The 57,016-nt window shown below is 56.4% G+C and carries 55 protein-coding genes and 1 pseudogene (2 of these 56 cut by a window edge); 38 read left to right on the forward strand and 18 right to left on the reverse strand.

Annotation, left to right across the window (positions count from 1 at the left end; translation table 11 throughout):
* Positions 1–998, reverse strand: partial view of an acyl-CoA dehydrogenase family protein gene (locus tag Q0O07_RS04190; RefSeq protein ID WP_295490740.1) — the 5' portion only. 166 nt of this gene lie to the left of the window's left edge; the window shows 998 of its 1,164 coding nt (coding positions 1–998); it begins with the start codon at positions 996–998; its stop codon lies beyond the left edge, outside the window.
* Between the two features lie 206 nt (positions 999–1,204).
* On the opposite strand from Q0O07_RS04190, the gene Q0O07_RS04195 reads away from it, so the two are divergent.
* The 9 genes from Q0O07_RS04195 (at position 1,205) to Q0O07_RS04235 (ending at position 11,920) form a co-directional block, all read left to right on the forward strand.
* A complete protein-coding gene (locus Q0O07_RS04195) occupies positions 1,205–3,889 on the forward strand; it encodes a LuxR C-terminal-related transcriptional regulator (protein WP_295490742.1) in 2,685 nt (894 codons plus the stop codon).
* A gap of 85 nt (positions 3,890–3,974) precedes the next feature.
* Positions 3,975–4,904: a 3-keto-5-aminohexanoate cleavage protein gene (locus Q0O07_RS04200; RefSeq protein WP_295490745.1), complete on the forward strand. Its 930-nt coding sequence runs from the start codon at positions 3,975–3,977 to the stop codon at positions 4,902–4,904.
* Positions 4,901–7,219, forward strand: coding sequence for a 5-amino-6-(D-ribitylamino)uracil--L-tyrosine 4-hydroxyphenyl transferase CofH (gene cofH, locus Q0O07_RS04205; RefSeq protein ID WP_295490748.1), 2,319 nt, complete (start codon positions 4,901–4,903; stop codon positions 7,217–7,219). The genes Q0O07_RS04200 and cofH overlap by 4 nt, the downstream gene beginning before the upstream one ends.
* A 15-nt stretch (positions 7,220–7,234) precedes the next feature.
* On the forward strand, positions 7,235–7,885 hold the full coding sequence (npdG, locus tag Q0O07_RS04210; protein WP_295490750.1) for an NADPH-dependent F420 reductase: 651 nt from the start codon (positions 7,235–7,237) through the stop codon (positions 7,883–7,885).
* Positions 7,886–7,888: 3 nt separating this feature from the next.
* Positions 7,889–8,644 (forward strand): coenzyme F420-0:L-glutamate ligase, encoded by a 756-nt coding sequence (cofE, locus tag Q0O07_RS04215; protein WP_295490752.1) that lies wholly within the window; start codon positions 7,889–7,891, stop codon positions 8,642–8,644.
* A complete protein-coding gene (cofD, locus tag Q0O07_RS04220) occupies positions 8,641–9,567 on the forward strand; it encodes a 2-phospho-L-lactate transferase (RefSeq protein ID WP_295490755.1) in 927 nt (308 codons plus the stop codon). The genes cofE and cofD overlap by 4 nt, the downstream gene beginning before the upstream one ends.
* On the forward strand, positions 9,564–10,130 hold the full coding sequence (gene cofC, locus Q0O07_RS04225) for a 2-phospho-L-lactate guanylyltransferase (RefSeq protein WP_295490757.1): 567 nt from the start codon (positions 9,564–9,566) through the stop codon (positions 10,128–10,130). Before cofD ends, cofC begins: the two co-directional genes overlap by 4 nt.
* A gap of 81 nt (positions 10,131–10,211) precedes the next feature.
* Complete coding sequence (locus tag Q0O07_RS04230) at positions 10,212–11,138, forward strand: TIGR03619 family F420-dependent LLM class oxidoreductase (protein WP_295490759.1); 927 nt, start codon at positions 10,212–10,214, stop codon at positions 11,136–11,138.
* Positions 11,139–11,140: 2 nt separating this feature from the next.
* Positions 11,141–11,920 carry a hypothetical protein gene (locus tag Q0O07_RS04235; protein ID WP_295490762.1) on the forward strand — a complete coding sequence of 260 codons (780 nt, stop codon included), beginning with the start codon at positions 11,141–11,143 and terminating at the stop codon, positions 11,918–11,920.
* Positions 11,921–11,946: 26 nt separating this feature from the next.
* Here the strand turns inward: Q0O07_RS04235 and Q0O07_RS04240 are convergent, their stop codons facing one another.
* From Q0O07_RS04240 to Q0O07_RS04250, 3 genes are read right to left on the reverse strand one after another with little or no spacing between them, the layout of a single operon-like run.
* On the reverse strand, positions 11,947–12,765 hold the full coding sequence (locus Q0O07_RS04240) for an SDR family NAD(P)-dependent oxidoreductase (protein WP_295490765.1): 819 nt from the start codon (positions 12,763–12,765) through the stop codon (positions 11,947–11,949).
* 2 nt (positions 12,766–12,767) lie between these two features.
* On the reverse strand, positions 12,768–13,919 hold the full coding sequence (locus tag Q0O07_RS04245) for an oxidoreductase family protein (RefSeq protein WP_295490767.1): 1,152 nt from the start codon (positions 13,917–13,919) through the stop codon (positions 12,768–12,770).
* Positions 13,920–13,937: 18 nt separating this feature from the next.
* Complete coding sequence (locus Q0O07_RS04250; RefSeq protein ID WP_295490769.1) at positions 13,938–15,209, reverse strand: MFS transporter; 1,272 nt, start codon at positions 15,207–15,209, stop codon at positions 13,938–13,940.
* Positions 15,210–15,356: 147 nt separating this feature from the next.
* On the opposite strand from Q0O07_RS04250, the gene Q0O07_RS04255 reads away from it, so the two are divergent.
* From Q0O07_RS04255 to Q0O07_RS04270, 4 genes and pseudogenes are all read left to right on the forward strand, one after another.
* Positions 15,357–15,743 carry a nuclear transport factor 2 family protein gene (locus Q0O07_RS04255; RefSeq protein ID WP_295490772.1) on the forward strand — a complete coding sequence of 129 codons (387 nt, stop codon included), beginning with the start codon at positions 15,357–15,359 and terminating at the stop codon, positions 15,741–15,743.
* A 4-nt stretch (positions 15,744–15,747) separates the two neighbouring features.
* Positions 15,748–16,170: a nuclear transport factor 2 family protein gene (locus tag Q0O07_RS04260; protein WP_295490774.1), complete on the forward strand. Its 423-nt coding sequence runs from the start codon at positions 15,748–15,750 to the stop codon at positions 16,168–16,170.
* Between the two features lie 5 nt (positions 16,171–16,175).
* Complete coding sequence (locus Q0O07_RS04265) at positions 16,176–17,831, forward strand: FAD-dependent oxidoreductase (protein ID WP_295490777.1); 1,656 nt, start codon at positions 16,176–16,178, stop codon at positions 17,829–17,831.
* A 74-nt stretch (positions 17,832–17,905) separates the two neighbouring features.
* Positions 17,906–18,915: pseudogene (locus tag Q0O07_RS04270) on the forward strand (CaiB/BaiF CoA transferase family protein).
* Positions 18,916–18,946: 31 nt separating this feature from the next.
* Here Q0O07_RS04270 and Q0O07_RS04275 read toward each other — a convergent pair.
* From Q0O07_RS04275 to Q0O07_RS04285, 3 genes are all read right to left on the reverse strand, one after another.
* Positions 18,947–19,936 carry an LLM class flavin-dependent oxidoreductase gene (locus Q0O07_RS04275; protein WP_295490780.1) on the reverse strand — a complete coding sequence of 330 codons (990 nt, stop codon included), beginning with the start codon at positions 19,934–19,936 and terminating at the stop codon, positions 18,947–18,949.
* A gap of 71 nt (positions 19,937–20,007) precedes the next feature.
* Positions 20,008–21,072: an aromatic ring-hydroxylating dioxygenase subunit alpha gene (locus tag Q0O07_RS04280; RefSeq protein WP_295490783.1), complete on the reverse strand. Its 1,065-nt coding sequence runs from the start codon at positions 21,070–21,072 to the stop codon at positions 20,008–20,010.
* A 16-nt stretch (positions 21,073–21,088) separates the two neighbouring features.
* Positions 21,089–22,018, reverse strand: coding sequence for a Rieske (2Fe-2S) protein (locus Q0O07_RS04285; protein ID WP_295490785.1), 930 nt, complete (start codon positions 22,016–22,018; stop codon positions 21,089–21,091).
* 71 nt (positions 22,019–22,089) lie between these two features.
* Between Q0O07_RS04285 and Q0O07_RS04290 the strand changes: the two genes are divergently transcribed.
* Entirely contained in the window at positions 22,090–22,782 is a 693-nt protein-coding gene (locus Q0O07_RS04290; RefSeq protein ID WP_295490788.1) for a TetR/AcrR family transcriptional regulator, read from the forward strand.
* Here Q0O07_RS04290 and Q0O07_RS04295 read toward each other — a convergent pair.
* From Q0O07_RS04295 to Q0O07_RS04305, 3 genes are read right to left on the reverse strand one after another with little or no spacing between them, the layout of a single operon-like run.
* Positions 22,779–23,798, reverse strand: a complete 1,020-nt coding sequence (locus Q0O07_RS04295; RefSeq protein WP_295490791.1) for an LLM class flavin-dependent oxidoreductase — start codon at positions 23,796–23,798, stop codon at positions 22,779–22,781. The two genes, Q0O07_RS04290 and Q0O07_RS04295, sit on opposite strands and share 4 nt — an antisense overlap.
* Complete coding sequence (locus Q0O07_RS04300; protein WP_295490794.1) at positions 23,798–24,115, reverse strand: 2Fe-2S iron-sulfur cluster-binding protein; 318 nt, start codon at positions 24,113–24,115, stop codon at positions 23,798–23,800. The genes Q0O07_RS04295 and Q0O07_RS04300 overlap by 1 nt, the downstream gene beginning before the upstream one ends.
* Before the next feature lie 24 nt (positions 24,116–24,139).
* Entirely contained in the window at positions 24,140–25,411 is a 1,272-nt protein-coding gene (locus Q0O07_RS04305) for a sulfotransferase (protein WP_295490797.1), read from the reverse strand.
* Between the two features lie 115 nt (positions 25,412–25,526).
* On the opposite strand from Q0O07_RS04305, the gene Q0O07_RS04310 reads away from it, so the two are divergent.
* Genes Q0O07_RS04310 through Q0O07_RS04360 form a run of 11 tightly spaced genes read left to right on the forward strand, consistent with a single transcriptional unit; the run spans position 25,527 to position 34,301 of the window.
* Entirely contained in the window at positions 25,527–26,336 is an 810-nt protein-coding gene (locus Q0O07_RS04310; RefSeq protein ID WP_295490799.1) for an SDR family oxidoreductase, read from the forward strand.
* Complete coding sequence (locus Q0O07_RS04315; RefSeq protein ID WP_295490802.1) at positions 26,336–26,848, forward strand: VOC family protein; 513 nt, start codon at positions 26,336–26,338, stop codon at positions 26,846–26,848. Before Q0O07_RS04310 ends, Q0O07_RS04315 begins: the two co-directional genes overlap by 1 nt.
* A 3-nt stretch (positions 26,849–26,851) precedes the next feature.
* On the forward strand, positions 26,852–27,646 hold the full coding sequence (locus Q0O07_RS04320; protein WP_295490804.1) for a tyrosine-protein phosphatase: 795 nt from the start codon (positions 26,852–26,854) through the stop codon (positions 27,644–27,646).
* Positions 27,646–28,515 carry an NAD(P)-binding domain-containing protein gene (locus tag Q0O07_RS04325; protein ID WP_295490807.1) on the forward strand — a complete coding sequence of 290 codons (870 nt, stop codon included), beginning with the start codon at positions 27,646–27,648 and terminating at the stop codon, positions 28,513–28,515. The genes Q0O07_RS04320 and Q0O07_RS04325 overlap by 1 nt, the downstream gene beginning before the upstream one ends.
* Before the next feature lie 22 nt (positions 28,516–28,537).
* The gene (locus Q0O07_RS04330) at positions 28,538–28,924 is read left to right on the forward strand and encodes a hypothetical protein (RefSeq protein ID WP_295490810.1); all 387 of its coding nucleotides are present in this window, start codon (positions 28,538–28,540) and stop codon (positions 28,922–28,924) included.
* The gene (locus Q0O07_RS04335) at positions 28,917–29,744 is read left to right on the forward strand and encodes an SDR family oxidoreductase (RefSeq protein WP_295490813.1); all 828 of its coding nucleotides are present in this window, start codon (positions 28,917–28,919) and stop codon (positions 29,742–29,744) included. Before Q0O07_RS04330 ends, Q0O07_RS04335 begins: the two co-directional genes overlap by 8 nt.
* Before the next feature lie 35 nt (positions 29,745–29,779).
* Entirely contained in the window at positions 29,780–30,583 is an 804-nt protein-coding gene (locus Q0O07_RS04340) for an SDR family NAD(P)-dependent oxidoreductase (protein ID WP_295490815.1), read from the forward strand.
* On the forward strand, positions 30,580–31,746 hold the full coding sequence (locus tag Q0O07_RS04345) for a sulfotransferase (protein WP_295490818.1): 1,167 nt from the start codon (positions 30,580–30,582) through the stop codon (positions 31,744–31,746). The genes Q0O07_RS04340 and Q0O07_RS04345 overlap by 4 nt, the downstream gene beginning before the upstream one ends.
* Positions 31,743–32,519: an SDR family NAD(P)-dependent oxidoreductase gene (locus Q0O07_RS04350; protein ID WP_295490820.1), complete on the forward strand. Its 777-nt coding sequence runs from the start codon at positions 31,743–31,745 to the stop codon at positions 32,517–32,519. The genes Q0O07_RS04345 and Q0O07_RS04350 overlap by 4 nt, the downstream gene beginning before the upstream one ends.
* Positions 32,516–33,769: a hypothetical protein gene (locus Q0O07_RS04355; RefSeq protein WP_295490823.1), complete on the forward strand. Its 1,254-nt coding sequence runs from the start codon at positions 32,516–32,518 to the stop codon at positions 33,767–33,769. Before Q0O07_RS04350 ends, Q0O07_RS04355 begins: the two co-directional genes overlap by 4 nt.
* Positions 33,759–34,301, forward strand: coding sequence for a VOC family protein (locus Q0O07_RS04360; RefSeq protein WP_295490826.1), 543 nt, complete (start codon positions 33,759–33,761; stop codon positions 34,299–34,301). Before Q0O07_RS04355 ends, Q0O07_RS04360 begins: the two co-directional genes overlap by 11 nt.
* On the opposite strand, the gene Q0O07_RS04365 is transcribed toward Q0O07_RS04360, so the two are convergent.
* Positions 34,298–35,113 (reverse strand): SDR family NAD(P)-dependent oxidoreductase, encoded by an 816-nt coding sequence (locus Q0O07_RS04365; protein WP_295490828.1) that lies wholly within the window; start codon positions 35,111–35,113, stop codon positions 34,298–34,300. The genes Q0O07_RS04360 and Q0O07_RS04365 overlap by 4 nt on opposite strands.
* Before the next feature lie 123 nt (positions 35,114–35,236).
* Between Q0O07_RS04365 and Q0O07_RS04370 the strand changes: the two genes are divergently transcribed.
* From Q0O07_RS04370 to Q0O07_RS04385, 4 genes are read left to right on the forward strand one after another with little or no spacing between them, the layout of a single operon-like run.
* Complete coding sequence (locus Q0O07_RS04370; RefSeq protein WP_295490830.1) at positions 35,237–36,007, forward strand: hypothetical protein; 771 nt, start codon at positions 35,237–35,239, stop codon at positions 36,005–36,007.
* The gene (locus Q0O07_RS04375; RefSeq protein WP_295490832.1) at positions 36,004–37,335 is read left to right on the forward strand and encodes an MFS transporter; all 1,332 of its coding nucleotides are present in this window, start codon (positions 36,004–36,006) and stop codon (positions 37,333–37,335) included. Before Q0O07_RS04370 ends, Q0O07_RS04375 begins: the two co-directional genes overlap by 4 nt.
* Entirely contained in the window at positions 37,332–38,906 is a 1,575-nt protein-coding gene (locus Q0O07_RS04380; protein ID WP_295490835.1) for an NAD(P)/FAD-dependent oxidoreductase, read from the forward strand. The genes Q0O07_RS04375 and Q0O07_RS04380 overlap by 4 nt, the downstream gene beginning before the upstream one ends.
* Positions 38,903–39,733 carry an SDR family oxidoreductase gene (locus Q0O07_RS04385; protein WP_295490837.1) on the forward strand — a complete coding sequence of 277 codons (831 nt, stop codon included), beginning with the start codon at positions 38,903–38,905 and terminating at the stop codon, positions 39,731–39,733. Before Q0O07_RS04380 ends, Q0O07_RS04385 begins: the two co-directional genes overlap by 4 nt.
* Here the strand turns inward: Q0O07_RS04385 and Q0O07_RS04390 are convergent.
* Positions 39,730–40,605 (reverse strand): alpha/beta fold hydrolase, encoded by an 876-nt coding sequence (locus Q0O07_RS04390; protein ID WP_295490840.1) that lies wholly within the window; start codon positions 40,603–40,605, stop codon positions 39,730–39,732. The genes Q0O07_RS04385 and Q0O07_RS04390 overlap by 4 nt on opposite strands.
* Here Q0O07_RS04390 and Q0O07_RS04395 point away from each other — a divergent pair.
* Positions 40,589–41,920, forward strand: coding sequence for a hypothetical protein (locus Q0O07_RS04395; RefSeq protein WP_295490843.1), 1,332 nt, complete (start codon positions 40,589–40,591; stop codon positions 41,918–41,920). The two genes, Q0O07_RS04390 and Q0O07_RS04395, sit on opposite strands and share 17 nt — an antisense overlap.
* Positions 41,921–41,999: 79 nt before the next feature.
* Complete coding sequence (locus tag Q0O07_RS04400; protein WP_295490846.1) at positions 42,000–43,223, forward strand: cytochrome P450; 1,224 nt, start codon at positions 42,000–42,002, stop codon at positions 43,221–43,223.
* Here Q0O07_RS04400 and Q0O07_RS04405 read toward each other — a convergent pair whose 3' ends face one another.
* The gene (locus Q0O07_RS04405) at positions 43,224–43,670 is read right to left on the reverse strand and encodes a nuclear transport factor 2 family protein (RefSeq protein WP_295490848.1); all 447 of its coding nucleotides are present in this window, start codon (positions 43,668–43,670) and stop codon (positions 43,224–43,226) included.
* Between the two features lie 136 nt (positions 43,671–43,806).
* Here Q0O07_RS04405 and Q0O07_RS04410 point away from each other — a divergent pair, with 136 nt between their 5' ends.
* The 4 genes from Q0O07_RS04410 to Q0O07_RS04425 are packed head-to-tail and all read left to right on the forward strand — an operon-like array spanning position 43,807 to position 47,735.
* Positions 43,807–44,883, forward strand: a complete 1,077-nt coding sequence (locus Q0O07_RS04410) for a TIGR03857 family LLM class F420-dependent oxidoreductase (RefSeq protein WP_295490851.1) — start codon at positions 43,807–43,809, stop codon at positions 44,881–44,883.
* A gap of 2 nt (positions 44,884–44,885) precedes the next feature.
* Positions 44,886–46,025, forward strand: coding sequence for a phosphotransferase family protein (locus Q0O07_RS04415; protein WP_295490854.1), 1,140 nt, complete (start codon positions 44,886–44,888; stop codon positions 46,023–46,025).
* Positions 46,025–47,368: an MFS transporter gene (locus Q0O07_RS04420; RefSeq protein WP_295490856.1), complete on the forward strand. Its 1,344-nt coding sequence runs from the start codon at positions 46,025–46,027 to the stop codon at positions 47,366–47,368. Before Q0O07_RS04415 ends, Q0O07_RS04420 begins: the two co-directional genes overlap by 1 nt.
* Positions 47,349–47,735 carry a VOC family protein gene (locus Q0O07_RS04425; RefSeq protein WP_295490858.1) on the forward strand — a complete coding sequence of 129 codons (387 nt, stop codon included), beginning with the start codon at positions 47,349–47,351 and terminating at the stop codon, positions 47,733–47,735. The genes Q0O07_RS04420 and Q0O07_RS04425 overlap by 20 nt, the downstream gene beginning before the upstream one ends.
* On the opposite strand, the gene Q0O07_RS04430 is transcribed toward Q0O07_RS04425, so the two are convergent.
* The 3 genes from Q0O07_RS04430 to Q0O07_RS04440 are packed head-to-tail and all read right to left on the reverse strand — an operon-like array spanning position 47,732 to position 50,696.
* A complete protein-coding gene (locus Q0O07_RS04430; RefSeq protein WP_295490861.1) occupies positions 47,732–48,607 on the reverse strand; it encodes a MaoC/PaaZ C-terminal domain-containing protein in 876 nt (291 codons plus the stop codon). The genes Q0O07_RS04425 and Q0O07_RS04430 overlap by 4 nt on opposite strands.
* Positions 48,604–49,539, reverse strand: coding sequence for an alpha/beta hydrolase (locus Q0O07_RS04435; RefSeq protein ID WP_295490863.1), 936 nt, complete (start codon positions 49,537–49,539; stop codon positions 48,604–48,606). The genes Q0O07_RS04430 and Q0O07_RS04435 overlap by 4 nt, the downstream gene beginning before the upstream one ends.
* The gene (locus tag Q0O07_RS04440) at positions 49,536–50,696 is read right to left on the reverse strand and encodes an acyl-CoA dehydrogenase family protein (protein WP_295490866.1); all 1,161 of its coding nucleotides are present in this window, start codon (positions 50,694–50,696) and stop codon (positions 49,536–49,538) included. The genes Q0O07_RS04435 and Q0O07_RS04440 overlap by 4 nt, the downstream gene beginning before the upstream one ends.
* 143 nt (positions 50,697–50,839) lie before the next feature.
* On the opposite strand from Q0O07_RS04440, the gene Q0O07_RS04445 reads away from it, so the two are divergent.
* The 3 genes from Q0O07_RS04445 to Q0O07_RS04455 all read left to right on the forward strand — a co-directional run bounded on the left by Q0O07_RS04445 (position 50,840) and on the right by Q0O07_RS04455 (position 53,834).
* The gene (locus tag Q0O07_RS04445) at positions 50,840–51,481 is read left to right on the forward strand and encodes a TetR/AcrR family transcriptional regulator (protein ID WP_295490869.1); all 642 of its coding nucleotides are present in this window, start codon (positions 50,840–50,842) and stop codon (positions 51,479–51,481) included.
* Positions 51,482–51,571: 90 nt separating this feature from the next.
* The gene (locus Q0O07_RS04450) at positions 51,572–51,859 is read left to right on the forward strand and encodes a DUF1330 domain-containing protein (protein WP_295490871.1); all 288 of its coding nucleotides are present in this window, start codon (positions 51,572–51,574) and stop codon (positions 51,857–51,859) included.
* A gap of 10 nt (positions 51,860–51,869) precedes the next feature.
* On the forward strand, positions 51,870–53,834 hold the full coding sequence (locus Q0O07_RS04455) for an FAD-dependent oxidoreductase (RefSeq protein WP_295490874.1): 1,965 nt from the start codon (positions 51,870–51,872) through the stop codon (positions 53,832–53,834).
* Positions 53,835–53,919: 85 nt separating this feature from the next.
* On the opposite strand, the gene Q0O07_RS04460 is transcribed toward Q0O07_RS04455, so the two are convergent.
* Together Q0O07_RS04460 and Q0O07_RS04465 are read right to left on the reverse strand one after the other, a co-directional pair.
* Positions 53,920–56,046, reverse strand: coding sequence for a 3-hydroxyacyl-CoA dehydrogenase NAD-binding domain-containing protein (locus tag Q0O07_RS04460; RefSeq protein ID WP_295490876.1), 2,127 nt, complete (start codon positions 56,044–56,046; stop codon positions 53,920–53,922).
* A gap of 15 nt (positions 56,047–56,061) precedes the next feature.
* Positions 56,062–57,016, reverse strand: the 3' portion of a protein-coding gene (locus Q0O07_RS04465; protein ID WP_295490879.1) for an acetyl-CoA C-acetyltransferase. It continues 248 nt past the right edge of the window; the window shows 955 of its 1,203 coding nt (coding positions 249–1,203); its start codon lies off the right edge, out of view; its stop codon occupies positions 56,062–56,064.

The raw sequence follows: 57,016 nt of genomic DNA on the forward strand, positions 1-57,016 counted from the left end.
GCGTTGGCATTTTCCGATGCCATCAACTTCAGCATATTAGCTTCTTTGCCAACATTCTCGCCCTTCGCCTGTTTGGCGGCGCAGTAATGCAGCATCAATTCGGTCGAGGTCTGCATCGTCGCAATATCGGCGATGTAATGCTGCAGTATTTGGAACTGGCCTATATATTTACCGAATGCTTTGCGCTGCATGACATAGGCCAGCGCGTCTTCGAGCACGCCGTCAATCACACCGAGACAGAACGCCCCTACCATGATCCGTTCGTTGTTCAGCGTTGGCAGCAAAGTGTACCAAGCCTTGTTGGGCTCTGCGAGAACGTTTGCGTCGGCCACGAACACATTGTTGTAAACAACGGTACAGCTACCCATCGAACGCATGCCGAGCTTAGGCAAAGGCGTGATTTTGACGCCTTCGGATGCTGCTGGCACCCAAAATAAAGTTAGCCCCTGATGCTTTTTCTCGACTGTTTTGTCGGTGCGCGCGATGCATAGGAGGTAGTCGGCCACATGCGCGGAAGAGCTCCAAATCTTTTCGCCGTTCAGCACCCAACCACCGTCAACACGTTCGGCGGCGGTGGCAAGATTGCCTAGCAGATCAGTACCACCACCGGGTTCGGTAAAGGAGATAGCAGCCTTCAATCGACCTGCCGCTATTTCTGGTAAAAACTTGGCCTTTTGTTCGGGCGAACCATAAAGTCCGATGGACTTTGATCCGGCGAAAGACGTGATGCCCCAAATCCACGCAAGGCCGCCAAGCGACCGCGCCAGCTCGCGTGCGAGGAGCATTTGCATCAGAACATCGCCGCCCTGACCGCCAAATTCCTCGGCGATACCCACCCCGTGAAAACCGGCTTCGGTAAACTTGTCCCAAAGCGCATGCGGATAGTTATGTTCGTCGGCTTCGAGCTTGCGCGACCATTCTTTGGGAATCTCGGTATCGACCCAACGGCGAACGACGTCGCGGAACGCTTGATGTTCCTCCGGCAGGTCGAAATCCATTTGGGTCACCCTCGCTTTTTGGCGCCTCCAAACGGGGCACTCTCTTTGATGGTGATGCTGTTGGCCAAAAGATATGGCGCGGCAACCTATCCAGAGATAGGAATATTTGCTTGCAGCCTATCTATCTAAGGCCGATACAAATCTGATCGACAGTAAGCCCGGGCAATCGACCTTGGCGCTGCGAAGCGGAACGAGAGGATACCGATATGGGTGTTGTTTCTACAACCATTGCGCCGCCAAAGGTCGCGCACCAATATATTCTTCGCGATAGAGTCGAACGGCTCGCCGAACCCGTTGGCGCGGCGCGAGTGGTTATCCTCTCTAGTCCTGCAGGCTTCGGCAAAACGACCGCGATGCTCCGCTGGGCAGAAATTTTCAGAGACGAAGGGCGACCTGTGCTATGGATTGCCGCCCGTGCTGGCATCGACGGGCTCGACTCGTTCTTGCAATCGTTGCGGGCAGCAGGTGTTGGTTCCTGGCTGGCAGAAGGCCTGAAGGATAGACATATTTCCGCGCATGACTGGCTAGTACATTTGTCGGTCAAGTCTGGCCCTCGGCCAGTGCTGTTCATTGATGACGCGCAGCTGTTGTCGCAGGAGATATGCGACTTTCTCGGCCAGCTTATCGCCAGCGCAAGAGATTCGATTACAACGGTCATAGCTTCGCGCGGCGGATCGCGCCTGAACGTTGCCCGCATGCGGTCGCTTGGTCACCTTGTTGAAATCGGTGTACGTGATTTAAGTTTTGAAACCGACGAAGCCGTCCGCTTTATCCAGCAGGAAATAGACGGCCCGATTGCAACGTCTGAGGTCCAGCGGTTGGTTGTCGATACCCAAGGATGGGCTGCGGGCCTAATCATCGCGACCAAGGCCTGGCAACGCGACCAGCGCGAAGGGGTGCCGCCCGAAGGCGGAACGACCGGTTTGCGGCATGAGTTTGCCAGCTATTTCCATGAAGAAGTGTTCGAGCTTCAAAATCAGGAGGTTCGCGATTTTCTCGTCGATACCTCGATATTAGACGAATTGTCGCCCGCCGCCTGCGCGGCGGTGGTTAGCAACGCCAAGGCGCGGAACATACTTGAACAGGTTTTTGAAGATGGCTTATTCCTGTCCGATCTTGATCGGGAGCTTAGTCGCTACCGCTATCATACCCTGTTCCGTGAAATGGTGCTCGGTCGTTTAATGCGCCGGGCACCGGAGCGCGCTACCGAATTGCATCGCCGCGCCAGCACCTATTTTGTCGAAACTGGTGATTTGTCGCGTGCGTTGGAGCACGCCATGTTGTGCGGGGATAAAATTTTCCTTGCCGATCAACTTGAGTTACTTGCCGAACCAATGACCTACAGCGGCCTTTTGTACCGCATCGACGAGCTTGCAAGCGATCTGCCCTGGGAACTGCAATCGACCCGTCCTGCGCTATTGCTGGCGATGTCATGGCGCAGATCGCGCCGTCTGGCGTTTAAATCGTCTGAACGCCTCATTGAAGCAGCCGAAGCCGTCATTACCGCGCGCATAGAGAGTGGTGAATATAGCGAGTATCAACACGAACAGATGCTATTCCAAGTCAGGCATCGCCGCATCATGCTCGAAGCAGCGCGCGACAACATGGTCTATGTCGAACATGAATCGGAAACGTTGTTGGCCGATTTGGGTGACGACCATCCCTATTTGAGCTGCACGTTGCTTGCTCAGCTTCTGTCGGCCCGGCGCGAACTCTATCATTTTCATGACATGCTGCGGTTAGAGGCCGAACTTCGCAAAGCACTCGGAAGGCCCGGGTCGGATTTTGCGTCGATCGCGCTCAAATCTTCGGTCGCACCCACTCTGGTAGCACAGGGCAAAACACGTATGGCGCGACAATTCCTTGAAGAAGCGCATGAACTAGCGCGTGAAATGGATTGGCAGATATCCGGGCTTGCGGCGCTTCCCGCATTGCCTTTGGCCGAAATTCATTATGAATGCGGCGATCTCGACCGTGCCGGGGAGTTGGTAGAGCGTTATCTGCCATCAATAAGGCAATGGGGTTTCGTCGATCAGTTGGCATCAGGATATATCGTCAGGGCGCGTCTAGCGGCAGCCGATGGCGATTATCAAAGCGCGCTATCCGGTCTTGAAGAAGCGCAATTGGTAGCCATCGAATGCGGGCTCGACCGGCTTCGCGCGCTGATCCTTTCCGAACAGGTGCACATGCTTGTGAAGACCGGACAAGTCGAACAGGCCGAGCAATTATTCTATTCAAGCGACCTTTGCTTTGAAGGCGAGCCGGTTCCAACCATGAATCCGACGCGGCTCAACGAATGGATGGCGATTGCTTGGCTCCGGTTGGAAATGCACCGCTTCCGCCTTGTCTGTTCGCGCAAGATAGCCAAACGCTGGTTGGAATTTGTTCGGCGCAGAGGCGCGGTCCGTTCATCGGTGACCTTTGAACTGCTTTTTGCCCAGATTGCGGTGCTTTCGGGCAATCGTTCAGAGGCCAGACGTGCCGTGCGTGCCGCGGTAGAGTTGGCCGAACCCGGCGGCTGGGTGCGCCCGTTTGTTGATGAAGGTGAGGCGATTTCATCATTGTTGGTCGAAGCGTATGCCAACGGTCCTGAACTTGACACGCCAGTTGACCGCTTTGCAATGCACCTTGTTTCGGTAATGCGAGGCACGACGCAGGCCGACGCGGATGAAGAGGATGATGATTTCGGCTTAGGCAGCGGTCTTTCGTTGCGTGAGGTGGAAATATTGACGATGGTAAGCGGTGGCCTGCGCAATCGTGAAATTGGCGATCGGCTTGGCCTGACCGAAGGTACGGTCAAATGGTATATGCAGCAAATTTATGACAAACTCGGCGTCAGACGGCGACCACAGGCGGTTATTCGCGCGCGTCAGCTCGGGATATTGTCGTGATGTGACAGCCTATCTTTGGAAAGATGGTCAGGTGCACGTGCGGCCATAGCGCAACACGATAATTTGGATTTACGGGAATAATAACATGGCCAAAGGCAAGGTGATTATCAGTTGCGCTGTAACCGGAGCAATCCACACGCCATCAATGTCGCCGCATCTTCCGATAACCGCGAGTGAGATTGCCGAAGCTGCTATCGGTGCGGCGGAAGCCGGGGCGGCGATTATCCACCTTCACGCCCGCGATCCCGAAAATGGCCGTCCCGATCAAAACCCCGATTTGTTCGAGCCATTCCTGAAAGTCATCAAGCAGCGGAGCGACGCGGTTATCAACCTGACAACCGGCGGACATCCGTCGATGACCTTAGAGGAGCGGCTTCGTCCGGCAACTACGTTCCAACCCGAAGTTGCTTCTTTGAATATGGGAACGATGGGATTTGGACTGTTCCCGATGCTCGATCGTTATTCCGACTGGAAATTTGATTGGGAACCCGCAACCCTTGCCGCATCGCGGGATTTGGTGTTCAAAAATACCTATAAGGATATCGAGGACCTATTGGTGCTGCTGACGCCGATGGGTACCCGCTTTGAATTTGAATGTTACGACACCAGCCACCTGTATAATCTCAAGCACTTTCTTGATCGCGGCCTGGTGAAAGCGCCGCTGTTTATCCAGACCTGTTTTGGCATATTGGGCGGCATCGGCAGTCATCCCGACGACATTATGCACATGAAACGGACAGCAGATCGGTTGTTTGGCGACCAGTATGAATGGTCAGTATTAGGTGCCGGGGCAAAGCAAATGAGCATCATTGCAATGGCAGCGTCAATGGGCGGCAATGTCCGTGTCGGTCTTGAGGATTCGTTATGGGCAGGTCCGGGCAAACTGGCCGAAACGAATGCGCAACAGGTCAAAATGGCGCGCGAAATCATCGAGAATATGGGGCTTTCAGTGGCGACGCCCGATGAAGCGCGCGAGATTCTTGCGCTCAAGGGTGCGGATCGTACTAACATATGAAAACGTGGTGGAACCCTGTAGAGGCCCAAGACTGGCTGGCGACACTCGCTGACACGCCGTTGACAAAGCTGATGTCACAGGCCGAAATCGCTACCATATCCGGCCATGGAACAGTCGTAACATATTCGCGCAAGGTATTCATTCCGCTAACAAAATTATGCCGCGATGTCTGCCATTATTGCACCTTTGCGCATCGTCCTTCGCAATTGGCGGCGCCTTATCTTGATCTGGATGAGGTGCTGGCGATTGCCCGCGCTGGCGAAGCTACAGGTTGCCGTGAGGCGCTGTTCACGCTGGGTGACCAGCCAGAGACACGTTATGCCGTCGCTCGCGATTGGCTGGACGCGCGCGGCTATGCCAGCACGCTGGATTATCTAGCGGCAGCTGCTGAGGCAGTGTTGCGCGAAACAAGTCTATTGCCGCACCTCAATCCCGGGCTGATGGGTGAAGAGGACTATGCTGCACTCCGTCCGCTCGCGGCGTCAATGGGACTAATGGTCGAGAGCACTTCGGACCGGCTCTGTGAAAAGGGCATGCCGCATTATGGCTCGCCGGATAAACAACCAGCGGCGCGGCTGGAATCGATACGCTTGGCAGGTGGCGCAAAAGTCCCGTTCACCACCGGGCTGTTGATCGGAATTGGCGAAACGCGGTTGGAACGGGTGGAAGCTTTGCTCGCGATCCGCGATCTTCACGCCCAATACGGGCATATTCAGGAAGTCATCATCCAGAATTTCTGCGCCAAAGATGCGACATTGATGGCAATGGCTGCCGAACCATCGCTTGAAGATCATTTGTGGACGGTTGCCGCGGCGCGGTTGATTTTGGGGCCGGACATGACAATCCAAGCGCCGCCGAACCTGCGCAACGGCGCGTTGGCGCAACTCATTCGCGCCGGCGTCAATGACTGGGGCGGCGTCTCGCCCGTCACGCCGGACCATGTCAACCCTGAGGCACCGTGGCCGCACCTTGAAAAGCTTGAAACCGAAACCGAAGAGGCCGGGCGACATTTGCGGCAACGCTTGGCAATCGGTCCAGCCTTTGCTCGCGACGTGACGGTATGGGCTGATCCCGCGCTGCAAACCTCGATACGCCGCGCAGTCGAAACGCGCGGATTGGTGCGTGAAGTCGATTGGCATCCGGGCAAGGGCGACGAAGCGCCAGAGCTTATGCCTTCACTGGTGACCGGTCGCGATCCGCAAATCGCCATTGCGTTAGGTTTAGTTGAACAGGGCGAAGAGCTAAGCAAGGCCCAGATCGCTCGGCTGTTCACTGCCGAGGGTCGCGATTTTGATGCCATTCGCATCTTTGCCGATGAACTCCGCCAAGACCGCGTGGGCGACACGATCACGCACGTCATTAACCGCAATATCAATTACACGAACATCTGCCTATATCACTGCGGCTTTTGCGCATTCTCCAAAGGTAGCACCAAAAAGGAGCGCGGACCGGCATATAATATCGATCATAGCGAAATCGCGCAGCGCACATTGGAGGCGTGGGAGCGCGGTGCGACTGAAGTATGCCTGCAAGGCGGCATCCATCCGAGCTATGACGGGCATACCTATCGGGCTATTGTCCAAGCGGTAAAGGCTGCGGTGCCGGACATGCATGTCCACGCGTTTTCACCACTTGAAGTGCATCATGGTGCCACGACATTGGGGCTTTGTTACGAGGAATATCTTGGCGGTTTGAAAAATGCCGGTCTTGCGACTTTGCCTGGCACAGCTGCGGAAATCCTTTCCGACGACGTCCGTACGATTATCTGCCCCGACAAACTTGATACGCAGCAATGGCTGTCGGTAATGCGCGCCGCGCATTTAGTTGGCCTAAAAACCACAGCAACGATCATGTTCGGCCATGTCGAAACCTATGCACATTGGGCCGAGCATCTGTTGCGCGTGCGCGAACTTCAGAGCGAAACCGGCGGGTTCACCGAATTTGTCCCTTTGCCATTCGTACATATGGAAGCGCCGATCTGGCGCAAGGGTGGTACGCGTTCGGGGCCAAGCTGGCGCGAAGCGGTGTTGATGCACGCGGTCGCGCGTATCGCCTTGGATGGCGCCATTCCGAACATTCAGACCAGCTGGGTAAAGCTTGGCCCGGATGGTGCCGCAGCAATGCTGCAATCTGGAGCGAACGATCTTGGCGGTACGTTGATGGACGAATCGATTACGCGCTCGGCAGGCGGAGTGAATGGCCAGAATTTTGATGTAACCGCGATGCGCGCGCTCGCCGCCAGCCTTGGGCGACCCTTGCGCGAACGAACAACCTTGTACCAAATGCGGGAAGCGCAAATGGACTATGCAGACTGACGACGGGAACGCAATATGAGTAACAAGATTGCCGTCATTGGCGGAACGGGAAACCTTGGTAGCGCGCTTGCGTGGCGGTTGGCGCGGGCGGGACACGCCGTCGTTATCGGATCGCGCACTGCCGAAAGCGCAATGGCAAAGGCCGAGGAGTTGGGCCACGGCCTGACAGGCATGAGCAACGCAGACGCGGCGCAGGCCGCCGATATTGTGTTCGTGACCGTACCGTTTGCAGCGCAGACAGCGACGCTGGAAGACATCAAGCCGCATGTTGCGGGAAAGATCGTGGTGGATACGACAGTTCCGCTCGTCCCACCAAAGGTGATGCGTGTGCAATTGCCGCCAGAAGGTTCGGCAGCGGCGAAAGCGGAGGCGATTTTGGGCGAAGGCGTCCGCATGGTTGCCGGTTTTCATAATGTAGCGGCGCACAAGCTGGCGCAGAATGTCGATGTCGATTGCGATATCCTTGTCTTCGGCGACGAAAAGGCGGCTCGCGCCGCAATCGTCGCGCTTGCCGATGAAATCGGTTTGCGCGGCGTTCATGGCGGCGCGCTGGTCAATGCGGCGGCTGCCGAGGCGATGACGTCGCTGCTGATCTTCATCAACAAAAATTATCAGGTTGATGGCGCAGGTATTCGTATCACAGGCGACCTGAAGCCGCTTGTCTAAGCGATGTTCAGCGTCTTACCCATCACTGGCCTGCCAGAAATCTTTGCCGGTGACGACTTGGGAGCATTGCTGACGGCGCGTCTGGCGGAGGGGGAACCCGGCTTGCAATCCGGCGACATTCTGGTGGTGACGCAAAAGATCGTTTCCAAGGCAGAGGGGCGTTCTGTCGATTTGGCGGATATGGTACCGTCGTCCGAAGCGCAGGTATTAGCGAGTGAGGTCAACAAAGACCCCGCACTTGTCGAACTTGTCCTGCGAGAGTCGAGTGCCGTTGTGCGTAAAGCTCCCAATATATTGATCACACGTCACCGTTTGGGGCATGTCATGGCCAATGCAGGGATAGACGCGTCCAACATCGGCAACGGCAATGATGGCAATGTTTTGCTGCTGCCGCTCAATCCCGATGCTAGCGCGGCGCGGATCGCAGATGCAGTCGGAGCACATTTTGGTTTCCGGCCCGGCGTCGTTATTTCCGACAGCTTTGGTCGTCCGTGGCGGATGGGCACCGTCAACGTGGCGATTGGCGTGGCGGCTATGCCAGCGATTATCGACCAACGCGGCCAAGCGGATCGCGACGGGCGGATTATGCAAATGACAATGATTGCCGTCGGTGACGCGGTTGCGGCCGCTGCTGGCCTGGCGATGGGCGAGGGCGATGAAGGTATCCCCGCCGTTTTAGTGCGCGGATTGCGCCTTCCCGGAAAACACCAGACCAGCCGCGTAATAGTGCGGCCAGTTGACGAAGATTTGTTCCGGTGAGCGGGCGCTACACAGTTTTAACGGGGGGCGTCGGCGGGGCAAAGCTAGTCGATGGATTATACCGCCTGTTGCCTGCAAACAGCCTGACGGCAATCGTCAATGCAGGTGACGACTTCCGGCATTTTGGCCTGCCGATTTCACCCGATATCGACACGCTGCTTTATACACTGTCGGGGAAGTCGAACCAGAAGCTCGGTTGGGGCCGGGAGGGCGAGACGTGGAGCTTTATGGAAGCTGTCCGTTCGCTGGGCGGCGAGGACTGGTTTAATCTCGGTGATGGCGATCTGGCGTTGCATGTCATGCGCGGCATGGCGCTTGATGCGGGAGAGACGCTGTCGGCGGTGACGGCACGATTTGCTGCTGCGTGGGGGCTTGCGCTTAACGTTGTGCCGATGACCAACGATGCTGTTGCAACATGGGTCGAAAGCGACGAGGGGCCTCTTCCCTTTCAACGTTATTTTGTCGAGCGGCAGTGTCAGCCCAAGGTCAAATCGGTTAGTTTCGTTGGTGCTGCGACGGCCAGACCTGCGCCGGGCGTCATTGAAGCCATAAGATCAGCTGACGCGGTGCTTATTGCGCCATCCAACCCTTGGCTAAGCGTAGATCCTATACTCGCCGTTCCCGGCATCCGCGCTGCTTTGGCCGACTGTGCGGGACCAGTGATTGCAGTTTCGCCGCTTGTGGATGGGAAAGCGGTCAAAGGTCCGACAGCAAAATTGATGAGCGAACTCGGACTGGCGATTTCTAACGATACGATTGGCGGACATTATGCCGATTTTCTGAACGGTCTCATTGTTCATAATGACGATCCGGCTTCTGACAGCGTCGCTGTTGCCCGCACTGATACCATGATGCGCAACCCGACCGACCGCGAACGAGTTGCGCGGGCTGCACTTGAATTCGCAAAAAAATTACGGAAATGAACCGCTGGCATGCGCTCGTGCCGATCAAACAAGGCGGTAATGGCAAGAGCCGACTTGCCGAGATTCTGTCACAAGCAGAACGTGACCTGCTGTCTTTGCGGATGGCGCGCCATGTGCTTTTCGAACTTGGTCGTTGCTCAAGCATCAGCGACATAACTGTTCTATCGACCGACCGCCCTGATTGGTGGTCCGGCAGTTGGGCGGCAGATGGCGGGCAGGGGCTTAACGCCGAAATCGAACGGTGGCGGCAAACTTGCGACGGCCCCGCTGTCCTCATCGTTCATGCCGACCTGCCGTTGCTAGACGCCGCGGATGTGCGGAATTTATTGGACGTGGCAGAAGCCGAAGGCATCGCTCTTGCTACCGACCGTGTTGGTGAAGGCAGCAACGCCCTTGCGATAGCAGATGGTCGGCCATTTGAATTGCGGTTTGGGCCAGATAGCAGGCGGATTCATGCTGCCCAGTCGCCCGCAATGAGGGTGATACAATGCACAGGCCTCAGCGTTGACATCGACACTCTAGACGACCTGATGTTCGCGCGCGCACATGGATTTAACGGATAGGCCATCCTGCCGTCGGGAAGGTTTGACGGGGCGTGCTTCACCGCATTGTCCGATCAATAATTTCTTTGGGGAGAGCGGACAATGAAGCTCAATATTGGCGTGCCGAAAAGCATGAAAGTGGCCGCGATGGTGCAGCCTTGGGAAGACCCGCTTTTGGGCGATGATGTCGGCAATCTCATGGCTCAGGCCGACGCGCTTGGCTTTAACAAATGCATGTTGGGCGAGCACTTCATTATTCCGCAAGAGCATGTTGCCTTATCGGGTGACTGGTATTTTCATACCGTTGTCGCGCTTGGATTTATCGGCGGGCGGACCAAAAATCTGCGTCTTTCGTCGTCGGTTTCGATCCTACCGCTACAAAATCCGATTGTGCAGGCAAAGGCTTGGTCAACCCTTGACTGGCTCAGCGGTGGCCGTGCAGAGGCGCTGTTCGGTGTCGGCTGGCTCAAGGAAGAATTTGACATTCTCGGTGTGCCGTTTGCGAAGCGCGGACGGATGGCGGACGAATATCTTGCTGCGATGATCGAGCTTTGGACCAAAGATCAGCCAGTGTTCGAAGGCGAATTCGTCAATTTCAAAAATGTCGGTTTCGCGCCAAAGCCCATTCAAAAAGGCGGAGTTCCGATATGGCTGGGCGGCGACGCCAAGGCTGTTATGAAACGTGTAGCGAAATTCGGCAACGGATGGTCACCCTTCCGCACGCCGCCAGAAACCTTCCCCGATTGCATCGACTTTATCAAATCGCAGCCCGAATATGATGGCCGGCACCTCGATTTCTTCTTCGCGCTCGAGATGCTGAATGTCGGAGCGCATCATGAAATTCTTGACGATCCACGAGCGCCCGGGACGCAGGACAAGCAAAAAATCATCGACCAGATCGGATGGCTCAAGGAATTGGGCATCACCGAATCAATCGTGCCACTTCCTCCGGGGGTTGCCGATAGCAAAGCCTATCTTGACCGGCTGCGTTGGGTCGCGGCGGAGATCATGCCAGCTGTGAGGGACTGACCATGATCGAAGCGGTCCTGGTGGTGCTGACCAACGCTGTTGCCGGCCGCGAAGACGATTTTGACGATTGGTACACCCATATCCATATGCGCGACGCGTTGCGGTTTCGGGGATCAATTGCGGCGCAGCGATTCAAATGGGCCGAAAAACAAGCGCAGGATTATCCATCGGGTTACGGATGGGATTATATGGCGCTTTACGATGTTTTCGATCCAGCGCGATTTTCGCGCGAGCATATGGAAAATGCGCTCACCCCGCGAATGATGGTGACCGACGCGATCCGTATGGACGGGCTCAATGACTATCATTATTTTCCGCTCCAGTTTCGCGACAATGCTCCCGGCATGCGCCATACCGGCGGGGTTATCATGGAACAGATCAAAGTCGCACACGGCGATGAAAATGCCTTCATCGATTGGTATAACGCACACTACTTCTCTGCGGCTTTGGTCCGCCCGGGTGTGCGCAAAGGCGCTTTTATGAAGTTCCTACCGCAGGGGCAATTAGTCGATATGGTGCCGGTCCATAACTTCGTTGCGACATGGCATATCGACGACTCGGCGGCGATTGATATGTGGCGGCAGGATCAGGCGTTGGAAAACTGCGCGCTCATAGACCAGCCGAGCCTTTCGGTGACGTGCTGGGAGCCTGTAACGCCAAAAATCACCGAAGATGAAATCATCCACACCAGCGCCGCCGGGCTGGCCGAGGAAGAGCGCGCGCGCGCTCATATGGGCGACCGGGTGATGACAGATCGGGGTGATGAGCTGAAAACTGTGTGAGAGGTTAATCGCGCAGAATTTGGCAATTAAGCTGCAGTCGCCTCCGCCATCATGTCCATCATATCGGCATAATGCGGTTGGTGGTGGCAAATGCCGCCATCGACCGAGATAATTTGTCCCGTAATGAAAGACCCCAAATCAGACGCGAGCCACAGCACAGCACCGGCAATATCATCCGCGACGCTTTCACGCGGCAACAACACGTGGCGTTGGATCATGCGTAGTTGCGCTTCCGTCATCTGCGCGCGGGCGACTGGGCTGAGCACCAGTCCCGGCAGGATCGCATTACAGCGGATATTACCGCGCCCGAACTGCGTTGCCGTGTTACGGGTCAGCGCGTTCACGGCCGCTTTTGATGCGCTGTAAGCAGGGTTCAGAACATCGCCCAATATCGACACACCCGAACTGGTGTTGATGATTGAGCCTCCGCCGCCTGCCATCATGTGCGGGGCGACATGCTTTGTCATCAACATCGTGCCGCGCGTGTTGATGTCAAACGCGGCGTCCCACACTTCGGCTTCCATCGCGGTCAGCGCACCGTCGCGGGTCATCTGCGCAGCGCCGGTGTTGGCGGCGTTGTTGTGGAGAATGTCGATCTGGCCATGGCGTTCCATCACAGCTGCCACCAAGGCCACAATGCTGGCTTCATCGCCCAGATTGACGGCATGGGCAAAGGCTGTGCCGCCGCCGGAAACGATCTCGCCCGCAACGCGTTCTGCGCCCACGACATTAATGTCGGCCACCACGACTTTTGCACCTTGGGCGGCGAGCATTTTGGCGCACGCTTCCCCAATGTTCGCGCCCGCGCCGGTGATGATTGCGACCTTGTCTTGCACCAAACCCATCTTCATTCTCCCAAAAGTCCCCAAGTGCCGTAATCTTCGGCAGCAACGAAAAAGCGTTCGTTCATCGGAATGCCGTTCTGGCCCCATGCGTCCAGATTGGCGACCCAGGCTTGCACGCCGTACATCACCCATAGGCGGGTCTGCTCCCACGCCTCTTCAAAGCTCGGGACACCGGCCACGCCGGTGGCGATCAGATAGTCGCGGTACTGCTTTACGAGGTCCTTGTGGTGCTTCCGACGTTCCTCGATGGTGAGCGCGCCGATCACGAAATAGGTCAGATCGCGCCACGGACGGCCACGGCGCACCAGCTGCCAATCGAGCCACAGCCGTTCGCCTTCGGGCAGGATATAGGTGTTGCCCTGATGGCAATCGCCAAGCACGATGCAGTATGGCGCATCATAGGCCCGCTCGATCTCGCCGAGCCGGTCAAAGGCGCGCTCCACCTTGCGCGGATCAGCCAGATAATGTTTCGGGGCAATACCACAGAAGCCGGGTTCTGCCAGATTGGCCTCTATCCATTGCCACATGATGCGAACCTGATCGCTGTCGATGGGCGTGTCCATTTGTGTCTGCAACCAAGGTGCATTGGCCGGGCTGATCTTGTCGCTGCCCCACAAGCTGCCATGGAGTTTTGCCAAGCCGTTTAGGTTGGACTCAATCATCGCAACGCCATTTTTGTTGGTGCTATGGCCGAATTTTCCGCCACGATCGTTCAAGTCTTCGAGTACGATGAAGCCGTGCCCACTGCCATCGTCATCCCAATCGGCGTAATAGCATGTGGCGGTCGGCACCTTCATTCCCTGTACCATGAAATGATAGAAGCGCGCTTCAACCGCATGGATATCGATATTATCGAATGCGCCAGACCAATTGGCCTTCATGCACAAATTGGCGGGCAGGCCAGCGGCGACCCCGGCATCATTCCAGTCGACCTTGATCCGCCATTTGGTCGTGTGGCTGTTGAGGAGCTCCACCGTTTCCATAGTTTTGGCGACGACGCCGGGATATTTATACCCCATCATCCGGCTGAGCCATGCAGCATCAATATCATCCATCGATGTCGGGATATGGTCGGTGCGCGCAGGGTAGGGGCGCGGCACACAATTTGGATCGATGACCGGGTTGACATATTGGGCAGGGGCTTGGGCGTCCATTTTCATTTCCTCTAGTGTTCAAATCGTTGTTTGACTGTTTTTGATCTGGCGGCTGGCGAGCGCAAGCAAAGTGCCACCAGCGAGGCAGAACAGCATCGCGGTGCCAATGCCCCAGGCAACGCCGTCCTTTCCGCCAACGATGTCGCTGATCTTGCCGATAAGCCACGCTCCGAGCCCCACACCGATCAGGTTGGCACTCATTTGCACCGCCGACACCGCGAGGCCGCGCAATTGGGGCCCAGCGGCTGTCACGATGACCGCATAAATCGGCCCGTTATACGATGCACTGAAAAATCCGGCGATCATCAGGAAGAGGAGCACCATCGAAACATCGGTGCTGGCAACGGCCGCAATTCCGGCGGCGGCGGTGATGAAAGGAATGACGGCACCAAACATCGCCGTTCGTGCGGGATCAAATCCACCGCGCCGGGCGTTGAGCCAATCCGCGATCCAACCAGCACCAAATCCGCCGATTGAACCCAATATGCCGTAAGCGATTGCGACTGTCATTCCAGCCTTGGCAATGCTGAAATCATGGCTGCTTATCAGGAACGAGGCGAGCCATGTGCTCATGCCGTAAATGGCAGTGGCGATGCAGGTGATCGCTGCCACGCAATAGCCCACACCGGGCCGCGCGAACAGCAGGCGCAGGCGCTGGGTAAGCGGGGCTGTGGCAATATCGCTTTCGAGATTAGCATCCTGCCCGCCGCGCTTTGGCTCGCGAACGGTGAAAAAGAGGATCGGTGCAAGCAAGAGTCCGGGAATGCCTGCCGCCAGAAACGCCCATCGCCAGCCATATTGTTCGACAATCCAGCCGCCGACGAAAAAGGCCAACGCTGTGCCAACGCCCGAACTCAGATACCAAATGCCAATCGCGGTCGCGCGCTTGCGTTCATCGAAATAGTCGGAAAGGATCGACATGCCGGTAGGGGATCCACCCGATTCCGCGACGCCGACCGCGGCGCGACCCGCCATCAACGTCCAAAAGCCCGTTGCCGCACCGCAGAGCGCAGTCGCCGCGCTCCAAGCCGTGAGCGCACCCGTCATCAGCGCCTTGCGGTTGAAACGGTCAACAGCAAGCCCGAACGGGATCGCGGCGATGGCAAAGGGTATGCCGTAGGCCAGCCCGGCCAGGAGCCCAAGCTGTGCGCCCGTCAGCGCAAATTCTTTACCCAGGGGATGCAGAACCAAGCCGATGACGGCGCGGTCAATGCCGTGACAGGTCTGCGCGATGGTCAGGATGGCGAGCACGTACCACCGGTAGGACGCTGGTGCCTCCCTCGTGGTCACGACCTGTCGCCTTTGCCCAAAGCCATCATCCTCATCCCGTTTATTTTGACGAACAGTTGCACAGCGACGCTTCGCGCAACCTGTCCAAGGAAAGGCGTGGATTGCGCGACTGTGGATGATTGATCGTCCAAAGACGAGGGTGAGACTATGAGTGACGCTGCAACAAACAAATCCATCGTTCGCCGCTTTTTGGGCGCGGTTCAGGACGGAGACCTCGATACGATAGAGGCGCTGCAAGCCCCCGATTGCACATGGTGGGTGGTTGGTGGCGGCGACATGACGCGCGCTGAATATACCGATGCGGTCAAAGGCATGTTGCTGACCGCTTCGACCCGCAAAGTCGAGATTATCGGCATCATTTGCGAAGGCGATACGGTGGCCGCCGAAGTCCGCTCCGAAATCCACTTCGGTGATCGCATATATGTCAATGAATATCATGACCTGTTCGTGATCCGTGACGGCCTGATCGTTCATGGCCGTGAGTATTTTGATACAAACAAAGTCGCGGCCTTTTTTGGCCCACAGGGAGAATGATCCAATGAATGCCGAACAGATCGTGCGCGATTTTCTCGCGCTGTTTCATACCCAGTCGCTTGATGTCGCCGCCTTGAGATCAATGCTGGCAGATAATGCGCGATACCAGCCCATCGTCCCGATTGCGCCGATCCGCGAAGGCGCGGACGCCATATGTGGGGAAATGGAACGCCAGTATAAACTTTATGACGAATGCGCCTGCGATACCCTGAATGTCGCAGTATCAGGCAACACTGTTTTCACCGAGCGCATCGATACCGTCCGCCAGCTTGCCAATGGGCAGCGCACGACCACGCATGTCGTGGGGGTGTTCGACCTAGATGATGAAGGCAAGATCGTCTGGTGGCGCGAATATTGGGATGCGCTCGATTGCGCGGGCCAGCTTGGAATTGATGACAAGGCGATGCGCGCCATCATGTGCGCGTAAGGGGAATGAGTATGCAATATGATGTCGTGGTGATGGGATCGGGTGCAGCGGGCCTGACCGCCGCACTGGTCGCAGCGAAAGCGGGTAACTCCGTCGCGGTGCTTGAAAAAGCCGATCATTTCGGCGGCACCACCGCGATTTCGGGGGGCGGAATCTGGATTCCGGTCAGCCCGCAGGCCAAGGCCGAAGGCGTCGATGACAGTATCGAGGTCGCGCGCGATTATGTGCTGGGCGTTGTCGGCAACCGCGCGGAACGGGCGCTGATCGATGCCTATCTCAAAAACGGCCCGGAAATGATCGAATGGCTGGCGGCAAACAGCGAAACGGTTTTCCAGATATCGCCGCCATCGAGCGACTGGTATCCAGAGGTGCCCGGCGCGGTCGATTTTGGCCGGTTGCTGGCACCCAGCGAATATGACGGCAAGAAACTCGGCAAGAATTTCGATCGGCTGCAAAAGCCGCGTCAGGAATTCAATGCCCCCGGCGGGATGATGATCGACCTGTTTGATCTGCCCTATATTGCAAAGCTGCCATCGCCCGGCGCGCTCTGGTATATGGCGAAAATTGCCATTCGATTTGCGCTCGACAATCGCAAGCTTGGACGTGGATCGCGGCTGACGATGGGCAATGCGCTGGCTGGGCGGCTGCTGCAATCGGCGATTGATGCGGGCGTTGATTTATATGAGGCAACGCCGGTTGAAGGACTGGTCACTTCCGATGGCAAAGTCACGGGCGTGCGCGCAACCGTAAAGGGCGTTTCCACCGAAATCACTGCGAATAAAGGCGTCATTCTGGCATCGGGCGGATTTTCGGCCAATGCCGAGATGCGAAAAGCCTATATCCCGTTTGCGCAGCAGCATGTGTCGATTTTGCCGTATGAAAATACAGGTGATGGCATTGTGTCTGCTCAGTCGGCGGGCGCTGTGATGGGCGCCGAAAATCATGTCAACGCGGTTTGGGCGGTTGTCTCCAAACGGACACGCGCAGACGGCTATATCGAGCGATATGCGCATCTGATCGATATGTCGAAGCCTGGCTGCATCGCGGTCAACACGGCGGGGCAAAGGTTCGGGAATGAAGCCAGCGTCCACTTTGTGGAAGCCATGCACGCGACTGGAACTGTGCCTGCTCATATCATCGCCAATGCCAAATTCGTGAAAAAATACGGTATGGGGCTGGTTCTGCCGGGCGGCGGCAAGATTAAGGAAATGGTCGCTTGTGGCTACATGAAAACCGGCGCGACGCTGGCCGAACTCGCCGCGCAAATCGGCGTAGATGCAGCAGGACTGGAAGCAACCGCGGCCAAGGTCAACGCCGACGCTGCGACCGGCAAAGATAGACAATTTGGCAAGGGCGACAGCCAGATCGATATCGAGATCGGCGATCCCAAGCACATGCCAAATGCCTGCTTCGGGCCGCTGGGCGATGGCCCCTATTACGCTATCGAAATATTCCCCGGCGATGGTTCGACAACTGTCGGCGTAAAGATCGATGACCAATGCCGGGTTATCGGCCAAAACGGCGCGCCGATTGCGGGGCTTTATGCCGCAGGACTTGATGCGAATTCTATCTGGCAGGGCAAATCCCCTGCGCATGGTTGCAATGTTGGACCCGCTATGGTGACGGGCTATATTGCAGGTAAATCGCTGGCCAGGGTATGACGATGCCTAGCGGACCGCTGAGCGGGATACGCCTTGTCGAGATGGACGCCATCGGCCCGGTGCCTTTGTGCGGTATGATCCTTTCTGGGCTCGGGACCGAAATTATCCGGATAGGCCGACCCGGTGGGCAGTCAGCATGGAGCGATGTCGGTGAGGCTGTGCTGTTGCGCGGGCGTATAAATGTAACTCTTGATCTTAAATCCGATACTGATCGCGGCACATTGCTGCAACTTGTTGAACAGGCCGATGGCTTGATCGAAGGCGGTCGGCCCGGAGTTATGGAGCGACTGGGCCTTGGGCCCGATGAATGCCTAGCCCGTATCCACGGCTGGTTTATGGCCGTGTTACCGGCTGGGGGCAGGATGGACCACTGCGACTGAATGCCGGGCATGATATCAACTATATTGCAATGACCGGTGCTCTCCATGCGATCGCACAGAAAGGGCAGGCGCCGACGGTGCCGCTAAACCTTGTTGGCGATTATGCCGGGGGTGCGATGTTCTTGGCACTTGGCATGGTGGCGGCATTACTTTCGGCGAAAACCACCGGAAAAGGGCAGGTGGTGGATGCGGCGATGGTGGATGGTGTCGCCAATCTGCTCAGCCTGTTCCATGCCTATCTTTCGACGGACAACTGGCGTGACCAAGCTGCATCGAACCTGCTTGATGGCGCTGCGCCATTCTATCGCTGCTACCCCTGCAAAGATGGCGGCCATGTCGCTGTCGGGTCGCTTGAGCCGCAATTCTATACCTTGCTGCTCGCCGGGTTGGACATTCCGGCAGACCGTTATAGCCAGAATGACAAGGACCAATGGCCAGCGATGGAGGCCGACTTTGCCGCCACATTCCTAACTAGAACACGACAGGAATGGGAAGACCGTTTTGCCAGAACCGACGCCTGTGTCTCGCCAGTGCTGTCAATGCGCGAAGCGATGAGCCATCCGGCGAATGCTGCCCGCAATATGTTCACCGATCATAGAGGCGTAACCCAGTCCGCCCCAGCGCCGCGCTTTTCCGGAACGCCGACTGAAATCCGTCCTAGTGTGACGCTGTCCTCAGCCGACGCGCTGGCGGCATGGCTATGAGGTTAATACCGATTTAATATTCTACTTCCCGTCAGGATGCTGCCTGCCGCCTTTTTGCCTCCGCCACCATCTGATAAAGCCCCCCATTATACATGGTGAGCTGCTCCATCGTCAGGTCGCGATAAGGTGTCATCGGGCAAAGCGAGTCGACCACATCCCAGAAAGGTTCGATTTTTTCCAGCACTTCATCGACCGGTCCGCATTTGACAAACGCCTCGACCATCTCGTCGCTGACATTTTTGATCACGCGTGAGACGTCGCCATGTTCACCGCCGGCTAGCTGGCAGGCGCGGGCTTCGTCGCCGAAACCGATGGCATCGAAAAATGCTTCATATTCTTTATAGCCGACATAGGCGGCGACGGTCGCACGGCTGTCGTTGATCGCCTGTTGCTTGTCATCGTTGATCGCGATCCACGGCCAGGCGTTGACTTCTACGTCACTACGCTTGCGCCCGAAACGGGCAAGTTCGGCCTCGATGAACGGCTTTTTAGCGACGGTGTAATCCACCGTCCACAGCGCATGGACCATTAGTCCATCGCCGATCTCCAGCGCCATGCTGGTCAGTTTGTCCTTAAGCGCGGCGATCCAGATCGGGATTTCTTCCCGCACCGGTGGTGCGGTCAGCATCATCTCGGTCCATTCGGCATTGAAATATTCGCCGTGGAGCGGCTCCATGCCTTTATGGGCATTGGCATTGACGTATCGCACGACCTTCACGACTTCGCGTAAATGGGTGAGCAGCTTGCGCTTTGGCTCGCCGTAAATGCCGACAATCGCACTGTGCAGTGAAGTACCGAGACCTAGCACAAATCGTCCGCCGCTGATTGTATCCAGCTCCATTGCGGCAAAGGCTGTTTCAACGGGGCTGCGGGTTCCAGCAACAGCAATGCCGGTGGAGACCTTCAGCGTGTCGGTCATCGCCGCAACGGCAGCCATCGGCACGAACGGAGGGCCGTAAATTTGTAGCGAGAAGCAGCCTTCAAAGCCCACCGCTTCCATCTGTTTGGCAATCCCACCCATGACGGGTGCGGGCAGAATGGGCATAACACCCCACCACCGGCGTTCCTGCCCGCAAGCGTTGGTTAGTCTGCTCATTTGCCGTCGTATCCTATGATTTCACTGCAATCGGCGCTAACATTATCGCGGTAGGCAAAATCACCACGGGCCTGACGTTCAGCAAGCGCGGTCATCAGAACGCGGTATTTCTGTCCGGCTTCATCAAGCGGTGAATGCAGATCCTTACGCGTTTCCGGGTTCATATAGCGGGGGCTTTGCGGGCTGGTCATGGTGCTATCCTGCCGTGAAACCTTATAGCTCGCCTTGGGCATCAGATAGCGGAAGAGGTTTGATTTTTTCACATTGGACGTGTTCATCGCGTAGTCCAGCCGTGTCCGGTCGCGCGTTTCCGGAACACAGGGGTGAAACAATTGCACATTGTCGCCCGGTGAAAAACGACCATAGGCAATGGCGGCATGGCTGCGGAGATAGATGCGGATCACTTGGCGGACTTGCTGGACATCGCTCTTCACCCCGCCAAACCATTTCATGATCGGCGCAACCGATTTGTTGGTGCAGCGGCGCACCATCGTAATCGTTTCGCTGTCATAGAAAACTTCGACGACCTCTTTGTCCATTTTTTCGTCGCCCACCACATCGGCATGGAGGAAATCGGCATGGGTCAAATCGATCAGGTTTTCGAGGCTGAGCGGTGCTGTACAATCAAATCGCACCGTGCCAAGCATATGTTTGGGTAAGTTGCCCTCGGCAGGCAGATAGGGAATGCTCGGCAGATGCGCAGGGTCGGCATTGGCTGGGTTGCCAAACCAGCACCAGACATAGCCATAATGTTCCAACACCGGATAGCGGCCAGCAGCATCGCTGAAATCGCTTTTGTCGGTCGGGTCGGTGTCATTGGGATGGAATTCGGCGGCAACCGCAACGCCGTTTTCGCGCCATAGATAAAAGGGTTGCGAATAAACCGAACGGCGCGCCGGTTTGTCCACGACGGCAAAGCTGTGCGCAAGCGGGAACCAGGCGTCCTTTAGAACGATGTCATGCGGTACCCAATTGTTGACGGCCGCCGCAAAATTGCGCGGGTCACCAGCGATGGGGTCTGCAAAGTCTTGTTCGGGCGCAGTGTCCTTAATGTCCAACATGGCTGCTCTCTCCTCTTTAAGCTGCGACGTTGTGGGCAGCGGCTTGGTGTGATCGTATTTCTTCGCGCAAGGCGGCGGCATGGATGGATGCCGATGGTTTCAACGTCCGTAGTGCCGCGCCGTTGACTGAGGGTAGGATGCGGAACGGTGTGCCGAACCCCAACATTTTCGCCATCAGCCCGGGGCGTGTTGAGCCCAATTTTGCACGCCAACGTACTTGTGTAACCCCCCTTGCGGCGGGGACCGGCGCGACAGTTGCGGACAGCAGCGTATTGAAGGCATTGTCGCGCAACAAAAGGTCAGTTTCGCCAGTTACGGGGTCGGTGCCGATCCGCAGCGTAATCGGGAAGTCGGAGCTAAACGGCGCTGGCCAATGCGGGCTTTTCCACTGGCATGACCGTTCAAGCACTAGCTTGCCGTTCTGCTCGGCCAGTTCGGACATCAGATACGGCGTATAGTGCACACCTTTGATCGCGATCACCAAAGCGGGGTCGTCAAACAACGCTGCGATCAGATGTTCATGGCTAAGCGAGACGTTTTCGGTGCCGGATAACGGCAGAGTTTCAGTCGTAGGCGAAACAGGGGCAGCGGCTTTTGCATTCAAGCAAATCCTCACGAACCCGCCGCCTTCCGAGACAGCAAACGGCACAGCGCGGTAAATCGGCGGGTATTTCTGCTCGCCTTTCAGGTTCGGTATGTCCACCAAACGACCGCTTTCTCCGTCATATGTCCAACCGTGATAGCCGCATTGGATCGCACCACTTGCCAGGACGCACCCGAGCGAAAGCGGTGCGCGGCGGTGTGGGCAGCGATCTTCAAGTGCGCGCACAAATCCGTCTTTGTCGCGCCACAGCACAACCGGTTGGTCGCCAATATCGATATTGATCGGCTTGTCTCCGGTCACTTCCTCGGATCGGGCTACCGCCCACCAGACATCCTCCGTCATCGCGAATCTCGCTGTTTTTGTTATCAGGACATTAAATTGACAGATGACAATTTATAAGTCAAGCTCGCAACATGTTCGATGCACCATCCGAAGTTATCACCGCTGCAACAGGCGACGCCCCTGCGCTGCGCCGTCGTGGACGCCCTGCGGTTGATACAGCGCATGCGATTGATGAATCGGTTTTCCTTGCCGCAGCATTCTCGATGTTTGCAGAACGCGGTTATGATGCGACCACATTGCGCGAACTGGCCCGTGACCTAGGCGTCAGCCACAATCTTCTCAACGTTCGCTTCGGCCTGAAAGCCAATTTGTGGAGAGCCGCTGTCGATTGGCGGATGGTTGAAGCCTCTACCTCCGTCGTCGCTGCATTTGACGGGGAAGGTGACGCCGAACAACGATTGCGCGATCTGGTCCGACGCTTTTGCGAATGGGCTACCGAAAACCGAGATATCGTCGCTATCAGCTATCATGAGGGGCAACGCGATAGCTGGCGGCTCGAATATATCGTGCAGACGTTCATCCGTCCGTTTCAGGTCCGGCTCGACGCGCTGATCGATGAAGTGCGCGCGGTGCGACCGGTGCATGCGTTATCGACAACCGCGCTGATGGCGTTGTTAGTGCAGGGCGTCGGCTTTTATTTCGCGGCGAGGCCGTTGCAGCTCAGGTTGGGTGAAACCGCCGATGCCTCGCACGAGACAGCGCTCATTCAAGCACGTCAGTTCGCAGATTTTCTGATTGGCGGTCTACTGACGACCGGCGTCTAGACATAATACAGGTTGGCGATGCGCTTCCGGTAAATTGCTGCCTTTTCGGGTTCGATCCCAAATTGCGGGACAACCGGAGTAATCGCATCGGCATATTGCGCGCGTTCAGCGACTTGCTCCTGCACCTCAGCGGCTGATCCCAGAATTGTGATTGCCGTGATCATTTCGTCAGGGCAGGCCTTCGCCATTGCATCGTAATCCTGAATAGCAAATGCCGCCTGAATTGCTTCAGCCTCTTTGCCAAAACCGATTTCGGCGAAGTAGCGAAGATATTGCGGCGACTGCGTATAGAAAGCGATGTTGGTTCGCGCATCGGCAATGGCTTCTGCGCGATTATCGTTAATGACGGTGAAAATCATCAGGTTGATCGTGACGTCGGTGCGCTTTCGGCCAGCTTTATTGAGACCCAAAGCCAAGGATTGACCAACTCTGTCGCGAAGCCATGCTGTGGTCCAAAGCGGGTGACCGAGTAAGCCGTCAGCAATTGCGCCCGCTTGTTCACACGCCTTTTCAAACACCGCAGGCAGGTAAATTGGAATCGCGGACCTTCGCGCTGGGCGCACCAACCGGAAATGCGAAAGGTCGAGCGTGTTATACTCGCCTTCAAGCCGCTTTAGTTCGCCCGTATGGCCCTGTTCAATTACGGCGCGGACTTGGCCGACGATTTCCCGCATATGCTTCAGCGGCTTGCCGTAGGGCATACCAAAGCTGCCCTCGATCTGGCTTTCCGCGCTTGATCCCAAACCCAGAACGACACGGCCATCGCTGATGTGATCGAGGTCGATGGCGCTACAGGCGGTCTCTAGCGGACTGCGCGTAAAGGCAAGCGCGATGCCGGTTCCGAGCTTGATCCGTGTCGTGACCGCTGCCGCTGCGGCAAGGGTAGTGAAAGGCGCGCCAAAGATTTGCGGCGCCCACACGCCTTCAACGCCTGCGGCCTCCCAGGATTGGACGAGTGGCACCAGCTCGCTTGCCGGCAATACCGGCAGCTCGGCCCAAACGGGTGTCCTTGGCATCAGTCTTCCTGTGCAATTGTGATGACAGCTCCTTTAAGCGCGTCGGTGACCGGGATTTGGCAACTCAGCCGGCTATTGGCGTTGCGGTGCTCCGAACTGTCGAGCAAATCATCTTCATCGGGACTGACCGGGACCAATTTTGCCAGGGTCGCGTCGTCGATATGGACATGGCAGGTGGCGCAAGAACAGCAGCCGCCGCAAAGTGCAAGCAACTCGTCGAAACCTTCATCGCGAAGTGCTTCCATAAGCGACAGACCCTCCGTTGCGGTGAACTCTTTTTCGCTACCGTCGCGCTTGACGACCTTAATTTGTGTCACGGTATTTGCTCCTTAAAAATCAGGTTATTTGACTTCCTTTTGAACCGGGAACCGGTCGAAATAGAATTGAAATTGGCTCCGGATATCCGCTGCCGCGATGTCAAAATCGCGTTCCAGATTGAACACGACGCGTCCTTTGACGCCGGGGTCATTGTCGGCATGATATTGGTGCAATGTAGCCAGTGTCGCGGCGTCCAAAGGCATATCTGCCTTTGCGTATATTTCAGCGAGGATTGGATTGGGGTCCTTGATCCATTCGTGAAAATACACATCGACCGTTTGTTCAGGCGGCAGGATGTGGTGATCGCGAACGCATCGTTCGAGCAAGGTTTTGTAGCGATCGATCCAATAGCCTTTGGACTCTTCAGGATCTGATTTCGTTCGCAACACCCGGGACGCGTAGAGCGCCATAGACAGCGACGAGCGGATCGAACCCACCGGGTCGCGGTGGGTAATAACATAAGTGGCGTCAGGGAACGTTGCGCGCAGGGCGGGCAATTGCTCCATATGCTGCGGGCATTTTATCACCCAGCGGTTTGGGCCTTTAAGGAAGGTCAGAACCTGCAAGCCTTTTTTGAGGTAGGCGTAAGTGCCGGTCTGATCATGGCTCAAATAATAGTCCCGCCATTTCGGCACATGCGCCATCCACTCGATCAGATAGGACGAGAAATCGAGCGCCTGAAGCTCGATATCCTCGCTGATATGGTCAGCGGTGAATTCGTGCATATACGCCATATAGGGCAACAACGCCTCAAACTGCTGCCACCCGGCATCGGCGCGTGTCCAGCGCGGATTCGGATCGGTCGCGGTTGGCGCGTCGGCGTCGGTTGGGACGGGGGCAATGGCTTCCCACCAAGGCAGTGACCGGAGGCGTGTGTCTGCGGACAGCAACCCGAGCAGATGCGTCGTCCCTGATCGAGGCGGCCCTGCGACAATGATCGGCCGGTCAATTTCAATGTCGAGAATTTCAGGGTGGCGTTTGCAGATGTCTTCGACGCGAAGCCGGTCGCTGGCATAGCGAAGGATCATCGTCCAAAGCCCCGCTTTACCGACGGGTGACAAAAATTCATCCTCGTTAATCGCTTCACACCAGATATTCAGCCGCTCGACGAAATCCATCGCGCCGAAGTCTGAAAGTCCGGTCTGCGCCTTGGCAGTTTCGAGAAATGTGTTAGTTGAAAAATCGAAGGTCGCTTGCGCTGCCCCGGCGAGCGCCATTTTCTGGGCATCGCTCAGCACTGGATTGCGCATATCGGTGATGTCGATCACTTCGCCGCTTTTCCCCGATCCGCTCACATGCTTCTCCCTTCGTTGCGTCGCTATCAACCGAGATAATTTAACCGCTTGCCCTACCCGAAGATATGCGGCCTGAAAGGGGCAACGGCGTAGCAACAGCAAAACAAATGCCGGAATGAGAGAGAGGACGCACGCGTCGATGGCCGAAAACCTGTTCGATTTGACCGGCAAGGTTGCATTGGTCACTGGAGCCAATTCGGGCTTGGGCTTCGGCTTTGCCGAGGCGCTGGCGCGTTCGGGGTGCGACGTCATCGTCTGGGGCCGACGCGCCGATGCCAATGAACGTGCAGCTGAAAAACTGCGGGCTTTTGGCGGACGAGTGCATGTCGAAAGCGTTGACGTTACAGACGAAGCGAACGTTGTTCGCGGGGTCGAGTCGGCACTGGCGGCAATGGGGCGGATTGATACCGTCGTCGCCAATGCGGGCATCGCCAATCAGGTGCCTTTCCACGAAATGGATTCCAAAACCTATCACGACTTGTTGAATGTTAATTTGCACGGCTCGGTCTTTACGCTGCGCGAGGTTGCCAAGCATATGATCGCGCGCGCCGATGCAGGCGACCCCGGCGGTTCGATGATATTGTGCGGCAGCGGTTCGATTTTTCAAGGCGTGCCGACGATGGCGCATTATGCGATTGCCAAAGGCGCGCTTAATTCTCTGGCCAAAACGTTGGCCTCGGAATTGGGACCAAAAGGCGTGCGCTGCAACGTCATCGCGCCGGGCTTCATCATCACCGAAATGACAATGGCGGACCCTGCGATTGGCAAAATGATTGCCGACATGGTCGCCGCCAAAGCGCCGCTGGGTAGAGCTGGCAATCCCGACGATCTTTGGGGCGCAGTCGTTTATCTCGCCAGTGATCTTTCACGCTACCACACCGGTGATACGCTCATCATCGATGGCGGCAAGATTGCGAATAACTGATGTTTGCTAGGCCCGCCGCAATTTATAGTCAGACCGCCTATGTCACCAATGACATGGAGCAGGCGCTGGTTGTGTTCCGCGATCAATATGATGTGCCGTCATTCTATGTTTTTGCCAATGATGCGCCGGGAATGGTGCAGTCGGACGGCGCGCAGCTCAAGATCGCGCTGGCACTGGTCGGCGGCGTTGAAATCGAATTAATCGAGCCGCAAGGCGATACCGCACCGATGTTTAGCGCCCCTTTGCCAAGCGACGGCAGTTTCGCGATCCGCTTTCATCATGTCGCGTACCGCGTTGAAGGCGACCTGTCGGATTTCGAAGCGCATATGGCGAGCATCGATTCCGAAAAACATCCCGTGATTTGGTCGGGCAGTCTGGGCGATATGATGCGCTTTGCCTATACTGACGAACGGGCGCTGCTTGGCCATTATGTCGAACATGTTTGGATGCACGCCGATTTGCGCGCGCAGATATCCGGAGCGATTCCGGTATATCCCGCGGTGAAAGATTGACTGATGACTGACCAGCTAACGCGTCTTAACTTCCGCGATATTGGCGGTTTGCCGACCGAAGCAGGCGGTTTCGTGCGGTCAGGTATCTTCTACCGGACCGAGGGGCCGAAGAATTTTGTCGGTCAACATCTTGAGGATTTGAAGGCGCTCGGCGTTCGCGCGATCTTTGACCTACGTTCAGACGGCGAGCGCGAACGCGATCCGCATGATTGGCATGACGATGATTGCCAGTGGCTTGCGCTCGATATGAATACAGACTTGCGCGCGGCGGATACCACCGAATGGGAACGGCTGCGCGATGATCCCGATCCAGCACTCAGCCAGCTTGTCATGAGCCAGAATTATGCGGCGATGCCGGGTGCATTACTGCCGCACTGGTCGACGCTTGCGAAAACGCTGTTGGACGGTGCGGTACCTGCGATTATCAACTGTACGGCGGGCAAGGACCGCACCGGAGTTGCGGTTGGGCTGTTGCTAAAAACCGTGGGAGTCACGCGCGATGCGATTCTTGCGGACTATTTGAAGTCCGATATTTTCGGCAAAAACATGGTCCTGCAAGGCTCAATCGAGCAGGGCTTTATGGAGAGCTTTGGGTTCATGCCCAACCAAGCGGCAGTTGATGCGCTTATTGGAGTTGATGTGGCCTATCTCTTGGCTTCGCTTGATCAGATAGATGCACAATGGGGCGGAATCGAAGGATATTGCGATGCGGCTGGTGTGACGGCTCCGATGCGAACCGAGTTATCGCGTTTGCTGACAACTGACATAGATATATCGAAACATGAGAGGGAAATATAATGGCGAACGCATTTTCAACGGGCGGCGTGATTGGATTAGGTGGTATTGGCGGCGGCGTGGCCAAATGCCTACAACGGTCTGGTCAATTGAGTGCTATTTATGATGTACGCGCCGAATCAGCCGACAACGTTCCAGGTGCCCCAGTCATGTCGAAAAGTCCGCGCGAATTGGCAGCTGCATCGGATTGCGTGTTGATCGCGGTGTTGAATGGAGCGCAGACAATCGCGGTGTTGTCCGGCCCCGATGGTGTGCTTGCCGCGAATAAGCCAGGCCAGATGGTCATTTTGCTCTCTACGATTTCGATGACCGACCTCGAAACCTCGCAAAAGCTGTGCGCTGATGCAGGCGTTATCTTGCTAGATTGCGGCGTCACGGGCGGTCCCAAGTCGGGCGAAAATGGCCTGATCTGTCTGGCAGGAGGCAGCGATGTAGATATGGCAGCAGCCAAGCCGATATTTGATGGCTTTGCAGGGTCGGTGATCCATATGGGCGGTCCTGGCACCGGAATGGCCGCCAAGATTGCACGCAACACAACGTTTTTTGGTTGTATGCGCGCCGGATATGAAGGTGCCGTTATTGCGCGCAATTACGGTGTCGATCTGAACCAACTGCGCATGGCGTTGTCCGGCGACGCCGATTCTGGTGGTGGCCTTGAAGGCGCATTGTCGATGGTCGTTCGGCCCGATCCCGCGGGTAACGATCAGGAAACCGGTGTTCGCAATTATTTCATGGGCCTGATGCTCAAAGACCTTGAGGTGGCCATTGAGGAAGCGGCAAAGTTTGGCGCGCGGCTGCTCATGGTTGAATTGATCCGCGACAATGCGCTGTCGACATCCGGTTTGGAACATCCATTGGGCCAACCGCTATAACACCTGATTAAAGGATATAAAAATGAACGAACAAGATTGGGACAAGGGTCTCGAAATTTTTGATGCAGTTTATGGCCCCGGCGCGTCAGGAATGACCACGCCGTTCAAACATAAACGCTTCAATCAAGAGATTGTAGGCAACCAGTTCGCAAACCTATGGGGAGATCCCGCGATGTCGATCCGGGAGAAGCGGCTGATGGTGCTTGGCGCGACTGCGATGCTCGGCCGCGCAGACCTGGTCGAAATCCAGATGACGGGCGCGCTTATAAATGGCGAGTTTACCGATGAACAACTTGACCTGATTCCGCATTTCCTTCTGTTCTACGCAGGTGCTGGCAACACCACCGCATTGTTTCGTGGAATTGAAGCAGCCAGAGCGAAGGTGGCGGAGATGAAAAAGGATGCGTGATCTTGCGCGCCTGCCGCTTGACGGAACTGCCTTTGCGGCAAAATACGGACCGTGGGCCGTTATCGCAGGTGCATCCGAAGGTACTGGGTCGTGCTATGCAGAGGAACTGGCGGCGATGGGGATCAACCTCGTGCTCGTCTCGCGCCGCAAGGATGCGCTTGACGCTCTTGGCGACCGGTTGAAGGCAGAACACGGCGTAGACTATCGCTCTGTGTCACAGGATCTGACTGCGACCGACGCGGGCGCGTCGCTGCTCGCGGCAACTGCGGACCTTGATATTGGCTTGTATATTTCAAACGCTGGCGCCGACGGCGCTGGTAACAGTTTTTTGGACACTGAAACCGAGCGGTCACACCGGTTGGTGCGCATGAACATCGGCACGTTAATTGAAACCACGCATGGTTTCGGCAACCGGTTTCGTGCGCGCGGCGGTGGCGGGATATTGATCATGGCATCGGGTGCGGGGCTAGGCGGTCAACCGATGCTGGCGATGTATGCCGGTACAAAGGCGTTCGAGATATGTTTTGCTGAATCGCTTTGGGGCGAGCTGGGCGATGCGGATATCGACGTGATTGCGATTGCCGCGCCACTCATGAACACGCCAACGTTGCAGCGCGCGACCGAGGGCATGGGCTTCGATCTGAGCATCGCTTACGACCCCGCCGATGTCACACATAATGCCCTAGTCAGCCTTTTTGCAGGCAAGCCTGTGCTGATTGTACCTGACGGTCCCGGCGAAGAGAATTTGCCCGCAGTTGAAGCGGCGCGGATCGAGCGGGCTGCTGCGTTCAAGCAATGGGCAAAAGCCTACACCGGTTAAATACGGATAACAGTGAAGACCTTAGGAGAGGCGCCATGGAAAGACTTCAAGGCAAAGTTGCCATCGTAACGGGCGGCGGCGGCGGCATAGGTTCCGCAGTCGTGCGCCGCTTTGTATCCGAAGGGGCAAAGGTCGCCGTTGCCGACGTATTTGCTGACTCTGCAAAAGCCGTTGCCGAACCGCTCGGTGATGCCGCCATCGCGGTGCAGTTCGATGCGTCTGATCCGGCCTCAGTTGAGGCAATGGTGGAAAAGACCGTCGAGCATTTCGGACGGCTTGACATTCTCCATAACAACGCCGCGATGACCGATCCCGTCAAATCGCAGCAGGATACCGATGCAGTGACGATTCCGCTCGAAATCTGGGACGAGATTATCGACGTCAACCTGCGCGGTTATTTGCTTGGGTGCAAATATGCGATCCCGCACATGATTTCGGGCGGTGGTGGGTCGATCATCAACACCGCGTCAAATAGCGGCAGTGCAGGTGATCTCGCGCGTATTGCTTATGGTGCCTCCAAGGGTGCGATCATTACGATGACCAAATATATCGCGACGCAACACGGCCTGCAAAACATCCGCTGCAACTCGGTCGCACCCGGCGTGGTCTTGACCGAGGCTTTGAGCAAAACAGTTCCGGGGCTCGCCGATATTATCAAGCGGCATATCTTGACGCCCGAATTCGGGGTTCCCGATGATATCGCAGCACTCGTCGCGTTCCTTGCCTCGGATGAAAGCCGCTACATTACCGGCGAGAATATCTCGATCTCGGGTGGCGGCCTTTCGCACCAGCCACATTATGCCGACCTGATGGACTTCATGGCGCAGGCGATGAAATGACTATGCTGAGCGTTGCCGGTTTGGAAGCAGAAGCAAGGGCGGCAACTGGTCTCACCGACTTCGGCCCGGATACCGGTTGGCGCGAAGGGCTTGTTCGATTGGTGAATGCTGTTGAGGCGATGAACCCGCCCGACCAGCTTCGCCATATCGCGCAGCATAATATCGTGGGGCAATTGTCCACGCGGCTTCGTTTTGTTGAGGACGACCGCAAATATCCCGACATAGCGCGCCAAGATGTTGGTGCGCCGCTAATTGTTGTCGGTCTGCCGCGCACCGGAACGACAATCAGCTATGATTTGCTGTGCCTCGATCCAGAGGCGCGCGCGCCGCGTGAATGGGAATGGTATGTTCCATGGCCGCCAACCGATGCCACGACCTTTGATAGCGATCCTCGCATCGCGGTAGTCAAGGCGATGTATGACAATTGGCTGCAGCACGCGCCGCAGTTGCTCGATATACAACGGTTCGATTGCACCCAGCCGGGCGAGTGCAATCACGGGATGCAATATCATTTTGGCAGTACCAACTTTGCCGCAGAACTGGGCGTGCCGGACTTCGCCAAGTGGCTGCGTGAGAACAGGGTGCAGGGGCAGTATACCTCGCACAAGCGGCTGCTCCAGAATTTTCAATGGAAGGGGCCAAAAGGCCGATGGACTCTGAAGTCACCCCAGCATCTTTTTGATTTGCCTGCCTTGCTCGAAGCATATCCAGACGCAATGCTGGTGTGGACTCACCGCGATCCTGCACTGACATTCTCGTCGCTATCGAGCTTTATTGCGGGCTTTCTTGCAGCCTTTGGTGGCGACAAGGACAAGACGGCAATTGGCCGCGAGGTGGTGGACACATGGATTGCAGGAATGACTCGCGGGCTTGCAGCGCGCGCTGATCCCGCGATTGAGGCGCGCATTATTGATCTGGCGCACAAGGATGTTGTGGCCAACCCCAAGGCAGCAATCCAGCGGATTTACGACAAGTTCGGCCTGGCATTTTCGGAAGCGCACAAAGCGCGCATCGACCAGTTTCTAGCCGACAATCCAGCGGCCAAGCGCATGGGCAAACATAAGCATAGCCCCGAGGAATATGGCATCGACGTAGATGAGGTGCGGGTGCGGATGAAGGATTATTTCGACCGTTTCGGTCACCTGCTGGGGAGGCCGGAATGAGCATTCTTGATCGGTTTCGTCTCGATGGCCGCACCGCAATCCTGACTGGCGTTGGCCCCGGTGTTGGGGAGCATGTCGCCAAGGCCTACGCAGAACTTGGCGCGAATGTGGTCATTTCGGCACGCTCGCCAGACCGGCTTGAGAGGATTGCCGGAGAGATCAACGCGTTGCAGGGCGGACGGGCGTTGGCTGTAACAGCGGACGCAGCAAACAAGGCCGATCTTGGAAATCTCGTGACCTGCGCGCGCGACGCTTTTGGTCCGATCCATATCGTCTTCAACAATGCGGCGGCAGGGGTAGTCTATGCGCATGACGGCGGACTGTGGGCAAATAGCGACGAGGTCTGGAAAACCGCGATGGACGTCAACGTGATGGCAACATGGAGACTGACCGAACTGACTGAGCCCGACATGAGAGCGCACGGCAACGGCTCGATCATTTCGGTGCAGAGCTGCGGAGGTTTTACACCGATCCCGCCGGCGGTAGCCTACGGCGTTAGCAAGGCCGCATTGCTGTTCCTCGTGCGCGAGCTGGCGAAGACACAAGCCCCGCATACGCGGATCAACTGCCTGTGCGTTGGCTCGATGAGTCCTGACGGGCAAGAGGCGGAAATCCACAAAGGCTTGGGCCTTGCCGAACGCAACGCAATCAAACGCTTTGGCGCGGCTGACGAAGCCGTTGGCGCAGCGATTTTGCTGGCGAGCGATGCCTCAAGCTATACTACGGGCAGCACCATCTTCACCGAAGGTGGCCGCGTCGGTACGATCTCGTGAGCAATCCGCTTTATACCGCCGACCAAGAAGCCGCCGAGAGGCTGGCGTTGCGACTGATTGAACGCACAGACGTCCGCACAGCGCGTGAATTGGCGCGACTAGGGATGCTGGCCGATCCGGCTGCAAAGACGCTTGATGGCTCATTGGGATTGGACCGAGCGCTGGACCAATGGGTGCTGGCGCTCGCCATGCGGGAGGCGAATGGCGATACCGCCGATCCCAAAGTCGTCTGGAATGTGTCAAATCCACCGCGCAGCTGGTTCGGCCATGTCTATCACGGCGCAGCGGTAGCGGTTGATAATCCCGACAATTTCAACCGCGAAATTCCGATTGATGGTGCTGGTCATTACGAGATTGATTTGCGCTTCTCCCCCAACCCGCCGCAATTCAGCATCGTGATCGAAATGGAACCGGAGCATCATGCCGGTTTGGGGCGCAACATTGGCGCGCTGACATTGCAGCAATTATTGCCGCATTGTGACGCGGATGGCGGTGTTACGGTGACGGTCGGGCCTGAACCGGGCGGACTGTTACACCTACAAAGCGAGGCAGGCCGCATCCAGATTTACACCCGCGACAGTCAGGCCGATTGGACCCAGCGGCCCGCCGAAGTCAGCGTCCGCCGGCTTGATCAGCCAACGGGTTGGAAGCCACGAAGTGAAGATGAGATCGCCGCCGTTATCATCGCAGACATGCCCGCCTGGATTCGCTTCTGGAGCAGTTTCAAAGACGATTTTCTGGGCTTTCCCGACCCCAACCGGTTGGTCGGCCCCAATGGCCGCGACGGCAATTGGGGGTATTTGGCGGGTGGCCGGTTCGCGGTCGGGGATGATGAAGCCGTGCTTGTGACGCTTGACCCTGCGGGCAGTTATTATACCGGTTTTCAGATCACCGATCCGTGGACAATCGCGCCTGACCCGATGCTGCGGCTTGCCAGCCTAAACAAGTCGCAATGTGTGCTGAATTCCGATGGTACCGTGACTTACGCAATCGCACTCGCCGACCCCGGTATTGCGAACTGGATAGATACCTGCGGGCTGCATGACGGATGGATGCTGACGCGGTGGCAGGGGGTGCCTGCCGACGCCGCCATGGAACCGCTGATTCGGGAAGTCCGGCTGGTAAAGTTGGATGCAATTCCAGGCGACATCCCGCGCGTGGATCTGGACCATCGGCGTGCGCAAATAGCAAAACGTGCGAGCGGTTTTGCAATGCGGACGAGTGCAGAGGGATGGCAGGATGCAACCTGAGGGGTCGATCATCGAGCTGTGCCATGTCACCCGCGATCTGGATGCGGCGCTGCTGCACTGGACGCGTGATTTGGGGGCAGGGCCGTTTTTCGTGTTCGACGTTCCCGTCCTCCCCGGCCAGCTTTATTATGGACAGCCAACCGAGGTGTCGATGCGCGTCGGCTTCGGCTTTTCAGGCGGTGTTTTGATAGAACTGCTTCAGCAAACCAACGACGGCGCGTCGCCATTTCTCGATTTTTTGAGGACACGCGGTGAGGGATTGCACCACATCATGCCGCGAACGGATTTTGACACTGGCTATGCGCGGCTGTCGGCGGCGGGGCATCAGGTGGCATATTCGGGAACGATGCCGGGTGGCGAACGCTTTTGCCTATTCGATACCCAAACGGCCAATGGCTGCTATGTTGAGTTGATGGAACTTTCGGAAGCAATGCAGGGCTCACTCGCATTAATGGAGAAAGCGCATCTAACGTGGGATGGGGTAACTGACCCTGTGCGCAATATGGAGCGGCTCGCCGAACTCGCCGGTTAAAGCTTCCCGCTTCCCATCGCGGCGAACAGCTTCTGGAAATCGGCGTAGCTTGGCTGATGCGCGGTGACGCCGCCGTCGATTGGGATGGCGGCGCCAGTGATGAATTTGCTTTCGTCACTCGCAAGGAAGGCCACTAGATTGGCAATGTCTTCTGGTTGCCCCAGTTCGGGCGTGAGGTGATGCGACAGCAAGATATCCTTCACCACATCGGGCGTTGATTCCACTGCCAGCGGGGTCAACACAAAGCCGATGACCATACAGTTAGATCGCACATTTTGTTTGCCATATTGCGTGGCAATCATCCGGTTGAGTTGAATCAAAGCCGCTTTGGAGGCGCCATAAGCCGTCAGCGTTGCTTCGCCTTGGACGCCAAAGCCCGATGCGCTGTGGATGATTGATCCGCCGCCACCGGCAATCATATGCGGAATGACATATTTGCTCATCAACATCGCGCCGCGCACATTGACTGCCATCGCCATGTCCCATGCTGCGACGTCAAGGTTGACGACATCGAGGTCCTTCTGGCGTTGAGCATCGTTCTGTATCGCCGCGTTATTGTGGAGAATGTCGATCCGGCCAAATCGCTGGGTCACCGTGCTGGCCAGTGATCGAACGGACTCTTCATCTGTAAGATCAACCGCGAACGCCACTGCGCCAGCTATCGTGGCAGCAACGCCCTCGACCGCCTTTGCGTCAATGTCTGCGAGAATGACGGTTGCACCGTCAACGGCAAGCCTTCGCGCCGATGCGGCCCCAATACCTCCAGCAGCACCCGTAATGATGGCAACGCGATTGTCTAATTTTCCAGACATAGATACTCCTCAGTTGGCATCCACCATGTACGGGTCGCTGTGTCCACCTGCCAAACGGAAGGTTGGCATCGGTTTGCACCATCTCATACCGGCCACATAGATAACATACGGGGAGGGGACCCGATGCCGACTACTATCGTTCCAGTGCCTGTCATGCCGGCACCGCCCGTCGCAGGGGCCGCGTTTTTGATCGGCACGATTGTGATCATGACGGGCATCCTGCTGTGGTGGGCGTTAGGTGGGGAGCGGAAGCGTCAGGGATGGGTGTTGCCGTTGATCTTTGCTGGCACGGCATTGTCCGCCGTGATGATCGAGCCGGTTTACGATAACACGCTGCTTTACTGGTATCCCGACGTTAATAATCTGGCCTTTTTCCGGGCTTACGACCGCACAATCCCGTGGTTCGTGCCCTTGGGCTATGCGTGGTTCTTTGGCGGGTCGGCCTATCTTGTCTGGCGGGTGATCGAGGGCGGAGCGTCAACTGCCAAAATCTGGAAATTATTTGCTGCCACCGCTGTCGTTGACTGGCTCGCGGTGTCGATATGCGAATGGCTCAATCTCAGCGCATTTTATGGCAACCAGCCGTTCCACATTTTCGGCTCGCCAATCTGGTTTTCATTCTGCGATGCGACCGGCGGTTTTGTGCTTGGCGCTGCACTCGCCGTGTTTATGCCTTATCTGAAGGGGGCGAAGCGTTTGTGGCTACTGATCTTGCCGAGCTTCACTTATGCCTCGACACTTGGATCGACGACCGCGCCGGTTTCGCTGGCGCTCAATTCCGGCTGGTCAACGCCGGTGGTGTGGGCAGGCGGCACCGCGACGATGCTAATGTGCATGATCGCCATCCATGTTATCGCCCAAATGTCGGACGCACGGCAAAAGGCAAACGCATGAAGCGGTTTTCGGGGCGCGATTGGTGGTTCATCCTCCTGTTCGGCGCGATCTATATGTTCAACTTTATCGACCGGATGATTATCTCTGTTGTCGGTGAACCAATCCGGCGTGAATTCGGTCTGTCTGATCTGCAATTGGGCATCATGGGTGGAGTTGCCTTTGCGCTGTTTTACGGCGGTATTGGCATTCCGCTGGCGCGGCTAGCAGAGCGCATCAACCGGGTAGGCATTGTCGCGACGGCAACCGCATTATGGTCAGTGATGACGATGCTGTCAGGCATAGCAGGAAATTATTGGCATCTGCTGCTCGCGCGCATGGGTGTGGGTATCGGAGAGGCGGGTTTTACACCGCCCGTCGTGTCAATGATCGCAGATCGGTTTGCGCCGGAAAAGCGGGCGACGGTGTTTTCTTTGATAGCCGTGGGCGTTTCGGTCGGCGGCGCGGTGGGTGCCCTGGGTGGCGGCTGGATCGCGCAGAACCATGGCTGGCGCATGGCGTTTCTGGTGATGGGTGCGCCGGGGTTGCTGCTGGCTTTGCTGCTTTGGCTGACAATAAAGGAACCGGACCGGCAGAATGCGGACGGCGCGGCCCCGGCCTTTGGCGCAGTGCTGCGGCGCGTTGGCAAGTCGCGGGCGTTTGTGACCTTCACCTTTGGCAGCGGCATCGTTGCTTTGGTGGGATTTGGCCTCAACCTTTTTTTAATCCCGCTTCTGGTCCGCCGCTTTGGCTTTGACCTGAAGGACGCCGCCATCACTTTTGCTCTGACGTTTAGCGCCGCGACTGCACTTGGCGGTGTGGTCGGCGGGATGCTGGCAGACCGGTTCGCGACTAACGATCACCGGCGTTATGGCGTGCTACCGATGATATCATCGGCGCTTGCCTTGCCGCTATATCTCGCAGCGATTTATCAGGATGACTGGCGGTTCATGGCGGTGTTGTTGTTTGCAGCAACCTTCTGCCTCTATGCCTTTTTGCCCACGATTATGACGGTCACGCAGCGGTTGGTCGAACCCAGGATGCGTGCGACGGCGGCGGCAATCCATGCCTTTGGTCAGACCGTATTTGGTCTTGGCTTGGGCTCGGTGTTTCTCGGGTGGATGAGTGACCGTCTGGCGAGCGGGCATTATGGCACGGGATATGCAGTTGAGTGTTTGGCGCGCAAGGCAGGGGCTCCTTCTGCGGCCTGTGCGGCATCGTCCGGCACCGGTTTGCAGCAAGCGCTTCTCTGGCTCGGCCTGTTCTTGCTACTGGCCATTGCCAGCTATTGGGTTGCCGCACGCAGCATCGCCGGTGAAATTTCTGCACTTGAGGAGGATAAACCCGAATGACGGATATTTATGACGCAGTTATCGTTGGCGGTGGCCATAATGGCATGGCAGCCGCAGGCTATCTCAGCCGGGCAGGCAAAAAGGTTGTGGTTGTTGAACGCTTGGACAAAGTCGGCGGAATGACCAGTTCGGGCTATATGATCGCCGATGCACCAGGTTATCTGGTGACACCATGTGCAGTGGAATTGCTGTTTGCGCGCGGGTCCGGGATCATCGAAGATCTGGAATTGAAGAAGCACGGGCTGACGACAATCGACCCTGATCCGAGTTACGCCTATCTCCACCCGGACGGCCAATCGATCGCGCTCTTTCGCGACTACAAACGGACAGCCGACGATATTGCACGCATCCATCCGGGTGACGGCAAGCAATATCTGAAGTTCATGGAAGTCATGGATGCGATGATGGACATTGGCTTTCCGATCATGATGGCGGAGCCCGGCAAGCCCGATTTCCGCAACCTGACCAAGATGATTGGCAGTGTGGTTCGCAATGTGCGGTTGAAGGATCAACTGATTGCGATCTCCAAAGCGACCGCGGATCAGGTTGCGTGTGAGTGGTTCGAGCATCCCGCCACCATTGCTCTGCTCAATGGTATCGCGGCGGGCGCAGGACCGGTGGATGATGACGGCAACGCGGCAGCCTATATGATCTTTGCCGTGACGCACCGCTTGGGCACAGGCAAGCCTGTTGGCAGCCTGCAGGCTTTTGCCAATGCAATGGCCAAAAGCATAACCGAGAGCGGAGCGGAGATTTTGCTGGGCGCACCTGTTGCCGAAATCCTGATCGAAAATGGCGCAGCAAAAGGTGTGCGCCTCTCTGACGGGCGGGTTTTGCGGGCGAAGGTTGTTGTTGCAACCAGCGATCCCAAAACGACCTTTGCCATGACGACGCCGGGCGCGGTCGATCGGCAGTTGATGCGACGGATCGAGCATGTCCCGTCCAACCGTTCAAATGCAGCGCCATTTCTTGCCAACGTCGCGATGAAGGCGCCGCTGAAGCTGAAAAAGCATCAGAATATGCGGCATGATGATGCAGATTTGAACAAGGCGGTCGGGCTGATCGGTCTTGCCGACGATGTGCGCCACAGCTTTGCAACGGCGCGTCGCGGGGACATTCCGGACCGGCATGCCGTGTCACTCAGCCCGCTGTCCAACATTGATCCGACGCAGGCACCACCGGGCTGCTCCATTGCCTATCTCTATCTGCCGGCAATGGCGGTCGATGCGCGTGAAGGCTGGTCTCCCGCGCTTAAGGACAAGACGATGGCATCAATCATTGCGCAACTGTCCGAATATTATGACGGGTTCCAGCATGAGGTTGGCCGCTTCGTTGAAACCGCACGTGAGCGTGAAACCCGGCTGAATGTTAGCAATGGGTGCGTTACCCATGTCGACTTCGGGGCACTGCGGGCGGGAACTCACAGGCCTGCCACAGGATTTGGTGGTCCTAAGCCTGCTGTGCCGGGATTGTTTCTGGGCGGGGCAGGGAGCCATCCCGGCGGCGGTGTTTCGGGCATCGCCGGGCGCATTGCTGCCAGCAGGTCGCTGCGCTATCTGAAAAAATTGTGAACCACGTAGCCATCATTACCGGAGCCGCAGGCGGAATGGGGGCGGCGATTACCCGTCGTCTTGTCAAGACCCGGACCTTATTGCTGTCCGACGTCGACGGTGATCGCCTTAATGCGGCGACCGCGCAACTCATCGCTGAAGGGTACCAGGCGCACGCCGTCTGCGGCGACCTTGCTGATCCGCAGGTTTCAGACGTACTCGCCGAGCACTGCGCAGCCCTTGGCCCATTGGCAACACTAGTCAACGCTGCTGGATTGTCTCCGGTTCAAGCTGATTGGCGGACCATAATCGCAGCCAACATAGTCGCGCCGCAACGTTTGTTGAGTGCATTTCAGCCAATACTCCAAGATGGCGCCGTTGGCATAATGATTGCTTCGGTCGCAGGTCATCTTGGGCCTGTCGACGCCGCTGTTCAGGTTTTGTTGGATGACCCATTGCAACCCAATCTCTGCGATTTGCTTGAGCCGTTGCTTGTGGAAATCATCGCGACGCACGGCGGCACAATGGAAGGCCAAGCCTATTCTGCTTCGAAGCGGGCTGTTATCAGGATGTGTGAGCGCCGGGCGCTTGACTGGGGTGTGTTCGGTGCGCGCCTAGTGTCCGTATCTCCAGGCGTTGTCTGGACGCCCATGGGGCAGGAAGAAGCCGCTAGCGGACACCGCGCGCAAGCAATGGCGGACGCGACACCTATGGGACGCTGGGGGACGGCAGATGATATTGCCGGAACGGTCGAGTTTCTTGCGTCCGATGCCGCCAGCTACATTACCGGTTGCGACATCCGCGTAGATGGCGGAGCAGTTGCCGCGATGCGGGGGGCGAATTTTTAGCCTTTCCGGTCGACCCAGTCGTTAATCTGGTTCCAATGCAGGCTGCGGTTCGAGGCAAAATTCTGACAATGGGCTGCATTTTTCAGTATTTGCAACTCGATGCTAGGAGACTTGCCAAAGTATGCAGGCTCAAGCTCGGGGGCAGGGCTGGTGTCAATTTCGCTCTGAACTATCAGCACAGGAACGGCGATTTGTGCCGAGGCTTCGTGAACTATCCCCGGCGTCAAAGCGTCACGGCCGAGGCAGGCAGGAGTCGTCGATCCATTGGCCTCATCGAACTCAATCAGCTCTGTTGGTACATCTGACCAATAGAAAAGCTTCCGCATGGGTTCTCGCGGGGTGGCGAGATAGCCTGATGGTATCAACCCTGCTTGCAGCGACGCGACATCAGTATCGCCAAGCACCATCGGCTGATTTGACCAACCCAGCACAGCAACGCGGTCCAGCCCCTCGTGCGCTGCAGCTTGCGTGATAATCATCAACCCGCCCATCGAATGGCCAAGGCCAGTGATTGAAACCGGACGAGCCAGTTCGGCGACGCAATGCACAAGTGCGGCGTTGTGCGCAGCCGCAATTTTCATTCTGTCTAATCTGCTTTCAGGCTCGGGCGTGCTGCTTTGGCCCATGCCGAGCATATCGATGGCGAGTACCGCTTTCCCATGCCCTGTGAAAAAGCGCGCAAAGCTGTAACTATCATCGGCAAAATGGGGATGCCAGTAATGACGGTTGTAGCCGCCACCGTGGACTGCAAAAATCAGGTCTAACTGGCCGCTCGGCATTTCTTCGGGCAGGTGGAGTGTCGCGGCGATATGGGCAGGCTCATCGATATCAACCGCAGAAGTAACCTCGATCATTATGTCAGTCGATTTCATGCAGCGGCGATCCTTGTTGAAGTTCGCATTCTGGCTAGGTGCGGCGGGTATCAACCTGCCGGGGGAAAGGTTGCGCACGGCGGTAAAAGGCGAGCTTAAGCAAGTTCAAACCGGAGGAACGGGAAGCATGGCGAGTGACGGGCTGGAATGGGAGAAATTGATCGACGGCCTGCGTCCGTTAGGTGATGCAATGCGCGCGCGCGTTCCAGAACGGTTGCGCGGTAATCCCCAGATTATGGCAGAGTCGATGCGCCTGTTGTTGTCAGGATTGGCACGCGCCAGTTCAGACGCTTTAGTGGGCGATAGGCGGCATCCGATGTTCGTTCCCGAACTCAATATCGCGCAGAATATCTTTCAGCCAAATGCCGACACGATATATAAAAGCTGCCTGATCGAAAAGGGTGGTAGTTATTTGCTCAAGGGCGACCGCGGTACGACCAGAATGATGATCCTGGCCCAAATGGGGCCGGATACCCTGCGCACAGGCAAGCATCACCCCGTCCTCGATCAGGGCAATTTTGATAATTTGCAAATCGATAGCGAAGGCAATTTTGAAGTCGTCATTTCGCCGCAAAAGCCCGCTGGCCATAAAGGTGACTACTGGCCGCTCAACGAGGCTTGCGAAAAATTCATGATCCGCATTGTCAGTTGCGATTGGGGCGTCGAGCGCGAACCGCGTTTCGGTATCGCGCGATTGGATGTCGATGAAGCCAAGGGCCGTCCTTCAATCGACGCCCTAAAGCACGCATTTGGAGAAATGGCGGGCATCACTCAAGTGTGTGCGTTAGCCTTCCCAACGCACGTCCAAGAACTGCGCGATGAAGGCTTTCTCAATGCGCTGAAGGTCTTCGACGTATCGCAAATGTCGGGCCTGCAAGGGCAAAGCTATTATGAAGGCGCTTATGAACTGGCCGATGATGAGGCACTGATTACAGAGGTCAAAATACCTGAGGCCTATAAATATTGGTCAATCATTCTGACTAACGAGCTTTACGAGACGACTGATTGGTACAACAATCAGTCCAGCCTGAACGACATGCAGGGGGTAATCGACAGCGATAGAATTTTCCGCACGGTCATATCGGCTCGCGATCCCGGCGTACATAACTGGCTTGATACAGCAGGCTATGAAAGCGGCGCTATCCAGGGTCGGTGGTTTGGCGCAAATGCAACGCCCAATCCCAGTATACGCAAGGTGAAACTTGTGGATGTATGGGATCATTTGCCAGCTGTAACGAAGCGCGTCTCGCCCCAAGATCGCGCCATTGCCTTACGCAATAGGCGCATCGCGGCGCAAATGCGGGCTATTTGGTAAATTGCCAACCTATCGTTGGAAAGGCTAAGCTAGACGCTGCTGGCCCTAACTGCAAAGCGTAGAATTCAGGAGAGTGACAATGGCATCCGCCGCACCAACAACATTACCGCCGCATGTAAAACCCGAAAACGCATTGGCCTCGCCATTTTTTGCGCGCAAAGTCGTGAAGGATTGCCCTCAGGAAACGCTCATCCCAGAAATGCACGCGACGCTGGGGCCTATAACTTATATCACCAATATTTTTCCCGGTGATAAGCCGGGCTGGCTGCTAACCGGTTATGAAGACACGATGGCGATGCTTCGCAACGTCGATGATTTTACCAAGAACGGCATGGGCCAGTGGTCACAGAGCATTGGTGAAAATTGGTTGGTGCTACCCACCGAAGTCGATCCGCCAATGCACACCCACTACCGAAAGGCGCTCAATCCAAGTTTTTCGCCGCAAAAAATGGCGGCAATGAAGGAAGATCTACGCGGACGCGCCATCGACCTGATCGATAAATTCCGTGATCGCAAAGAATGCGATTTTGTTAATGAATTTTCGGAGCGCTATCCAATATACATCGTGCTTGATCTGCTCGGTTTGCCTCAGGATCGCATGGCCGAATTCCTTGTGTGGGAAAAAAACATGCTGCATACCAATGATTGGGAAGTGCGCAAAGCAGCTGTTAAAAATGCGGTTGATTATTTGAAAGGCGAAATTGCCGCCCGCCGCGTGGCACCGCGTGACGATTATATCTCGAAACTCTTTGATCTTGAGGCTGAAGACGGTCGGAAATGGAACGATGAAGAAGTGCTTGGCCACTGCTTCAACCTGTTCCTTGGCGGACTTGATACGGTGACTACGATGCTTGGCAATATCGTTACCTGGCTGGCGCGTCATCCCGAACAACAGCAGCAGCTTCGCAGCAATCCAGACCAGATCGTACTGGCGGTTGAAGAATTTCTTCGCGTATTCGGGCCTGTGACCGCGTTCCGGATTGCGACAAAGGAATTGGAAATTCACGGGCAGAAAATCATGCCGGGCGAATATGTTTCCGTCTGTACGCCGGTCGCAAATCAGGACCCCAAGATGCACGATAATCCCTCGGAAGTGCGCTTTGACCGCAAAGCGCCGCACATCGCCCTTGGTGGCGGAATCCACAAGTGTTTGGGGATGCATCTGGCCCGGTTTGAGTTGCAGGTAGCACTTGAAGAGCTATTGAAAGCTATCCCCTCGTTCCGCGTCAAGGATGGGTTTGACCTTGGTTATTTCGTCGGCAACATCACTTTTGTGCCGGCGCTTGAGCTGCAATGGGATTGATTAGGCTGTGTGCATATCGACGTGGAAGCGGGAGAGGCGTAGCGATGCGAACTTCCATCCATCATCTGACCGGTGGTATCTTTCGTGATATTGCCCGTAGCCGGTGATAGATGCGATGCCTGGGATAGGCGATTTGCCCGGTTGCCATACGACACGGTCCTGCATTGCCCAGACTCCTTCTGCGGCGTCTTCACTAAGCAAGGTAATTTCAGGTGTGTGCACCTGATGGCTTGAGACAGCATCTACGACGGCGATACGAATTTGCTCGATAATCGCAGCGCGTCCATGGAGAGGAGGGTTTCCAGTGTCTTGCTCGACATCTAGAACCGCGTCTTCCAAAAATAGCGAGGTAAGGCCCTCCCAATCCTTGGTATCGAGAAAGCGGCAATAGCGCGCCTTCAGGCCTCTAATTTCATTTTGTGCCAAAAGCATTTGCAGCGCGTCCATAAAATTACCCTCTTGATCTATTGGTTTCGATATTCGCTGATGGTCGGTGGTCACCCGCCTGTCTGCGGATAGGTTGATAGACGTGCGTACCCGTTGATGGCACAAGTCGCGAATAATGAAAAAGAGGAGCGCTGTGATGGCAGAGGAAGCAGGTGCGAAGGCACTATTCGAAAAATTTGGAACTTATGTGCTGCCTGGTCGGGTAGATGACCCACGTCGCGCAATTGACGAAGCCCAAGAAGCCGAGCGGATCGGTCTCGGAGCCGTCTGGATTTCAGAACGGTTCGCATTGAAAGAGCCAGCAGTTCTTGCTGGTGCGGTCAGCGAAGCCACATCAAAAATACGGATCAACGGAACTTTTTACTCGACGATGCGGCATCCTATTGTAACCGCGAGCATTGCTAATCTGATGCAGGCGATGAGTGGCGAACGATTTGGTATCATGTTCGCACGGGCTGTTCCTGCTTACATGAAGATGCTCGGCGCGCCGGCAATCACAATGGAGCGGCTTGCTGATTGCATCTCGATCATGCGAAGCCTTTGGAAGGGTGAGACGGTAGATTATGAAGGGGTGCTCGGTAAGTTTCCGATGCTGAAGTTGACCGATATGCATAAAGGCAAAGTGCCGCCGATCATCTTCACCGCTATTGGCCCTAAGTCGTTGGAATTCGCAGGTACGCATTGTGACGGTGTTTTGTTGCATCCCTTCGTGTCACCCGACGGTGTTCGGAACAGTACGAAAATTGTGCGCGATGCCGCTGAAGCGGCTGGACGTGATCCGATGAGCGTGCGAATTTATCACAATATCATAGTCGCCCCCGATTTGCCGAAGGACGAAGAGGAAGCTGTGGTCGGTGGTCGCGCTATCACTTATTTCGAGTTGCCGGGCTTTGGTGATATGATTGTCGAAATAAACGGTTGGGATAAATCGGTGCTCGACGAAATCCGCGCCCATCCAAAAATCGCGTGCCTAAACGGGAAGCCTGCGGACCAAGCTTACACACGGCAAGAGTTGGTTGACGTCAGCCGGATACTGCCCAAGCATTGGATTGACGAGGGTGCGGCTGTGGGTACTGCGGCACAGTGCGCTGACCAGTTGATGGCGTTTTTGGATGCAGGCGCCGATGAAATTCTCCTCCACGGTTCGTCGCCGTTTGACATGGGGCCGCTAACCACCGAACTGAAGCGAGCGCTGGTGGCAAGGGGGCTGTAGTTATGGCGATGGCGTCGGATGAAGTACGCGCGCGGCTGCGTGATTGGCTGGAATCGAATGTCAATGGATGGCGCAACGTCAACCTACGCCCGATGGAGATTTCGCTCGGTTCGGGATTTTCGGCCGAGATATTCTTTGTCGACGTTGACTACAACGACGCCGACGGCGCGCAATCGCGGACTTTGGTGGTCCGTCGCCAGCCAACCGATTTTGAAGTGGTTCTGGGGTCTAGCCTTTCGCTGCAGGGCAATATGATGGCTGCGCTTGACCGATTGCAGGTGACACCCGTGCCCGAATGGGTCGGAATAGAGTTGGATCCGGATGTGCTTGATATGCCATTTTTGGTTATGGGGCGAGTTGACGGCCATTCGGCAACGCAGCGACCGAATTACAACAGCGCAGGTTGGGTCGCCAATATGTCCCCGGCAGAGCGCAGCCGAACCTGGCGAAATGCGATCGAAGCCTTCGCAAAGATGAGCAAAATTGATTGGCAAAATGATGGCTTCGCCTTCCTAGCGAATCCGGATTGGGGGGCGGCCGGGCTTGACCAGTATCTCGGCCATCTTGAGGCATGGTATCATGGTTGCCGTAAAGGTCGCCCAATGCGCTATATAGATGCGGCGATGGCCTATATTCGTGAGCATCAGCCGCCCATAACGCCCATCAACGTATTGTGGGGGGACAGTACGCCATCCAACGTTATGTTTGCGCCGGACGGAACGGTGAATGCATTGATTGATTGGGAACTGGCGGCTCTTGGGCCGTCCGAGCTGGATCTCGCATGGTGGCTCTATTTCGATGACTTGTTCAGCAGGCGCTTTGGTGTTGAGCGGTTAAAAGGGCTTCCAACCCGCAGTGAAACCATTACTATTTGGGAAACAGCGGTTGGACGAAAGGCAGAACATCTTGACTATTTTGACGTGGTCGTTGCGCTGCGGATGGCACTGGTTGTGGTTGGGGCATTTGACCGGCAGGTGGGTATCGGCAACATTTCGGCAGACAATAAATCGCTCGATGCCAATCTGATGACAACATATTTGGCAGAACGATTAGACATGGCATTACCCGAACTTGGACCCGATTTTTACGCGTTTATGAGAAACCTGACACCCGTCGATCAAACGGACGAGGCTTCAGCCTGATGTCTGAAGAAATCGCACAGAGCCCACAAGAAGTCATCGACACGTACCCTATGGGTGCGTGGCAGATCGCTGCGGTGGTCGTTACAATATTACTCAACGCGCTCGACGGCTTTGATGTGCTGTCCATCAGTTTTGCGGCACCTGGGATCGCAGATGAATGGGGCCTAAAGCGAGACGCGCTCGGTTGGGTTCTGTCGATGGAACTCATCGGCATGGCGGTAGGATCAATCGTGCTTGGTGGTGCAGCAGACCGTTACGGCCGGCGACCGACAATAGTTGTGTGCCTGATCGCGATGACGATCGGGATGTATATGGTTTCGGAAACGTCGAGTATCACTGAACTTTCGATTTGGCGTGTGATAACGGGGCTTGGCATTGGCGGTATGCTTGCTGCGATCAACGCGGTCGTCGCTGAATTTAGCAGCCGCAAATGGCGCAATTTGTCGCTGTCGCTGATGGTCATCGGCTATCCGCTGGGCGCTGTCGGGGGCGGCCTTGTGGCACGGCAATTGCTTGAAGGTGGTGATTGGCGCAGTATCTTTGTTTTCGGCGCTGTGGCGACCGCTGCGTTCATCCCGTTGGTGTTGATTTTCATTCCGGAATCGCCAGCCTTTCTTGCCGAAAAACGCCCTTCGAACGCGCTGCAACGGATTAACCGGACTCTCTTCCGCTTCGGATTACCAAATATTTCGGCGCTTCCGCCTGTGTCTAGCGCCAAGAACATGAGGTCGGTGTTTGACATTTTCCGGCCATCGCTCATCCGCACGACTTTGCTCGTCACTTTTGCCTATTTCACTCATGTCAGTTGCTATTATTTCTTCATGAAATGGATACCCAAGATTGTCGTCGACCTTGGGTTTGATGCCAGTTCGGCAGCGGACATCCTGATTTGGGCGATGCTGGGCGGCGCGACGGGTGGAGCAGTTTACGGGGTGCTGACGCATTGGTTCGGGATCAAGCCTGTGACCATCGCTGCTCTGCTGGGGTCGTTCGTTATGGTCTCTCTGTTCGGGCGAACAACGCCGGATTTGCAGGTGCTCGCCTTGGTCGCAGGAATAACGGGGTTCTTTATCAACGGCGCCGCTGTGGCGTTCTACGTCATTCTCGCGCGAGCCTTCCCTGTCCATGTGCGGGCTTCGGGCTCGGGCTTTGGCATCGGCACGGGCCGCGCAGGGGCGGTGGTCGGACCGGCATTGGCTGGCATATTGTTCGCCGGTGGAACGCCGCTTGCCAGCGTAATGATGCTGATGGCGATGGGCTCGTTGCTGGCGGCTGTTGCGATCTATTTCCTAAAGCTAAACTCCGCCGAGGAGCCTGAAACCAATGGGCATCTACACACATAATTGCGTCGGGACGAATGACGTCTCCCGTGCGGGACGTTTTTATGACTCGGCACTGGCTCCACTTGGGATTGTCCGGCTTGGCGATTTTCTCGATCAGGGACTTGCTTATGGCAACCGCGCTGCCGAGTTTCTGGTCTTGCGCCCGATTGATGGTAGCGCTGCTAATCCCGGCAATGGCGCGACCATTGGTTTCAAAGCACCCAATCGTGCAGCTGTTGATGCGTTCCATATCGCGGGACTTGCCGCAGGCGGCAGCGACGAAGGTGCGCCTGGCCCGCGCGGCGCGGTGCCGAACGCTTATGGCGCGTATTTGCGTGACCCCGATGGCAACAAGATTTGCGCCTATTGCTTCAAGCCCGAGACTTAGATCTTTGCAAAAGCGTCCATCGTTGCGACGCCGTGGTCAATCACGACCAGCTTGCGCTCGCTGACGCTCGACCGAAAATGCAATGTTCCCGACATATTCCATATTTCTGTCGTGATCGTCTCGCCGGGATAAACCGGTGCCGTGAAGCGCGCGTCGATACTGCTCAATCGTGCGGCGTCGCCGTTGCAGCACGCGTGTATGAGTGCGCGAGCGACCACACCTAATGTCGAAAGCCCGTGCAATATCGGCCGGTCAAGGCCAGCGCGCCTTGCGGTCGCGCCATCTATGTGCAGCGGGTTACGGTCGCCGGACAGGCGGTAGGTTGCAGCTTGGGTAACCGATGTTGGCAAAGTCGCGACAATGTCAGGACTGCGATCTGGCACCGGCGGCAAGACGTCGCCCGGCAACTCCCGCTCGCCGCCAAACCCTCCTGCGCCTCGCACCACCCATGTCTCGGTTGATTCGGCTACTAACGCCCCGCTGAGGGTTTTCAGCGTCTTCACGGCGCGCACCAAAGCCGACTTGCCAAGGCCTTTATCGGCAATGTTAGTGACAATGGTTTCACCCAATAGCGTGCCAGCAGGATCGAGCGGCTGGAACAGCGTTAGCCGCTGCTCGCCGTGCAATATGTTTATCCAGTCGAGCCCGCAGCTTGGGTCCATTGGCCAAAAGCCCGGTGTACCCAATACGAGCGCCATGGTTGGCAGGACTTGCAACTGGCGTTCATAGAGGAAATCAACCTCGTTAATCGCAGGGTCGAGCCCAGCTCCAACCCCGAGAGCATAAATAATTGCATCGCGGGGGTCGTAATCATCTGTTGCGTGGGGAATTTTATATTCCTGCAGCTTTTCAACGTCTAGGGGACTGCTCACGCCAGCGCTTTGCGAAGCGCTCGGATGTTGTCATCTTCGGCCCGTATCGTAACATTTGCTTCTGCGGCAATTTTGAAACCGTGAAAACAGCCGGGATAGACGATCAACTCCACCGGTACTCCTGCTCTGGTAAGTCGCGCAGTATAGGCGAGACATTCGTCGACGAACAGATCAAGCGATCCGACCGCGATGTAAGCGGGAGGCAGGTCGGATTGTGACGTTGCGCGGGCAGCCGAACCATATGGGTCTGCGGTATTTATTCCCAAATAGGCGTCCCGGCAAAACGCACTGTTTGCGCGGGTCCAGACAAATTCGCCTGTGAACGGATTAGCATCTTCCGACCCTGCCAATCGATCATCAAGGCGCGGTGCCTCAAGATGTTGAAACGCGATTTTATACTCGCCGCGATCACGCGCCATCAAGCATAGGCAGGCGGCCATCGCGCCACCAGCGCTGCCGCCGCTGACTGCGATGCGATCCGGATTGATGCCCAATATATCGCATTGTTCGTTCAGCCAGCGCAGCGCCGCATAGGCGTCGTCCATTGGCCCGGGAAACGGCGTTTCGGGGGCCAGGCGATAATCAACCGAAAGCACGAGGCATCCCAGTTCCGCCGCCCACCGCATCAACTGTGGCTGGTCCATTTCGGGAATACCCAGAACATGCCCGCCCCCGTGGAAATGCAATATGGCTGGCATGTTCGTGCCCGAGGTCCGTGGCTGGATCAGCAGGCAGCGAATATCGCGACCGTCATCACCCGACGGGATATTTATGACGTTGGAACTTACCGGAAAATCCGGCAACGGGCGCGCCGCCATCATCTGGGGAATAGCCGACCGTATCATTGGCAGCGTCTCCGCCGACAATGTCATTGGCGGAAAAGCGTCCAGCATCGGCAGCAGTTCAGGGTCTACCAGATAGCGCGTGGTCATTTGTTTCTTTTCCGGTCATCAAGCCCAAGGCTTCGTCCGATAATTTCTTTCATTATCTCCGACGTGCCGCCAAAGATACGGCTGATGCGCGCGTCTTGATAGATACCGCAGATACGATATTCTTCCATATAGCCTGCGCCTCCGTGTAGTTGAAGGCATTGATCGACTACACGGGCCTCCAGTTCGCTTGTTAGTAGCTTTGCCGCAGCAGCATCGTCAGCTGTCAATTCGCCGTTGTTAAGCAAAAGCACACTCTGATCGATATAGCATTGCATAGCATCAAGTTCGGCTTTCATTTCGGCCATCTTGAAACGGCTGTTCTGGAACGTGCCGATAGGCTGCCCAAACGCCTTGCGTTCCTTTATGTATTCAAGCGTGATATCGAATGCAACTTGCGCGGTGGTCTGGAATATAATAGCTGCGACCAAGCGTTCCTGCGCTAAAAAACGAGCAAGATATTTGAAGCCCATTGTCGCATCGCCAATGACGTTGGCCTTGGGCACCTTCACATCATTAAAAAAGAGTTCTGCGGTGTCCTGCGCTTTAAGTCCCATCTTTTTCAATTTACGACCGCGTTCAAATCCTTCCATCCCGCGCTCGACCAAGAATAACCCGAGTCCGTGGCTGCTTTCCGGATCGGTGCGGGCCGCGACAACGACGACATCGGCAAGGATGCCATTGGAGATATAGGTTTTCGAACCGTTTAAAACCCAGTGATCGCCCATATCAACGGCACGGCTTTTCATGCCAGCCAAATCGCTGCCAGTGCCCGGTTCGGTCATGGCTACCGCAAGGATTTTTTCACCGCTGACTATGCCCGGCATGAACCGCGCCTTTTGTTCGTCTGTCCCGAGCTTCGCGATATAGGGCGCTACAAGATTGCTGTGCAAATGGAGATAGAACCCGAGATCGCCGTGGCGGGTGTTTTCCTCCATGATAATTTGCTCAAAGCGGAAATCCTCGATCCCAAGGCCGCCATATTGTTCCTCAGCCCATGTGCAGAGCAGTCCGTTTGCACCCGCTTTGGTAAAGGCCTCGCGGTCAACAATACCGGCTTCGTGCCAGCGTTCGACATTCGGCCAAATCTCGGTCTGCATGAATTTGCGGACCGAATCGCGAAACTGGTCATGTTCAAGTTCGAAAGTTACGCGACGCATATAAGCTTCCCAGAATCCATGTGGTTAAACGACGGTCTAGTGCAATATCTCACCGATATCTTTACCTATCGACGGGCGGGCGAGGCCGTGACTTGATAATTTTACCGTTAATGTAAGCTTGGGAACGCGCAAGGATCAAAAGGTTGAACAAACACTCTTCTGCAACGACTATCGCTCGCATTCTGATTTCCGCGCGTGATGCCTTTGCCGAACATGGATTTGACGGCGCGCGGCTTGATGCCATCGCAAAAGACGCGGGCGTCACCAAGCAACTGGTATATCATTATTTCAAAACCAAGGAAGAACTTTACGGTGTTGTATTGGACCGGGTGGCAGAGGAGATGCGCGTCCTGCTCGAAGATCCTGACTATGAGATATTACCGCCTTCAGAAGCATTACGCCGTTTCGCAGAACGGGTGCACAACGCGCTGGCGGAGCGGCCATATATGGTGGCTATGACGCTCGATCAGGGGCTGCACCGGGGAGTGCACGTATCGCGCCGCTCCCAGTATATTCCAACGGTAAAGCAATTCGTTGCCAATTCCATCCAGCCAATATTGGAACGCGGGGCGGATCAAGGTGTGTTCAGGGCAAATGTTGATCCATTCTTGTTTTACTGGACCGCCTTTTCCATCCTTTCGGCGGTGTTTATGCAGCGTTGGGATATGTCCTCAACCACCAAAATCGCCTTTGACGGAGATGCCGGCATTGGCCTGTGGAACGCCCACAGTATCGATTTCATCCTTCACGCATTACGGCCCGAAACGTCTGCTTTACTCCGGTAAAAAGAAGGGTGCTGCACCTGCCGTGCAGCAGATGTAAACCGCGAATTGAGAGTTCGAGATAATCGACCCTATCAGCTGGAGAGGTGTCTTATGAGTTCCTGCATTGTGGGTGTGGTCAACAAGAATGACCTTGAGAAATATGACATTTACGCAGGCGCGGGATATCAGTCGCTCGCCGGTTTCGAGGTGGAAGTCATGGTCGCTGAAAGCCCGGAGGTGCTCGAAGGCAACTTCCCAGGATCGACTCTGATCGTCATGAAGTTCAAGGGCGATGGCGACGCGTTAAAATGGTTCCAGTCCGAGGCATATCAAACCGCGATCCCAATTCGGCACGCCTCAGCGGATACCGCTTTCATGATCCACTTTACTACGGCGTAGGAGCGCAATCATGAGCAAATTCAAGCACCTTTTCAGCCCGATGAAGATAGGGTCATTGGAGGTCCGCAACCGGGTCTTCATGTCTCCGCACGGGATGGTTGGTCTGGGTATCGGAACCGATCAGCAGGTGGGATATTTTGAAGCGCGAGCCAAAGGTGGCGTCGGCTTTATGGGGATTGCCAGTTGTCAGGTTACGCCCGCGCCATTGGTGCCGCCGGGCTGGTTCATTCGCGCTTATGCCCGCGAAGATATTCCCGCGATGAAGCGGATAGTGGATGCCGCGCACAAGCACGGTACCAAGATTTTCGTGCAGGGTGTCTGGATGATGGCTGATCCGGAACAGGCTCAGGCTTCTGGGATGGCACCCCATACCGTGCTTAGTGACAGCCAGCCCCGTTCGATGACCGTCGCCGAGATCAAGGCACTAGTGGAGGCGCACGTGATCTCCGCGCTGCACGCCGAAGAGGCTGGCGCTGATGGTTTCGAATTCCCGATTGGCGGTGGTGCGGGGCTGCAAAGCTTTACCTCTCCGCTCTACAATTATCGAACCGATGACTATGGCGGCAGCCTCGAAAACCGGATGCGGATGGTAATGGAGATCATCGATGGAATCCGGCAACGGTGTCGGTCGAACTTCGTTCTGGGCGTCGCCGTCAACGCCGACGATGCGACGCTTGGTGGCGAAGGGCTGAGCGAAGGGCTCGGTATATGCAAGTTGCTATCTGATAGCGGAAAAGTCGATTGGTTGCGGATCACGGCGCGCGGGCAAAAGCCGCAGATGACACATTTTCATTATCCGTCATCGTACATGCCTGAAGGCACGCATCTTTATGCCGCGGCTGAGGTTAAAAAAGTCGTGAATATCCCCGTGGTCAGCGGCGGACGAATTTTAAGTGCGGCCTATGGCGATCAGGCGATTGAAGACGGTAAATGCGACATGATCTTCGTCGCCCGATCCGTCATCGCCGACGCCGAATGGCCGAACAAGTCGCGGAACGGGCAGGATGCTGAAATCCGCACCTGTATCGGCGATCTTGAGGGGTGCTTTTTGCGGTCCTGCATCGGGCATCCGGTCGGTTGTACCGTCAACCCCGAAATAGGCCATGAACACGAACCGCCGCTGGAAAAGGCGTCGGTCATCAAAAAGGTTGTCGTTGCCGGCGGCGGTCCGGCCGGGCTTCAGGCGGCAATGGTCGCGGCACAGCGTGGCCATCAAGTCATTCTACTTGAAAAGTCGGGCATATTGGGCGGGCATGTGACCTTACAGGCCACGCTTCCGGGGCTGGAAGATCGCAGCGACATTATCCGCTGGCTGACGTTGCAACTCGGCAAGCTTGGCGTCGATATTCGGTTAAGCACTGAAGCGACGCCAGCGTTGTTAACCGACCTCGGCGCGGAGGCTGTGGTGATCGCAACCGGCGCGCGGTACACCAAAACAGGGGTCAGCAAAAACCAGCTTGCTCCGATCCCAGGCTGTCACTTTGACCATGTTCTGACGCCCGAAGATTTGCTGCTCGAAGACGTGCGGGTCGGCAAAAAAATCGTCGTGTGCGATAACACGTCGTACGAGGTCGGACCTGGCATTGCCGAATATCTGGCCGATCAGGGTAAAGAGGTCGTCTTTGTCACCATGGACAGCGGCCTTGCCATGTCTGTGACCGAAATCGGCATCAATAAGGTAATCAGCAAGCGGCTGTTGCCAAAAGTGCGGTTCATTCCCACCACTTTGATCAAAGAGATTGATCCCGCCAACGTCGCACTGGCGAACATCTACACCGGCGAATCCACTATGCTTGAGGACGTTGATAACATTATCCTCGTGACATCTAAGCCGCCGGAGGAGGCGCTTTTCCATGCGTTGCAAGGCACCGCGCTGGAGCTCCATCTAATCGGAGACGCCCGTGAAGCGCGCTGGAGTGTGTTTGCGACTGACGAAGCGATCAAGGATGGACGACGGGCTGGCTTGCGACTCTAAGTCACAAGTCAAACCCGTTCTGCTTTTCTCAAGCCAGAACGGGTTTGGTGCCTGTCTTCATAGATGGGTTGAGATTTTTCCCAGCTCAATAGAAGCCTGTGCCAGTCGCCGCGCGTTCCCGGAGCCATGCCGATGGCGCAAAGCGTGGTCCGAACTTTTGTGCGAGCCGGTCGCATTCGGTCACAAACTTTGCGACGCCGATGGTGTCGATATATGACAGAGTTCCGCCAGTCCAAGCGGGAAAGCCCCAGCCATAGACTGCGCCCAAGTCGCCGTCTTCGGATGTCTCGATAACATTTTCTTCACGGCAGCGGGCGGTTTCAATTGCTTGTGCATAGAGAAAACGCTGCTTCAATTCTGCGACGTCATAGTCAGCTGAAACCGGAAAAATATCCGAAAGGCCAGACCAGAGCTTTTTCCCGCCCTCAGCCGGATAATCATAAAAGCCGCCGCCGGTTTTCCGGCCGGAGCGTCCCTGCGCCTTCATTTTCTTCATCGCCGAAACACCAGCGGGGACGATATATTTGCTGCCCTCTTGCTCGATGGCTTGCTCGACAATTTTCAGCGGCAAATCGAAGGTCAGTTCATCGAGTAACGCCAGCGGCCCCACTGGCATCCCAACGGCCTTAGCGGCATTTTCGATGACTGCGGGCGGAACGCCTTCCTCCAGCATTGCGCCGCCTTCGTGGATCAGCGTCTGGAACACGCGGCTGGTGTAGAAGCCCCTGCTGTCATTGACGACAATCGGCGTTTTCCGCAGCTTGGCAACGAAATCGAGCGCAACGGCGAGCGTTGCCGGGCTGGTCTTTGCGCCCTTGATGATTTCCACTAGACCCATGCGGTCAACGGGCGAAAAGAAGTGTAGCCCAATGAACTGGTCGGGCCGCGCCGACGCCTCGGCCAATGTCGAGATCGGCAAAGTCGATGTGTTAGACGCATAGACCGTGGTCGCTGGGATAATCGCCTCAGCCTTGCGGGTGGTTTCAGCCTTGATGTTGATATCTTCGAACACGGCCTCGATGATCAAGTCGCACCCTTCAAGCAAGGCGAAGTCATCGGTCGGAGTTATCCGGGTAAGAATCGCGTCGGCTTTGTCCTGCGCCATGCTGCCGCGCGCGATCTGTTTGCCGAGAACGGTTTCGGAATAGGCTTTGCCCTTGGTTGCACTTTCGACGTCGCGGTCGATTAGGACAACATCAACGCCGACTTGCGCCGAAACAAGCGCGATACCGGCGCCCATCATGCCTGCGCCGAGCACGCCGATTTTTTTGAATTCGGCCTTTGGGATGCCAGCAGGCCTGCCAGCACCGCGCTCGGCAGCGCCCTTTGACAGAAACGTCGTTCGGATGATGTTACGCGAAACCGGGCTGGTCAAAAGCTTGGCGAAATATTTGGATTCGACCGCCAGCGCCTTATCAAAAGGCAGTATCGCACCCTCATAGATGCACGACAGGATCGCGATGGGGGCAGGCAGGTTGTAGCCTGATTTGGCAACCGATCCCGATGTGATCATCATTCCGGCGGAATATTCCGGGATAATCAGCCCGCGTTGTTCGGGCAGGGCATAGCCCTTTACATCCCAGGGCTTGACCGGATCGGGACCCGTGGCGAGCCACGCCCGAGCCGCTGCATCCATTTCGGCGACTGGAACAACGGCATCAACAATGCCCAGCGCCAAAGCTTCTGCGCCTTTGACCGCGCGTCCTGAAAGCAGCAGCTCTGTGCCGATCTTCATTCCAGCGATGCGGATAAGGCGTTGCGTACCGCCCGATCCTGGCAATAGTCCGACATTGACCTCGGGCAGGCCAACCACAGCTTTGGGGTCATCGACAAGGACGCGGTAATGGCATGCTAGAGCCAGCTCAAACCCGCCACCCAGAGCCAAGCCGTTCATCACGGCAACCCACGCCTTACCCGATGTTTCTATCGCGCGGTGCATCGCGCTGGCCTTTTGGCTGAATGCAAATGCGCTTTTCAGCGTCATCGTGTCATAGCCCTGAACCAGCAATTTCAGATCGGCTCCTGCCATGAAAGTGGGTTTGCCCGATGTCAGGATTACACCTTTTATGCCGTCGTCGGCAGCGATCTGCGCGGTTGCCTCCATCATTTCGGCAATGAACGCGTCGGAAACGAGATTCATCGATTCGTCGGCGTTGTCGAGCGTAAGCGTTGCAAAGCCGTCAGCGGCTGTTTCGATTTTCATATGTCGCATGGGAAATCCTTCGCGTCAGACGCGTTCAATGATTGTTGCGGTGCCAAGCCCGTTGGCGGCACACAAAGTGATGAGGCCGGTTGATTTGCCCGTGCGTTCCAATTCGTCGAGAACAATACCGGTAATCATCGCGCCAGTCGCACCGAGCGGATGGCCCATGGCAATCGCTCCGCCGCACACATTGACTTTGTCGTGCGGGATATTGAGGTGCTTCATATAGCGCAGAACGACGCTGGCGAAAGCTTCGTTGAGTTCGAACAGGTCTATATCGCCGACCTCCATACCCGCATTCTTCAACGCCTTTTTGGTCACATCGGCAGGCGCGGTCAGCATGATGGTGGGTTCCGATCCCATTGATGCATAGGACACGACGCGTGCCCGTGGCTTCATTCCAGCGCGTTCGCCAAATTCTTTGGACCCGATCATCACAACGCCCGAACCATCGACGATGCCAGAGCTGTTGCCGCCGTGGTGGACGTAGGACAGCTCCTCGATTTCGGGATAGCGCGCCTTGGCGACATTCTCGAAGCCGCCCTTGCCAAGTCCCTCAAATGCCGCTTTCAACTTGCCGAGGCTTTCGACCGTTGTGCCCGGCCGCATATGCTCATCATGATCGAGCAGCACTTCACCGATCACATCCTTGACGGGAACTATGGCCCCTTTGAAGCGACCTTCAGCCCAGCTTTGCGCTGCGCGCCGTTGGCTTTCTGCGGCAAAGCCGTCGACGTCTTCGCGGGTAAAGCCATCAAGCGTCGCGATCATATCCGCGCCAATTCCCTGCGGTGCATAATGGTTGTGAAACGCAACATCCGGGTCGGACGTCCATGCGCCGCTGTCATACCCCATGACGGTACGGCTCATGCTTTCGACACCGCCTCCGATACCCGCCTGCATCACGCCTGCATGGACCTGAGCGGCGATCAAATTGACGGCATCAAGGCCGGACGCGCAAAAACGGTGTACTTGCTGG

Origin of the sequence: Sphingorhabdus sp. EL138, from assembly GCF_945890115.1 — a bacterium.
Lineage (GTDB): Bacteria > Pseudomonadota > Alphaproteobacteria > Sphingomonadales > Sphingomonadaceae > Sphingorhabdus_B.

Bases quoted from the DNA above. Each gene is read 5' to 3' on its own strand.
- Q0O07_RS04310 (WP_295490799.1), top strand. From the start codon at position 25,527: ATGAGAGAGAGGACGCACGCGTCGATGGCCGAAAACCTGTTCGATTTG.
- Q0O07_RS04415 (WP_295490854.1), top strand. From the start codon at position 44,886: ATGGCGATGGCGTCGGATGAAGTACGCGCGCGGCTGCGTGATTGGCTG.
- Q0O07_RS04460 (WP_295490876.1), bottom strand. From the start codon at position 56,046: ATGCGACATATGAAAATCGAAACAGCCGCTGACGGCTTTGCAACGCTT.
- Q0O07_RS04275 (WP_295490780.1), bottom strand. From the start codon at position 19,936: ATGGGTGGGATTGCCAAACAGATGGAAGCGGTGGGCTTTGAAGGCTGC.
- Q0O07_RS04330 (WP_295490810.1), top strand. From the start codon at position 28,538: ATGAACGAACAAGATTGGGACAAGGGTCTCGAAATTTTTGATGCAGTT.
- Q0O07_RS04335 (WP_295490813.1), top strand. From the start codon at position 28,917: ATGCGTGATCTTGCGCGCCTGCCGCTTGACGGAACTGCCTTTGCGGCA.
- Q0O07_RS04340 (WP_295490815.1), top strand. From the start codon at position 29,780: ATGGAAAGACTTCAAGGCAAAGTTGCCATCGTAACGGGCGGCGGCGGC.
- Q0O07_RS04400 (WP_295490846.1), top strand. From the start codon at position 42,000: ATGGCATCCGCCGCACCAACAACATTACCGCCGCATGTAAAACCCGAA.
- Q0O07_RS04195 (WP_295490742.1), top strand. From the start codon at position 1,205: ATGGGTGTTGTTTCTACAACCATTGCGCCGCCAAAGGTCGCGCACCAA.
- Q0O07_RS04295 (WP_295490791.1), bottom strand. From the start codon at position 23,798: ATGCCAAGGACACCCGTTTGGGCCGAGCTGCCGGTATTGCCGGCAAGC.
- Q0O07_RS04245 (WP_295490767.1), bottom strand. From the start codon at position 13,919: ATGGACGCCCAAGCCCCTGCCCAATATGTCAACCCGGTCATCGATCCA.
- Q0O07_RS04360 (WP_295490826.1), top strand. From the start codon at position 33,759: ATGCAACCTGAGGGGTCGATCATCGAGCTGTGCCATGTCACCCGCGAT.
- Q0O07_RS04425 (WP_295490858.1), top strand. From the start codon at position 47,349: ATGGGCATCTACACACATAATTGCGTCGGGACGAATGACGTCTCCCGT.
- Q0O07_RS04395 (WP_295490843.1), top strand. From the start codon at position 40,589: ATGTCAGTCGATTTCATGCAGCGGCGATCCTTGTTGAAGTTCGCATTC.
- Q0O07_RS04410 (WP_295490851.1), top strand. From the start codon at position 43,807: ATGGCAGAGGAAGCAGGTGCGAAGGCACTATTCGAAAAATTTGGAACT.
- Q0O07_RS04370 (WP_295490830.1), top strand. From the start codon at position 35,237: ATGCCGACTACTATCGTTCCAGTGCCTGTCATGCCGGCACCGCCCGTC.
- Q0O07_RS04285 (WP_295490785.1), bottom strand. From the start codon at position 22,018: ATGACGGAGGATGTCTGGTGGGCGGTAGCCCGATCCGAGGAAGTGACC.
- Q0O07_RS04435 (WP_295490863.1), bottom strand. From the start codon at position 49,539: ATGACCACGCGCTATCTGGTAGACCCTGAACTGCTGCCGATGCTGGAC.
- Q0O07_RS04315 (WP_295490802.1), top strand. From the start codon at position 26,336: ATGTTTGCTAGGCCCGCCGCAATTTATAGTCAGACCGCCTATGTCACC.
- Q0O07_RS04420 (WP_295490856.1), top strand. From the start codon at position 46,025: ATGTCTGAAGAAATCGCACAGAGCCCACAAGAAGTCATCGACACGTAC.
- Q0O07_RS04260 (WP_295490774.1), top strand. From the start codon at position 15,748: ATGAATGCCGAACAGATCGTGCGCGATTTTCTCGCGCTGTTTCATACC.
- Q0O07_RS04455 (WP_295490874.1), top strand. From the start codon at position 51,870: ATGAGCAAATTCAAGCACCTTTTCAGCCCGATGAAGATAGGGTCATTG.
- Q0O07_RS04280 (WP_295490783.1), bottom strand. From the start codon at position 21,072: ATGTTGGACATTAAGGACACTGCGCCCGAACAAGACTTTGCAGACCCC.
- npdG (WP_295490750.1), top strand. From the start codon at position 7,235: ATGAGTAACAAGATTGCCGTCATTGGCGGAACGGGAAACCTTGGTAGC.
- Q0O07_RS04235 (WP_295490762.1), top strand. From the start codon at position 11,141: ATGATCGAAGCGGTCCTGGTGGTGCTGACCAACGCTGTTGCCGGCCGC.
- Q0O07_RS04320 (WP_295490804.1), top strand. From the start codon at position 26,852: ATGACTGACCAGCTAACGCGTCTTAACTTCCGCGATATTGGCGGTTTG.
- Q0O07_RS04325 (WP_295490807.1), top strand. From the start codon at position 27,646: ATGGCGAACGCATTTTCAACGGGCGGCGTGATTGGATTAGGTGGTATT.
- Q0O07_RS04375 (WP_295490832.1), top strand. From the start codon at position 36,004: ATGAAGCGGTTTTCGGGGCGCGATTGGTGGTTCATCCTCCTGTTCGGC.
- cofC (WP_295490757.1), top strand. From the start codon at position 9,564: ATGAACCGCTGGCATGCGCTCGTGCCGATCAAACAAGGCGGTAATGGC.
- Q0O07_RS04255 (WP_295490772.1), top strand. From the start codon at position 15,357: ATGAGTGACGCTGCAACAAACAAATCCATCGTTCGCCGCTTTTTGGGC.
- Q0O07_RS04240 (WP_295490765.1), bottom strand. From the start codon at position 12,765: ATGGGTTTGGTGCAAGACAAGGTCGCAATCATCACCGGCGCGGGCGCG.
- Q0O07_RS04405 (WP_295490848.1), bottom strand. From the start codon at position 43,670: ATGGACGCGCTGCAAATGCTTTTGGCACAAAATGAAATTAGAGGCCTG.
- Q0O07_RS04365 (WP_295490828.1), bottom strand. From the start codon at position 35,113: ATGTCTGGAAAATTAGACAATCGCGTTGCCATCATTACGGGTGCTGCT.
- Q0O07_RS04440 (WP_295490866.1), bottom strand. From the start codon at position 50,696: ATGCGTCGCGTAACTTTCGAACTTGAACATGACCAGTTTCGCGATTCG.
- Q0O07_RS04200 (WP_295490745.1), top strand. From the start codon at position 3,975: ATGGCCAAAGGCAAGGTGATTATCAGTTGCGCTGTAACCGGAGCAATC.
- Q0O07_RS04450 (WP_295490871.1), top strand. From the start codon at position 51,572: ATGAGTTCCTGCATTGTGGGTGTGGTCAACAAGAATGACCTTGAGAAA.
- Q0O07_RS04345 (WP_295490818.1), top strand. From the start codon at position 30,580: ATGACTATGCTGAGCGTTGCCGGTTTGGAAGCAGAAGCAAGGGCGGCA.
- Q0O07_RS04230 (WP_295490759.1), top strand. From the start codon at position 10,212: ATGAAGCTCAATATTGGCGTGCCGAAAAGCATGAAAGTGGCCGCGATG.
- Q0O07_RS04390 (WP_295490840.1), bottom strand. From the start codon at position 40,605: ATGAAATCGACTGACATAATGATCGAGGTTACTTCTGCGGTTGATATC.
- Q0O07_RS04350 (WP_295490820.1), top strand. From the start codon at position 31,743: ATGAGCATTCTTGATCGGTTTCGTCTCGATGGCCGCACCGCAATCCTG.
- cofH (WP_295490748.1), top strand. From the start codon at position 4,901: ATGAAAACGTGGTGGAACCCTGTAGAGGCCCAAGACTGGCTGGCGACA.
- Q0O07_RS04380 (WP_295490835.1), top strand. From the start codon at position 37,332: ATGACGGATATTTATGACGCAGTTATCGTTGGCGGTGGCCATAATGGC.
- cofE (WP_295490752.1), top strand. From the start codon at position 7,889: ATGTTCAGCGTCTTACCCATCACTGGCCTGCCAGAAATCTTTGCCGGT.
- Q0O07_RS04290 (WP_295490788.1), top strand. From the start codon at position 22,090: ATGTTCGATGCACCATCCGAAGTTATCACCGCTGCAACAGGCGACGCC.
- Q0O07_RS04265 (WP_295490777.1), top strand. From the start codon at position 16,176: ATGAGTATGCAATATGATGTCGTGGTGATGGGATCGGGTGCAGCGGGC.